Source organism: Thioalkalivibrio sp. ALE19 (assembly GCF_000428605.1).
GTDB lineage: Bacteria > Pseudomonadota > Gammaproteobacteria > Ectothiorhodospirales > Ectothiorhodospiraceae > Thioalkalivibrio.
This window is the reverse complement of record NZ_AUAG01000031.1, coordinates 1-40,631: the sequence shown is the minus strand read 5'-3', so window position 1 is coordinate 40,631 and position 40,631 is coordinate 1. Positions and strand designations below refer to the sequence as shown.

Below are 40,631 nucleotides of genomic sequence, written 5' to 3'. Positions count from 1 at the left end.
CCAGATAGCCAGATAGCCAGATAGCCAGATAGCCAGATAGCCAGATAGCCAGATAGCCAGATAGCCAGATAGCCAGATAGCCAGATAGCCAGATATGCGGGCTATTCGCTGTCGTCGCGGAGCAGCGGGCGCATGGCGTCGAGCTCGTCGCGGATGGCCTCGGCGGCGCGCTCCTCCATGCGGCGGTAGCGGGCGAGGACGTCCTCGCCCAGCGGCGTGACCCGCGCGCCGCCGCCCCGGGTGCCGCCGCGGGCGGTGTCCACCAGGGGTTCGCGGAAGCTGCGGTTCATGGTCTCCACCAGGTTCCAGGCCCGGCGATAGGACATGCCCATGTCACGCGCCGCACCGGAGATCGAACCCGCGCTCCGGATGGCCTCCAGCAGGCGTGCCTTGCCCGGTCCGAGGGCCGTCACCTCGCCCAGCAGGATCCGCAGGCGGGGTGTCGGGTCATGCCGGTTCTGGCTGTTGGGGGCGCTGTCGGGGTTGTCAGTGTCGCTGCTCATGGCTGGCCATGGTCGAAATCTGCAGGGATGGTGCCGTGAAAGGACGCGGATTGCGAGGCATGCGCCCGGCGGGCGGCGCGGTGCGGCGGTATCTGCGAGACTGAGGACATGGTGAGCAAGCTTTCCAGATCGGCCCCGTTCCGCGTCGGCCGCGTCGTCCGTGGCGTCCGCTGGCGGGTGGCCCGTTCGCGATGAGCGCGACGATGGCCCGCGAAGAAGCGGCGGCGCTGGAGGAGCTGCTGGGCCCGCTGGATGCGGCGCTGTCCTCGCACGGGGCGGCGGTGCTGGTGGCCGAGCCCGGGGCGGGCAAGACGACGCGCGTGCCGCTGCATCTGGCCTCCGGGGAGTCGCCCGGGCGCGTCGTGGTGCTGCAGCCGCGGCGCCTGGCCGCGCGCATGGCGGCCACGTTCATGGCCGGGCAGTGCGGCGACGCCGTGGGGCAGACGGTGGGTTATCGGGTGCGCGACGCGCAGCAGGTGTCGGCGCAGACCCGGGTGGAGCTGGTCACCGACGGGATCTTCCTGCGCCACATCCAGGCCGACCCGTTGCTGGAGGGGGTCGATACCCTGGTCTTCGACGAATTCCATCTGCGTCGGCCGGAGGCGGAGCTGGCGCTGGCCTTCGCGCTGCAGGTGCGCCGGCTGCTGCGCCCGGAGCTGCGCATCGTGGTGATGTCGGCCACGCTGGATGATGACGCGGTGGCGCGCCTGCTGGCCGGGGGCGGGTCACAGGGCGGATCAGAGGGCGGGGCCGACCCCGTGCCGGTCCTGCGGGCGCGCGGCCGGCAGTTTCCGGTGGACGTGCGGCATGCGCCGCCGGCGCCGGACGCGTCGCTGGCGGACGCGGTGGCCGGAGCGGTGCGCGAGGCGCTGGCGGCCGAGAGCGGATCCCTGCTGGTCTTCCTGCCCGGGGAGCGCGAGATCCGCGAGGTGGCTGGGCGGCTGCAGGCGGGCGGGGACGCCGGCCTGGATACGCCGTCCGGTCATGCGCGGGTCGTTCCGCTGTTCGGTCGTCTCTCCGCTGAGGAGCAGGCGCGCGCGGTACAGCCGGCCCCGGCGGGCGAACGCAAGGTGGTGCTGGCCACCGACATCGCCGAGACCAGCCTGACCATCGAAGGCGTGCGGGTGGTGGTGGATGCGGGGCTGGCCCGCGAGCCGCGTTTCGATGCGGCCACCGGGCTTTCGCGCCTGGTGACGGTGGCGGCCTCGAAGGCCGCGGCCGAACAGCGTGCCGGGCGTGCCGGACGCACCGAACCCGGCGTCGCGATCCGGCTGTGGGCGCAGGCGGACGAGGTCACCCGGCCGGATTACGCAACCCCGGGACTGCGCCAGGTGGACCTTCTGCCGCTGGCGCTGGAACTGGCGGGCTGGGGCGAGCCGGTGGCCGGGCTGGACTGGCTGGAACCACCCCCGGGGCAGGGGCTGGCCTCGGCGCAGGCGCTGCTCGAAGAACTGGGCGCGGTGGACGCAGCGGGGCGCATCACCGATCACGGGCGTGCGCTGCTGCGCCTGCCGACCCATCCGCGGCTGGCGCACATGCTGCTGCGCGCGCAGGAACGCGGTTGGTCGCGGCTGGCCTGCGAACTGGCGGTGCTGGTGGAAGAACCCGGGTTGGTCGGGCCGCAGGCCCCGCTGGATCTGGAGTTGCGGCTGGAACGGGCGCGGCGCGCGGGCGGACGGACCTGGCAGCGATCCCTGCGGCGTCTGGAACAGGGACTGGAACGGGTCGCGGGCGCGGCCGGAGTCGGCGAAGCGGCGGCGAACGAGGCAATGGACGAGTCCGCCGCCCCGGGCGTGCTGGCCGCGCTGGCCTGGCCGGAGCGCATCGCCCGGCGCCGTGGCGGCGCGGCCGGGCGTTTCGTGATGGGCAACGGCCGCGGCGCGGTGCTGCCGGAGCGCGAACGCCTGGCGCATGGGGAATTCCTGGTGGCGGTGGACTGCAGCGATGCCGAACGCGAGGCCCGCGTCCGCTGCGCGGTGGCGCTGGATCCGGCGGTGCTGGAACGCGAGGCGCCGGAGCTGTTCCACCGCGAGACGCGCTGCGACTGGGTGGAGGACGGAGCGCGCCTGGAGAATGCGCGTATCCGCCGGGTCGGGACGCTGGTGATCGAACGGCAGATGATCGCGCTGGAGGATCCCGCCGACACCATCGCCCCGTGGTGCGCGCGGCTGCGCCGCGAGGGGCTGGAGCGGCTGCCGTGGGACACGGCGGCGAGCCAGCTCCGCGCCCGCATCCGCCTGCTGCACGAGGCGATGCCGGAGGCGGGCTTTCCGGATATGGGGGATGCCGCGCTGCTGGCGGATCTCGAGCATTGGCTGGGGCCGTATCTCGCCGGGATCACGCGGCGGCGCGATCTGGAACGCCTCGATCTGGCGGCGATCCTGCGGGCACGCCTGGACTGGGCCCAGCAGCAGCAACTGGAGCGCGAGGCCCCGGCGCGCATCGAAGTGCCGTCCGGCTCCGCGCACCGGGTCGACTACACCTGCGAGCCGCCGGTGCTGGCGGTCAAGCTGCAGGAGCTGTTCGGCCTGACCGACACCCCGACGCTCGCCGGTGGCCGCGTGGCGGTGATGCTGCATCTGCTGTCACCGGCCGGGCGCCCGGTACAGGTCACTCAGGATCTGAAGAGCTTCTGGGCGAACGGCTACCCGGAGGTGCGCCGCGAGCTGAAGGGGCGTTATCCGAAGCATCCATGGCCCGAGGACCCCTGGGATGCGCCCGCGACCCGGCATGCAAAGCGGCGGTGATCGCGGGGACCGCCCCCCGGAGTCCGGCTCCGGATCGGGTCCACGATGCGGCGCGCGGCGTTCTCGGGTAGTGTCGCGTTCAGCACCACTGCGAGAAGATTCCCCCGATGCTGAAGTTCCTGACCGCGATCCTGATCCTGCTGTTCATCTGGTGGCGGGTGTCGCGCTGGCTGGAGGTCCGCCGCCGCCGGGCACGCGGCGAGGACATCTCCTACGAGGTGCGGATCAAGGGTTATCGGCCGATCACCATCCTCAGCGTGATCTTCCTGATCCTGTACGGGGGGTATGTCGTCTGGTACCTGCTGACGGAACATCTGGGACTGCTGTAGTCCGTTCGTCCCGCGGGTCGAGCCACGGCTCAGCAGTCCCCGATGCGCTCGCCCTCGATCTCCATGATGATCGTCATCGGGCCCATGGGGCTGTCGACGTCGGTGGTCATGGTGCCTTCGGAACGCGTTCCCATGAAGCGCATCTCGCCTTCCATGGTGGCGCGGCCGCCCTGCGGATCGGTGCAGGTCATGGCGAAGTCGGCGCCGTCGGAGCGGACGTCCACGTGATCCAGGGTGCATTCTTCCGGAACCTCGATGACGTCCTCGCCCTTTTCGATGTCTTCCTGCGTCACGCATTCGCGGGTGACTTCGACCTGGTCCTGCATCTGGGGCATGCCTTCGATGGTGGTCGTATGGGTGTACTCCCATTCGCCGGGTTCGATGTTGGGGGTCTCGGCCTGAGCGGCCACGGGCAGGGCCAGCAGGGCCAGCGGGATCAGGAATCGCAGCATGACGGTTCTCCGGATGCGGAAAAGGGCTTTCCCGATCCATCTTGCATGGGGGCCGGAGGTGTGGCAACTCTGCATTTGGAGGGGACGAGGAGTACGCAATGACGGGACGCTGGTGGTTGCCGCTGATCGTTGTGCTGGTCGCGGCCGGAGCCTGGCGCGAGCTGGTGCAGGACGACGCGCGGGAGGCGGACGCCCCGGCCCCGGCCGCGTTCGCGGAGCACCCGGTTGCGCCGGGGTGCCGGCTCCCGGTGACCTTTCATCTTGATCGGGTCGACACGGCGTTCGGTCTGGAGGAACACGAAGTGCGCGAGGCCCTGCGCGACGCCCGCCGGATGTGGGAGGCGGTGACCGATGCCCGGCTGTTTCGCGAGCGGGCGGGCGAGGGCGTGGCCGTGCGGCTGGTGTTCGACGAGCGGCAGGCCGAGGCCCTGCGGCGCGAGCAGGTCCGCGCGGGGCTGGAAGAACGGTATGCGGAGATCGAGCGACGGCGCGAGCGTCTGGATCACGCGCGCTCCGCGCTGGAGGCGGACCTCCGTCGCCACGGGGAAGACCGCGAAGACCTGGCAGAGCGCCAGGCGGCTCACCGGCGCGACGTTTCCGCCTGGAATGCCGGCGAGGGGCGCCGCAGCGAGGCGCGTCGCGCGCGGCTGGAGCGCGAAGCGGAGGCCATCGAGGGCCAGCGGCGCGAGCTGAACCGGCGGGCCGAGCGCCTGGACGAACGCCGCGAAGAACTGGAACAACGCCGGGCGGAGCTGGACGCGGCGATCGCGGACTACAACGCCCGTGCGGACGGCCACAACGAGCGCTCGCGCGGAGCGACCGGATTCAACGTGGGACTGTACGAACAGTCCGCCGACGGACGCGCCATCACGGTCTATCAGGCCGCCGACCGCGAACGGCTGACGCTGGTGCTGGCGCACGAGCTGGGCCATGCGCTGGGCATCGGCCATGTTGCGGATCCGGCGGCGGTGATGCACGCCAGTCTGGGTGCCGAGAATGCGGGGCGCGAGCGACTCGCGGAGGCCGACCGGCGTGCGCTGGAACAGGCCTGCGACGTGACCACCGAGCCCGCCGGGCCCACCGGGCCTGCACGGGGTCAGTAGCGGTAGCGCAGTCCCGCCGACAGGATGTTCACCCGCCCGCGGGTGCTGCCGCTGTATTCCACCGTGCCGGTGTCGAATTCGCGGGTCAGTTCGATGTCCTCGCTCGACACGTGGACGTAGGAGTAACCGAGGTCGACGCTCAGTCGTTCCGACGGATGCCAGGAGGCCCCCAGCGACAGCCAGGTGCGGTCGCCGTCCGGGGTTCGGGTCGAGCGGTGGCTGTCGCGGGTGGGGGTGCGGTCGTACTGGATGCCGCCGCGCAGGGTCCAGGCCGGGTTGAGTTCGTATTCGGCCCCGATCGCCAGGGCGTAGCTGTTGCGATAGTCCTGCTCCAGCTCCTGTTCGGCCAGCGGGTGGTTGGACTCCACCGCGATCTCGTCGAAGTTCGACCACTTGAACCAGGTGTACTGCAGCAGCCCGGTCCAGCGTTCGTTGAAGCGATGGCTGAGCGCAGCGCTGGCGATGTCCGGGAGCTTGAGGTCGGCCTCGCCGGTTGCGATCACCGGTCGGCTGATCGGGCCGTTTTCGGGCATGGACACCCGGGCGGTGCCCTTGAGCGTGTGGGTCACCCCGCTGCGATAGTGCAACCCGAGGCGAGTGGTGTCCGCGAGGTCGATCAGCACGCCGAGGTTGTACCCCACGTCCCAGCTGTCCCCTTCCAGGCGGTATTCGCCGTCGAGTGCCGGGTCCGGACCAATCGGGTCCGGGATGGCCGCACGCAGCGTGGCATCGGCGTACTGCAGGTCGATGCCACCGCCGACGGAGACCCGGTCGCTGACCTGCACGGCGATGCTGGGCTGCAGATTGAGCACCCGCAGGTCGGTCTCCAGCGAGTCGTAGCGGGCGAAGAAATCGTCGTCGTACTCGCCCTTCAGTCCGAAATGGGTGCCCAGGCCGAAGCCCAGCCATACGCGATCCGACTGCGGCTCGGCCCAGTAGAAACTGGGCAGTGGGGTGGGGTCGTAGGGGTTGTCGCCCTCGCTGCCCTCCACGGGCGACGTCTGGCCGTTCGCATTCGTGAAGCGCGAGCCGTCGTTGCGGGTGCTGGAGCGCGGGAACAGCAGATGTGCACCGGCCTGCACCTCGGCGCTTTCCAGGCGGGTCATGCCGGCGGGGTTGAAATAGATGGTGCTGGCGTCGGAGGCGATGGCGGCCTCGCCGGCATAGGCCCGGCCCAGGCCGGTGACCCCCTGTTCCTGCAGGTAGAAGCCGGCGGCCAGTACGGTGGCCGGGGCCAGACCGAGCGGCGCGGCGATGGCCGCGGCCGCGAGATGGCGCGGTCGAACAGGCATGGTTCCCCCCTTCACACCCGTGACACGGATTCTCGTGATCCGACTGGCAGCCGAAGGTAGCGACCCCGCCGGCCGGACACAAGGGCCGGCTTGCAACGGGAGCTTAAATCAGCAGCAGGGCGAGCCCGATGGCGGCGGCCGCCGCGCCGCCACCGGCCAGCCCCAGGGTGCGGGCGGTGAAGCGGCCGATCACCGGGCGTGCCCGTTCACGCCGGGTGAAGGCATCCTGCACGGCGACCAGCGCGGTAATGGCGCCGGCGACCAGCAGGATGATGCCGAAGATGTCCAGCAGTGGGGCGTATTCCATGTCGGTGTCCCTGGCGGCGGTCGAGGCTGCTTGGGTGGATCATCCGGGGCGGCTTCGGGTTCCGCACCCCAACCCTGATCATGTCGGGGTTGGTTGTGAACGGGGTCTCAGTGCTCGAAGGTGGTAATGACCATTCAGGATAGTGGGTTGTCAGGAGACAGCCAATCGGGAGGGATCTCATGTCGTCGATCTTGCTCAATCGTTCGCAGCACGCACGTCACTGGTTTCGGTCGGGCCTGATGGTCGCCGGCGCGGCCATACTGATGGCCTGCGGCCCCGGCGAAGGGCAGTCCGAGGTGCCCGGGGTGGAGGCGTCCGCGCTGGCACATCCGGAGGAAGCGGGCGAACTGGTGGTGGTCACCCGCAACGCACCCACCGCCTGGTTCTACGACCGCCATACCGAGACCGCGGGCCCCGAACACGATCTGGTGGAGGCGTTCGCCGACGCCCGCGGCTGGGACGTCGAGTGGCAGGTGGTGGATTCGGTCGATGCCGTGCTGCGGGCCCTCGCCTCGGGAGAGGTCCACATGGCTGCGGCCGGGCTCACGCACCTCGAGTCGCGCGATGCCGATTTCCTCCGCGGGCCGCAGCACACCGAGGTGACCGAGCAGGTCGTCTGTCATCGCGACCAGCGCCCGCAGCCGCAGACGGCCGCCGACCTGGACGGGCTGGAGCTGGCGGTGAGCGCCAGCAGTGCCTACGTGGAAACGCTGCAGGCGCTGGAGGAGCCCGTGCCCTACCGTGCCGAACCCGAGGGTACCGAGCGGCTGCTGGCGGCCGTGGAAGAGGGCCGGCTGGACTGCACCGTAGCGGATTCGCATATCGCCGAACTCAACCGGCGGATGTTCCCGCATCTGGAGGTGTCTTTCGACCTGAGTGACGTCCGCGCGATCGGCTGGTACCTGCACCCCGATTTCGAGGGCCTGGCCGCACAGGCGCGCGCCTGGATGGACACCGACGAGGGCACGCAGGCCCGCGCCCGGGTGGACGAGCTGTACTACGCCTATGTACCCGAATTCGATTTCGTCGACCTGCGCGCGCTGACCCGGCGCATCGACCAGCGGCTGCCGGATTTCCGGCCGGTGTTCGAGGAGGCCGCGGACGAGTACGAACTGCCCGCCGACTTGCTGGCCGCGCTGGCCTACCAGGAGTCGCACTGGGATCCGGAAGCCCGCAGTCCCACCGGGGTGCGCGGCCTGATGATGCTCACGCAGCGCACCGCGCAGGAGCTGGGCATCGAGGATCGCCTGGATCCGGAGCAGAGCATTCGCGGTGGCGCGCGTTACCTGCGTCAGATGCACGAGCGCCTGGATGAGGACATCCCGGAACCGGACCGCACCTATCTCGCGCTGGCCAGTTACAACATTGGCCGCGGGCATCTGCTGGACGCGCGGCGTCTGGCGCGCGAGCTGGGCCGCGATCCCGACCGCTGGGCGGACATGCGCGAGGTGCTGCCGCTGCTGACCGAGGAGCGTTACTACAGCGACCTGCGTTACGGCTATGCGCGTGGCTACCAGCCGGTGTACTACGTCCAGCGCATCCGCAACTACCGCGACGTGATCCGGCCGGTGTTCGTCGAGGACGAATCGGCGCCGCTCACCGGGCCGCGGGTGGCGCTGGACTGAGCACGCTCCCGGTCAGCTCCTCCAGGGCCCGCGCCCAGGCCGGCAGCAGCGCGGTGGTTTCCAGCGCCGAGACGTCCACCGGTGGCGGCAGGCCGTCGGTGAGCCAGCGTTCCAGTCGCGCGGCCAGGGCCTCGGGGTCGCCGGCCGGATAGCGGTATTCGGGCGGGTACTGCTCCGGGTAGCAAAGGGCGTCCGGGACCAGCGGACGCGCGCCGGCGCCGCTGGCCTCCAGCATCGACAGTCCCTGGAATTCGTGTGCGGTGCTGCTGACCACGATGCCCGCGCGCCGCAGCAGGGCGTCGTATTCCTCCCGTGGCACGCGCCCGTCGGCGACGATGCATGCACCGAAACGCTGCCGGATGCGCTGCAGGGCGTCGGGGGGCGGTTCCGGACGCGGACCCAGCAGGGCCAGGCGGAAGTCCCGCCCGCGCGCGGCCAGTCTTTCCAGCGCCTCGGCGAAGAGTTCCGGGCGCTTGTCGTATTCCCAGCGGTGGTTCCACAGGATCAGCCCCGGGTCACGTTCGGGTGTGCCCCCGTCGGGTCGCCGCGGCGGCGCGACCGGGACCGGGAGTACGCGCGCCCGCTCGGCCAGGCGCTCGGGGACGCCGGGCGGGACTGCGTCGGGCATGCGCCGCAACAGGGCCCGCAGGCCGTCGAGGAAGGAGTCGCGATTGAATGCGGAGTTGAATGCGATGCGCCCGGCGGACAGCGCGCCGTAGACCTGCACTATCTGCGGCTCGATGGAGCGCACCTGATGCTCGCCCACCGGGTAGGCGAACTGGTTTTCGTGGAAGTAGTACAGCGCGGGCAGGGCCGCCAGCGGCGGGTGCAGGCCCCGCAGCGTGGCCAGATCCACCATCGAGGTGGCGACGATCGCATCGGGGCGCACGCCTTCCAGCGCATCCAGCCACGAGATCGGGTTGCCGCGGATGCGCCAGCGGAAATGGCGCCCGGGCAGTTCGAAGCGCTGCCAGTCGATTCCGGGAAAGGCGGTCACCAGTGTGTCCGCCCACGCGGCATGGCTGTCGGCGCGATAGGCCGACAGCAGCAGCACGCGTGGACGCATTTCCCGGTTCATTCGGGCTGCGCTCTGTCTCAGCCGCCGGTCGGGGCGGTCCAGCGTTCGCCCTGCATCGGCTCGTCCACCGGTGTGGCGGCGAGGTGGTTGGTGTAGTTGGACAGTGTCTTGAGGCCGATGGCGAGGATGACCTCCAGCATCTTCTGCGGGGTGTGGCCGGCCTCCAGAAAGGCCTGCTTGTCCTTCTCGTCCACCCAGCCGCGGTGTTCCAGCATGGCCCGGGCAAACCCGCGCAGGGCCTCCAGCGCGGGGTCCTCCAGCGGCCGGTCCTCGCGCAGGGCGTCCACCACCGAATCGGCGACGCCGGCCATGCGGCCGGTCATGCTGTGGGCGGCCATGCAGTAATCACAGGCGTGGAAACGGCTGACGGTGAGCAGGAGCACGGCCTGTTCCTCGCCGCTCAGCGAGGTCTGCTGCAGGAGTTCGTTGAGATCGAGATAGGCCGCGGCCAGGGCCGGGACGGTGGCCATCTTGCGGATCAGGTTGGGGACCATGCCGAAGGTGGCCTCGGCGCGGTCGAAACTGGCGGCGGCCGCGGGGGCCGATGCGCGGTCGTGCAGTGGGAAATCGGATTCGGTCGTCATGGCGCGTCTCCGTCGGGATGGGTGGTGAGCAGCAGATCCTGCAGCGCCGGGGCCAGGCGCAGGATGGTGTCCGCGTCCTGTTCCGCCCGCGCCATCAGCAGGATGCCCTCCATCAGCGCGAGCCAGTGATCGGCGAGGCGGGCGGTGTCGGTGCGTGCGTCCAGTTCGCCGTGTGCGACGGCCGCGTCGAGGGCCGCGCGGAATTGCGCGCGGATCGCGTCCAGATGGCCCTGCATGGCTTCGCGCAGGCGCGGGCTCTGCGTGCCGGTTTCCACCGCCAGGCTGCCGAACGGGCAGCCCGGCAGGCGGCCCTCCGCGGCCTGCATGCGGGCCTGGAAAGCGTGGATCGCGCCGACGAAGGCGGTGACCCGCTCGCGCAGTCCACCGGGGCCGCGCAGGGCGGGCTCCAGGACTTCCGCTGTGAACTCGGTATACAGCGCCTCCAGCGTGGCGATGACCAGATCCTCCTTGCCCGGGAAGAAGTGATACAGGCTGCCCCGCCGCACGCCGGCGCGCTCGCAGATGCCGGCGATGCCCACCGAACCGTAGCTGCGGGTGAGCACGAGATCGCGGGTGGCATCCATCAGGGCCTGTCGGCTTTGGTCTCCGGTCGTCATGATCTACAGTCTAGTTGACCGATCGGTAAACGCAAGGGGAGGGAATCCAATGGGAGATCCAACGAACGAAGCGAAAGGCCTTGAGGGCGGCGTTTCGGATGACGGGGCCCCGGGTACCTCCGGTGGATCGGCCACGTCGCCGGTGCATGTGCCGGTGCGGTATCGCAGGACATGGGAGGATGGCTTCGGCGCGCGCGGCTGGAAGCTGGCCCTTCCCGGACTGGGCGAGGATGTGATTGCCGCGACGCCGTTCACCGGCGAACGCATCCCCACCTCGGTCTTCGTGCATGACATCGTGGATCACCACCTGTGCGGCTTTGCGCTCTCCGGCTACCTCGACGAGGCGGGGGCGCTGATGCAGCTGGCGCTGCGCACGGGCTCGGATCCGGTGGAGGACTATCGTCAGATGATCGACGAGGACCTGCTGCCCGGGCGTCCGGTCGCGGACGACTGGCCGGCCCTGTTGCCGCAAGCCCTGCGGCCCGGCACGGATACGCGCCCCGATCCGGAGCATCTGCGCGGGCTGGCGCAGTGGGCGGGGCAGGGGGCCCTGCGGGCACTGCTGGTTGCGGGTTTCGTGCAGGCCGGGTACGCGCGTCTGGCGAGCGCGCGCGCGAACTGGGAAGGATACGGTCTGGACGTGCGAGCCCGGGAGGGCATTGCGCTGGCGCTGCAGCGCCTGTTCGAACGTCTGGACGAACGCATGCTGGCGGGCGACGTGCGGCACGCCGAGGGGGTATTCGAGATCACCAACCGGCGGGTGGCTTATCGTGATGCCGGCGGAGCGCTGGAGGACGCGGAGATCGTGAGGGAAGACCCCGCCGATGCGTGACCGGCGGGGTCGGGGCGTGCCCGTGAATCAGCTCATCACGTGCGCGTCGCACCAGCCGGCTTCGTTGACCAGGACGTTCTGGAAATCCTGGTGGAAGCAGCCGCCCCAGCCTTCCGGGGCATCCACGTTGGCGTTCCAGAAGGCGCAGTTGTCGCAGCGCGCGCCTTCCTGGAACTGCGGGTGATCCGCGGCATCGGCCGCGTCGTTGACGTAGTCGTGGGCGTGACCGTCTTCGGCCTTCTCGTCCGCGGCGTGGACGGACTGCGTGCCCATCAGGCTCACCACCGGAATGGCGGCTACCGCGGCGGATGCACGGCGCAGGAAGGCACGGCGATCGGCGTTGTGCTTGTCGGGCATGGGGAACCTCCGTACTTGCGTAGGCTTGTGAATGTTCTTCGCTGACAACGTCCGGTGTTTTTTCACGATGTATTCCGGACGCTGCTTTCGAGTGTTACAGATGACGAGGGTTCCCGGCCAGATCCGGGATCCGTGTCGCGGGACTCCGGTCTGCGCATCGGCCTCAGCCTGAGTAGATGACACGGGCTCGCGGGAAATTCCTTCCGCTCCCGCCGGTGCGGTCGATCGGTACCGCCTCCGGCAGGCTTGCGGGGCACCAGCACCTGCCCCGGGCAGTTTTACGGATTGGGTGTCAGCGTTAAACTTCCGTGAAACACAAGCTTTTCCGGGAGTTCGACATGCAGGTACGCAGGATGATGTTCGCAATGGCCGCCGCTCCGCTCCTGGCGGTCGGCACCGCCAGTGCCGACGGGATGGGGCTCAACCCGAGCTTTGCGGTGATGGGGGGTGGCCTCTGGACCACCGACTCCGATCTGCGAGATGACCCGGCCTATGGTCTGGAAATCGGCGCCGACTGCCTGCTGTTCCAGCCGGACAACGGCGTGCTGCGCCATCGTCTGAGCGTGACCGAGTTCGACGACGGCCCGCTGCGGATGACCAGCACCGAACTGAACACCCACTGGGAGTTTGAAGTTGCCGACAGCGTGACCATGGGCTTCGGGCCCGGGCTGGGCTATGTAAACACCAAGCTGGACGGTGACCGCAACGGTCTGTGGGCCGGGCAGTTCGGCGGCTCGGTGCAGTACGACGTGGACGACACCCTGTTCGTCGGCATGGAAGCGCGCTACCAGATCACCGAGAGCGACCGCTTCGCCGGCTCGCGCGAGGACATGGACAACATGCGCGTGATGGCCAAGGTCGGTTTCAATTTCTGAACCGGCAGGGCCTTGACTGAGAAAAAGGGCCGTCCCGGGCGACCGGGGCGGCCTTTTTTGTGCGTTCTGTCACGGAATCGGCGGGCTTGTGGCCGGCGCCGAACTCCGACAGGATTGAACCGTGACGCACCAACCACCCGGATGAAGCCCGCCCATGGATGAATCCCGTCCCGATGCCCCTGACACTCCTGACACGCCCGGCGGCTCGGGGGACGATACCGGTGCCACCACTGCGTGGCATGCACTGGAAGCCGACGAGGCCCTGCGGCGCCACGACGCCGCACGCGAGGGGCTGAGCGGCGACGAGGCCCGTGAACGGCTGGAGCGTTTCGGCCCCAACGCCCTCAAGCCGCCGGAGAAGGCCGGGGTACTGCGGCGCTTCCTGCGCCACTTCCACAACATCCTGATCTACATCCTGGTGCTGGCGGCCATCGGGACCGCCCTGCTGGGCCACTGGGTGGACACCGGGGTGATCCTGGCGGTGGTGCTGATCAACACGCTGATCGGCTTCGTCCAGGAGGGCAAGGCGGAAAAGGCGCTGGATGCGATCCGCAGGATGCTCTCGCCGCAGGCGGTGGTGCGGCGCGACGGCGAACGCCGCGAGGTTCCCGCGGATACCCTGGTGCCGGGGGATATCGTCTATCTCCAGGCCGGGGATCGCGTGCCGGCCGACGTGCGGCTGTTCGAAACCCGCAACCTGCAGGTCGAGGAGGCGGTGCTGACCGGGGAGTCGGTGGCGGTCGAGAAGGATACGGCCGCGGTCGATGAAGGTGCCGACCTGGGCGATCGGCGCGGCATGGCGTTCTCCGGCACGCTGGTGTCCTTCGGCCGGGGTACCGGGGTGGTGGTGGCCACCGGCGGCGATACCGAGATCGGGCGCATCTCCACCATGCTGGGCGAGGTGGAGAGCCTCGAGACGCCGCTGGTGCGCCAGGTGGCGCAGTTCGGCCGCTGGCTGGCCGGCGTCATCATCGTCATCTCGGCGGCGACCTTTGCCTTCGGCTTCTGGGTGCGCGATTACCCGCTGGACGAGATGTTCCTGGCGGCCGCCAGCCTGGCGGTGTCCACCATCCCCGAAGGCCTGCCGGCGATCCTGACCATCGCCCTGGCCATCGGGGTGCAGAAGATGGCGCGGCGCAATGCGATCATCCGCAAGCTGCCGGCGGTGGAGACGCTGGGTTCGGTGTCGGCGATCTGTTCCGACAAGACCGGGACCCTGACCCGCAACGAGATGACCGTGCAGACCCTGCTGACCGGCGCCGGCGAATACGGGGTCAGCGGGGTCGGTTATGCGCCGCACGGCGATTTCACGCGTGACGGGGTGGAGGTGGAGCCGGCTGATGCCCCGTGTCTGGAAGAGGTCCTGCGTGCGGGATTGCTGTGCAACGACGCGGAGGTCTTCGAAAAGGACGGCCAGTGGGTGATGCAGGGCGACCCCACCGAGGGGGCGCTGGTGACGGCGGCGTTCAAGGCCGGCCTGAGCACGCGCCACGAGCACGAGTGCCTGCCGCGCACCGACGTGATCCCGTTCGAATCGGATCACCGTTACATGGCGACCCTGCATCACGACCACGACGGCCACGGGCGCATCTACCTGAAAGGGGCCCCGGAACGGGTGCTGGAGCTGTGCGAGCACCAGGCCACCGCCGACGGTCGCGAGCCGCTGCGGGCGGATGAATGGCATGCGGCAATGGACGCGATCGCGGCACGCGGTCAGCGCCTGCTGGCCATCGCCCGGCGCGCCACCACCGCCGAGCAGCGCGAGCTGACCTATGGTGACGTGGAACAGGGCGGATTCATCCTGCTGGCGCTGGTCGGGATCATCGATCCGCCCCGCGAGGAGGCGATCGCCGCGGTCGCCGAGTGCCAGCGGGCCGGGATCCGGGTCAAGATGATCACCGGCGACCACGCGGCCACTGCGCGGGCGATCGGCGAGCAGCTGGGCCTGCGCGGCGAGGGCGGTACGCTGACCGGCCAGCAGCTGGAAGCCATGGATGACGCCGAACTGGCGCGCGCGGTGGAAGACACCGACGTGTTCGCGCGCACCACGCCGGAGCACAAGCTGCGGCTGGTCAGGGCACTGCAGGGCAACGGCCGTATCGTCTCCATGACCGGGGACGGGGTGAACGACGCGCCGGCCCTCAAACGGGCCGACGTGGGTGTGGCCATGGGCCACAAGGGAACCGAGGCGGCCAAGGAGGCTTCGGAGATGGTGCTGGCGGACGACAACTTCGCTTCCATCGCACATGCGGTGGAGGAAGGCCGCACGGTCTACGACAACATCCGCAAGGCCATTCTGCACATGCTGCCCACCAATGCCGGGCAGTCACTGACCATCATGATGGCGATCCTGATGGGCCTGGCCCTGCCGCTGACCCCGGTGCAGGTGCTGTGGGTCAACATGGTGACCTCGGTGACCCTGGCGATGGCGCTGGCCTTCGAACGGACCGAGCCGGGGGTGATGGGCCGTCCGCCGCGAGCGCCCGATACCCCGCTGCTGTCGGGCTTTTTGCTGTGGCGCATCCCGTTCGTGGCGATCCTGCTGTGGCTGGGGACCTTCGGCCACTTCGTGTACATGGAGGAGGTGCTGGGGGTGGCCGATGACCTCGCCCGCACCGTGGCCATCAACACCCTGGTGGCCGGTCAGGCCTTCTACCTGCTGAACCTGCGCCTGATCCATCAGCCGGTGCTGGCGGGTGGCGAGCTGTTCCGCTCGCGGGCGATGTGGATCGCCATCGGGGTGCTGGTCGTGCTGCAGCTGGCGTTCACCTACGTGCCGGTGATGCACACCCTGTTCGGCACCACCGGGATCGATACCGGGGACTGGGCGCGCATCCTGCTGTTCGGGCTGGCGGTGTTCCTGATCGTGGAGGGCGAGAAGCTGGTGTTCCGGCGCATGGGCTGGGCCGGGACCTGACTGGCCCGGCCCGGCGCCGGCCGGTATCAGTCGGTGTGGGTGACCCACTCGCGGCCGGTGGCCTCTTCCCAGTCTGCGGGTGTGGGCGTGCTGCGGTCGTAGTCCAGCCAGGCCTCGTAGACCTCGTCGGGCCAGTGCGACTGCAGCCAGTAGATGATGGCCTCGGCGTCTTCTTCGTCAATCTGCTCCTCGAACGAGGGCATGGTGCCGCCGCGGGCCTGACCGCCGTACCGGATCATGTCCTTGAGCTGCCACCAGGGGTGGTGCCAGGTGTGGGCCGAGCCGTCGAGCGGCGGCGGGGGCCAGTTGCCGTCTTCGTCCGGCTGGTGCCAGTTCTCCGCCCCCTCGCGGTCCTCGCCATGGCAGGCCGCGCAGTACTGCTGGTAGAGGTGCTCGCCGCGCGCGAGGATCTCCGGGTTGTCGGTGCGTTCGCGGTGTTCCGGCTCGCCGGACCAGAAGCCGCCGTCACAGCCGGCCAGCAGCAGGGGCAGGGCCAGGGCGAGAAGCGGGGAGGCCCGCAGGGTCGCGGTCACTCGGCTTCCCCTTCGTCCGGCGAGTCGTCCCCGCCGAAGGCATCACGGACCCCGTCCCAGGCGTCGCGCGAGCCGTCGCGGATGCGGCCCCAGGCGTCCCGTGACCCGTCGCGTACGCCATCCCAGGCCTCGCGGGAACCTTCGCGGACGCCGCCCCAGGCCTCGCGCGAGCCGTCCCGCACGCCTTCCCAGGCCTTGCGCGAGCCTTCGCGGATCGATCCGCCGGCGCGCCCGCTGCGCAGCTCCATGTCGTCGTACCAGGCGGCCAGGGCATCGCGTTCGTCGTCCAGGGCCTGCAAGGCCCGTTCGCGGTTTTCGCGCGTGGTGTCGGCGAGATCGTCCCAGGTCTCGCTGGCCTCCCGGTGCAGGCGCTGCAGGGTGTCATCCATCGCGTCCAGGGTATCCCGGGTGCGTTCGCGTGCGGTCTCGTCGCCTTCTTCGGCATCGCGCTGCAGCTGCTCGCGGCGCTGCTGCCAGTCGTCGCGCAGGCTTTCCATCGACTCGCTGGTGGTTGCGGCGGCGGTGGTTTCGTCGCCGGATTCCGCCCAGGCGGCCGGCGGCAGCGCCAGCAGGAGCCCGAGCACGGCCAGGAGTAACAGTCGGGTGGCTGGATTGCGGGTCATGAGGAGTCTCCGGATGCCTCGATTTGTCCATCATGGTAGACGAGTGCGGCCCGGTGTAGTTTCCCGGCGGCCGACGAGGAGGTGAATCCGTGAAATTCGACGCTTTTGTCCGCGGTGCTCCGGGCCTGTCCGTGATCATCCCCGCGTGGAACGAGGCGGAATGGCTGCCGCGGACCCTGGCCGCGGTCCAGGGGGCGCTGGCCGGTGTCGAACGGGCCAGCGAGATCATCGTGGTCGACAATGCCTCCACGGATGCCACCCCGGAGATCGCGCAGCGCGCGGGCTGCCGGGTGGTGTACGAGCCCGAGCGTCGCATCAGCCGGGCGCGCAATGCCGGTGCCGGTGCGGCCCGCGGTGACTACCTGGTGTTTGTCGATGCCGATACCTGGCCCGATGCCGAACTGCTGCAGGCCACGCTGGACGCGCTCGACAGCGCAAAGGTGTGCGGCGGTGGCGCCCGGGTCGCCTTCGATCACCTCGACCATCGCATCTATCGCCGGGGCGCGGCCGCATGGAACGCCCTCTCCGCGCGCCTGGGTCTGGCGGCGGGCTGCTACGTGTTCTGCACCCGCGAGGCGTTCACGGCCGCGGGCGGTTTCAGCGAGGCGGTCTACGCGGGCGAGGAGGTGTTCCTGTCACGGGCGCTGAAGCGCCGGGGCAGGGCGCGCGGGCAGCGTTTCGAGATCCTGCAGACGCCGGTGCTGACCTCCGGGCGCAAGGAGGACTGGTTTCACCCCGCGCGCCACGTCCTGGTGGTGCTGCAGGTGCTGCTGTTGCCCTGGAGCCTGCGTTCGCGGCGTCTGAGCTGGTTCTGGTACACGCGTCCCCCGCGCAATCCCTGATTCACAGCGCGTCGAAGCGGTTGCGTCCCGAGGCCTTGGCCGCATACAGGGCGTGGTCGGCGCGTTCGAGGATCTCGTCCACCGGTTCGCCGGGCTGCGCGAGATGGCCCCCGGCGCTGAAGGTCACCGGCGTGTCCTCCGGCGTCTCGACCCGGGCGGCGGCCTCCACGACGGTCTGCCCCGTCGCCGCCAGGCGGCCTTCGTCGCAGGGGTGCAGCAGGATCAGGAATTCGTCGCCGCCCCAGCGCGCGACCCGGTCGTCGGGGCCGAGGATTTCGCGCAGCCGTTCGGCGACCCGGGTCAGGGTCACGTCGCCCTCGGCATGGCCGTGGGTATCGTTCAGCGGCTTGAAGTGGTCCAGATCGAGGTAGATCACGCCGAACGGCTCCCCGGAACGCCGGGCGCTCCGGGCGTGGTCGTCCAGCAGTTCGTCCATGCCCCGCCGGTTCACCAGGCCCGTCAGCGGGTCCTTGCGGGCCATCTCGTGCAGTGCCTCGGTGCGTTCGCGGACCTTGGTTTCGAGGTCGCGGGTGTGGCTGCGGATGGCCTCGGCCATGCCGTGGTAATGGCGGATCAGGCGGCCGATCTCGCCACGCCCCTCGGGCAGTTCGACCGGGCGCAGGTCGCCCGCCTGGATGCGCGCCATGGCCGTTTCCAGTGCGGCCACCGGGCGGAAGATCAGGCGCTGCAGCGCAAGATGGACCAGCAGCAGCGTGAGCACCAGGGTGAAAGCGAAGACCACCAGGACCGGTGCGAAATGGCGCACCGGCATCACCTTGTCGAGGTCCAGCAGGGTGATTTCGTACCAGTCGAGAGCCGGCAACCGGGCAATGCCCGCCAGCTGGCGTTGCCCGTCGACCTGGACGAAGTCGGTGCGCACCTCGCCTTCCGGATCGGACAGATTCCGCAGTTCGTCCATCATGGAGCGGATGCGCTGGTGGTCGCGGGGCCGGTCGACCAGGCGTTCCACCGTGCTTTTCTGGCCCTCCGGCTGCACCAGGCTGGCGAATTCGATGAACTCCGGATCGCGGTAGAGCTGGATGGCGCCGCTGAAGTCGGCGAACACCGTGGTGATCCCCGGCTGCTCGATGTCGACGATGTCGCGCAGGATGCCGTCCAGTTCCAGGCCGGTCCCGGTCATGCCGAGGATCGAGCCGTCGCGGTCGCGGATCAGTACGTCGATCCACAGCTTGGTGACCCCCAGTTCGGTGTCCGGATTGACGTTGAGATGGAAGTCGCGTTCCTCCTCGATCAGGCGGAAGAACCAGGCATCATCGGGGTCGTCGGGGTCCAGGTGATAGCGCAGCGGGTCGTCGGCGAATTCGTCGTCGGCGTTGTTGTGGTAGTAGGCGCCGTTTTCGCGCAGGGCCACGAAGTAGTTTTCGTCGCGGAAATTGCCACGAAAGCTCTCCATCTCCTCGATGGCGGCCGCCTCCCTGTCGGGGTTGTCGGGTTCGCGGGCGAACCGGAGGATGGCGGTGGAGTCGGCCAGCTGGTGCGACAGGGCGATCTCGCGTTCCAGCGGCTGCTGCAGGCGGGCGCTGTCGTAGCGCACCTGAATTTCCGCGACGTGCTGCCCCCATTGCTCGATGATGCCTTCGGCAATGCGCTCGAAGGCGAACCAGACGCCGACCAGTCCGACCAGGAGCAGGGCGCCGGCGAGCACCAGGAAGCGGCTGCGCAGGCTCATGCCGGGGGCGGGAAGGGAGATAAAAGACCGTGCATGGTTCAAGTTTACCAGAGGGTCACGCGGCCCGTTTGCGTGCCAGCGTCAGGCCGTCGCCGATCGGCACCAGCGACAGATCCACCCGGTCGTCCCGGTGCACGAACCGGTTGAATTCGCGGATCGCTACCGTGTCCTCGCGCTGATCGCTGCGGTCGGCCACCGTGCCGTGCCACAGGGTGTTGTCGATCATCACCAGGCCCCCGGGCGCCAGCAGGGCGAGGCAGTGTTCGTAGTATTCGCGGTAGCCGGTCTTGTCGGCGTCGATGAAGGCCAGGTCGAAGGGCTCGACCGCGGGGTCTTCTTCGCGCAGGGCCTGCAGGGTGTCCGCGGCCGGTCCGAGGCGCAGGTCGATGCGGTCCTCGACGCCGGCGCGGCGCCAGTAGCGGCCGGCGATGTCGGTCCATTCGCGGCTGAGATCACAGGTCACGATCCGGCCGTCGGCCGGCAGGGCCTCGGCGATGGCCAGGCTGCTGTAGCCGGTGAAGGTGCCGATCTCCAGGTAGCGCCGGGCACCCGTCAGCCGGGCGAGCAGGGCCATGAACTGCCCCTGTTCCGGGGCGATCTGCATGCGCGCCTCGGGCAGGGCCGCGGTCTCCGCACGCAGTTCTGCCAGCAGCGGCGATTCGCGCAGCGAGGCGTCGAGCAGATACGGGTGGAGTTCGTCATCGAGTCCGATGGAACGTGTCGACATCGCAGCCTCCGGGTCATGCGGACCGCGCCGCGCGCAGGCGCCGCAGTACGCGCAGGGGGTGGGTGGCGGCCAGGACCAGGGCGATCAGCGCCGCCCATTCCAGCCAGTGGGGCAGCCATTCGGTGGCGGCCTCGACCCCGGTCAGCGGATCGAATCCGGTGTACGCCAGGGCCAGATCCAGCAGCAGCCCCAGGGCAATGGTCGACCCCATAATCCCGACGAGGTAGCGAACCAGCGCGGCATTGCCCATCTCCCGTCGATATACGCCCAGGGTCGCCATGCTGGTGATCGGCGCGGCCAGCAGGAACACCAGCACGGTCCCGGGCGAAACGCCGGCCACCAGCAGGCCGGCCGCGATGGGCGTGGCCGCCGTTGCACACAGGTACATGGGGATGCCCACCAGCGCCATCAGCAGCATGACCGCCGGTCCGCTGCCATACGCGGCCAGCGCATCCGGCGGTACCGTGGCCAGCAGCACGCCCGCCACCAGCAGTCCGAGCACCAGCCACAGGCGGATGTCGTCGAGGATGTCGCCAAAGGCGTAGGCCAGGCCGCCGCGCAGTTCGGCCAGCCGCCCGTGGCCGCCGCCGGGCGGCGCGGACTCCGTGCCGCAGGTGCTGCCGCAGGCGTCGCCGCCGACATCGTCCGGGCCGGGGTCGGGGGGCGACTGGCGGGCGCGGCTTCCCGCCCCGACCAGCAGACCGGTGGCCAGCGCGGTGACCACCGCGCCGAGCCCCCGGACCACGGCCATCAGCGGTCCCAGCAGGACGTAGCTGATCGCCAGCGAATCGATCCCGATGCCGGGGCTGCCGATCAGGAAGGCCGTGGCGGGGCCGCGTCCGGCGCCACCCCGGTGCAGGGCCAGGGCGGCCGGGATGGCGCCGCAGGAACACAGGGGCAAGGGCGCCCCGGCCACCGCCCCGCGCGCCGTGGCCCCCACCGATGATCCCCCGAGCCAGGTCTGCAGGCGTTCCTGAGGCAGCAGGGCGCGCACCAGCCCGGCGACCGCCAGCCCAGCCAGCAGCCAGGGCGCGGCGACGAGCGCGAGTTGCAGGGTGGCCTGAAGGATGTCGATTGTCATGACTCCATCCTTCGCCGTGTGCCGCGCGGGTGCAAGAGCGACCAGCGCGGGTGACGGTTCGGCACCGTCCGGCGCGAGCGGCTACACTGCCGACCATTCACGCAATGCAACGAAAGGAGATGATAATGACGGGATACGCACTGGCGAATGTCCTCCACGTCCTGGCCGTGGTGATCTGGGTGGGGGGCATGTTCTTCGCCTGGGCCATCCTGCGCCCGGCGGCCAACGCGGAGCTGGATGACGCCACGCGCCTGCGCCTGTGGCCGGCGGTGCTGGGGCGGTTCTTCCCCTGGGTGTGGGTCTCCATCGCGGTGGTGCTGGTGACGGGCTTCTACCTGATCTTCGGCGTGCTCGGCGGCATGGGCGGGGTGCATCCCAGCGTGCACACCATGCTGCTGCTGGGCATCATCATGATGCTGATCTTCGCGCACATCTTCTTTGCGCCCTATCGCCGGCTGAAGCAGGCGGCCGAGGCCGGAGACATCGCCGAGGGTCTGCGCCGGGTCGGCCAGATCCGCCTGTTCGTGGCGATCAATACCGTGCTGGGCCTGGTCACCGTGGCCGTGGGCTCCGGCGGCCGGCTGCCGCTGTAAAGCCCGCTCAGCGGCCCGGCCCGGGCCGCAGGCGCGGGTGCCAGACGAGTTCCGGCGCCCGCGGCGGTTCGCACTCCACCACTGCGTTCTGCTCGAATTTTTCCAGCCAGTGGTCACGGATCGCCGGCGGGAGGTCGGGGATGCCGAAGCCGGGTTCCTCCGGCCATTCTCCGTCCGGGTCGCCGCTGGTGGCCGGCCAGGCGGGCCGTCCCGCGCTGGTGATCGTGGCCCGCAGCTGTTCCTGGCGCCGGGCGTTCTCCGTCGCACCGGACGGCCGACTGAAGGGGTTGTGTGCGGTGATCAGCGTGATCCGTGCATGGCCCCGTGCGCTCAGCTGGCGCGCCAGTTCCGCGTGGGGCTCGCCAATGCGCAGCTCCAGGGTCGCGCCGCCACCCTGTGCGGCCCCGGCCGGCCCCGGCGGCAGCTGCACGCGGTAGTGCGCCGCGGCGTACACCTGCTCCAGACGCCGGATTTCTGCGCGGCTTCCGGGGGCAGACGATCCCCCGCTGCTTGTCTGTTCGGTCATGTCGCGGCACTCTCGAGGTTGCACCTGCACGGCAGGCGATTCGACAGGGGGAGCGGGATGTCGGTCAAGCCATGGATCCAGCGGGGCGGGACGTGAGCCGCGGGTCGGCCCCCGGTCGGGTCCCCGGGCGGACTTCGCATCTGACCGGGGCCTTTCTGCTGGTCCTGCTGCTGGTGGCGGCGGTGGCGGTGGTCAGCTGGTTGCGCGTGCAGCAGCTGCAGCAGGAGGTCCAGTCCCTCACCGCGGAATACGTGCAGCGGGTGGACAGTGTCCACCGCATGCGCGCGCTGGTGCGCGAGCGGACGCTGCGCGCGACGCTGGTCCTGAGCACCGATGACCCCGCCATGCAGGACCAGTACCGCCAGGAATTCCGCGACCTCGCCCGACGCTTCATCGAGGCGCGCGACGAGGTGGATCGGGCGATCGACGATCCCCGCCATGCGCGTCTGCTGGCGGAACTGCGCGAGATGACCGCGGTGGGGGCGCCGCTGATGAGCGAGATGATCGACCTGGCCCTTGCCGGCGGCCGTCAGGAGGCGTTGCCGACCCTGTATTCCCGCATCATGCCGGCGCAGGAGCGCACCCTGGAGCAGATCGAGCGCCTTCTCGCGGCTCTCGAACAGCAGAACGCGGCGGACATTCGCGCGATGGTGCGCCAGCACGAGGATACCCAGCAGGTCATGGTGATGGCCTCGGGCGTGGCCATGCTGCTGATCGCCGGCATCGGTTTTCAGGTGCGCCGGCGCATCCGCCGGGATTATTCGGCCCTGCAGGAGGAACTGGTGCAGCGCCGCCGGGCCGAAGCGCGCCTGCGCGAGACCCAGGCCGGGCTGGAGGCCGCGGTGGCGCGGCGGACCGCCGAACTGGAGGATGCCTCCGCGCGCCTCGAGGAGGCCCAGCGCATCGCCGGCGTGGGGTACTGGGACTGGGGCATCCGCGGCGAGCAGCTCAACTGGTCGACCAATGTCTATGAGCTGTTCGGTCTGGATCCCGAACGGGACACGGCCGGTTTCGAGGCCTACATGCACGCCATCCACCCGGAAGACCGTGCCCGGGTGCGCCAGGGCATCAACGCCGCGCTGGCCGCGGGCAGCCATTATCACCTGGAGCACCGGGTCGTACTGCCCGACGGCGGGCTGCGGCACGTGCGGGTGGAGGGCGAGATATCGCGCGATGCCGACGGACGCCCGCAGCGGGTGCTGGGCATGGTGCGCGACATCACGCGCGACAAGCGTTCCGAGGAACGCCTGTGGCATCAGGCCCATCACGATTCGCTGACCGGGCTGCCGAACCGCAGCCTGTTGCAGGAACACCTGCGTCAGGCGCTGAGCCGGGCGCGGCGCAACGGCACGCGTCTGGCGCTGCTGGTCTGCGACCTGGACGGCTTCAAGCCGGTCAACGACCGTCTGGGTCACGATGCCGGTGACGTGGTGCTGGTGACCGTGGCCGCGCGCCTGCGCAGTGGCGTGCGCGAGAGTGACGTGGTCGCCCGCGTGGGGGGCGACGAGTTCGTCCTGCTGCTGGAGGCCGTGGGCGGACCCGAGGACGTGCGCGCCGTGGGACACAAGCTGCACCAGCGTTTCGCCGAGCCGGTGGAGATCAATCAGGAGGCGGTGCGCGTGGGCCTGAGTCTGGGGGCGGCGATCTATCCCGACGACGGCGAACGGGCCGAGGAGCTGCTGCAGCAGGCGGACCACGCCATGTACGTCGCCAAGAACGGTTCCGGCCAGGAACTGGTGCTGGCGGATCAGAGGTAGGGTGTGAGCAACCGGGCGGCGCCGTCGCGCAGGCGTATCGGCAGCGGGCGGCGGTAGATCTCGGTGAGCGTGAGCTCGCGCGAACGTTCCAGCAGGCCGTCGGCCCATTGCGTCAGGCGCCCGCCCAGCCCGGGGTCGTAGCATTCCAGGTTGAACTCGAAGTTCAGACGCAGGCTGCGCGGGTCCCAGTTGGCCGAGCCCGCCAGCACCCATTCGCCGTCGACCAGCATGATCTTGGAATGGTTGAACGGCGGCGGGGTCAGCCACAGCCGGCAGCCGCGTTCCAGCAGCTCCGCCTGGCCGGGCTGGCTGGCCCATTGCACCAGCCGCAGGTTATTGCGCTCCGGCAGCAGGATATCCACCCGGATCCCGCGCAGTGCGGCGGCCTTGAGCGCCCCCACCAGGGCATGGTCGGGCAGGAAATAGGGCGTGGCGATCACGATGCGCTCGCGGGCCTCGGCGATCGCCGCCTGCAGGGTGAAGTTGAGGACCTCGAAGTCCTCGTCCGGGCCGTCGGGCAGCCCGCGGCACAGCAGGGCACCGCCGTCGGCGTCCAGTGGCGGGAACCAGGTCTCGCCCTTCAGCTGTTCGCCGGTGGTGAATTCCCAGTCCTCGGCAAACACCCGTTGCAGCTGGCGGCAGACCGGCCCGCGCACGGCGAAATGCAGATCCTGGATCGGGTGACGTCCGGGGTCGCTGGGGCTGTGCCCGCGGCGGATGTTCATGCCGCCGGTGAAGCCACGATACCCGTCGACCACCAGCAGCTTGCGGTGATTGCGCAGGTTGAAGACCGCCAGGCTGCGCGGGATGTGGTGCACGGGCAGGAAGGGGGCGGCGACGAGCCCGGCGCGGCGCAGATGGCGCAGGGTGTTGCGGCGGCTGTAGCGCACCCCGATGCCGTCGACCAGCACGCGCACGGCCACACCGCGTTCGCGCGCCGCCTGCAGGTGCCGGATGAAACGCTGGCCCTGAGTGTCGTAGTCGAAGATGTAGGTGGCCAGGGTGATGGAATGTTCCGCGCGATCGATCGCCTCCAGCATCGCGCCGAAGGCCTGGTCGCCGTCGAACAGTGGCTCCATCGCGTTGCCGCCGGTCAGGCGGAACGGGCTCAGGCGGTCGCCGCTGTGCACCAGGCGCGCCCAGCGCGCCGGTGGCGCCGGACGTGCCCCCTCGCGCGGCTGCAGGTCGGACAGCAGGTGCCCCTCGCGCAGGGCATGCGCACGGCGCCGGATGCGGTTGACGCCGAACAGCCAGTAGAGGATGGACCCGGCCAGCGGCAGCAGGAAGATCAGCCCGACCCACGCGATCAGCATGCCGGTGTCGCGCCGCTGCAGCAGGGCATGCGCGGCGGTGGCGACGGCGATCGCGAGCGAGACGACGGCGAAAACACTGGCGGCCCAGCCGCTGTCGAGCACAGCAGGTCTCCCGGTGACGGTGTGGCGTGGCGGCGTTGTGGATGAACCGCCGCAGGCCCGCTACAGTACGCGGGCCGGGCGGCAGCTTAAAGATTTTCCCCGGTGCCCGCCACGGTGGCCCGCGGGAATCCAGCCCTGTCGCCCTCCGTTTCGCTCCCCGGCCGAGAATCGCGCATGAGCCATTCCCTGACTCCCGAATCGTTCGCCAATGGCGAGCAGCTGCCGCTGAAGGATTTCACCGAGAAGGCGTACCTGGATTACTCCATGTACGTGATCCTGGACCGCGCCCTGCCGCATATCGGCGACGGGCTGAAGCCGGTGCAGCGGCGCATCATCTATGCGATGAGCGAACTGGGGCTGTCCGCCACCGCCAAGTACAAGAAATCGGCGCGTACCGTGGGCGACGTGCTCGGCAAGTTCCATCCGCACGGCGACGCCGCCTGCTACGAGGCGATGGTGCTGATGGCGCAGCCGTTCTCCTACCGCTACCCGTTCGTGGACGGGCAGGGCAACTGGGGCTCGCCGGACGATCCCAAGTCGTTCGCCGCGATGCGCTACACCGAGTCACGCCTGTCGCGCTATGCGCAGCTGCTGCTGTCCGAGCTGGGCCAGGGTACGGTCGACTGGGTGCCGAACTTCGACGGCGCGCTGGAGGAGCCGAAGATGCTGCCGGCGCGGCTGCCGAACGTGCTGCTCAACGGCGGCTCCGGGATCGCCGTGGGCATGGCCACCGACATCCCCCCGCACAACCTGCGCGAGGTGGCCGCGGCCTGCGTGCACCTGCTGGAACACCCGAAGGCCACCGTGGACGAGCTGTGCGAGCACCTGCCGGGGCCGGACTTCCCCACCGAGGCGGAGATCGTCACCCCGCGCGCCGATCTGCAAAAGCTCTACGCCACCGGCCAGGGGTCGGTGCGCGCGCGGGCGCGCTACGAGCGCGAGGGCGACGACATCGTGGTCACCGCGCTGCCGCACCAGGTCTCCGGGGCGAAGCTGCTGGAACAGATCGCCAGCCAGATACGGGCGAAGAAGCTGCCGATGATCGAGGACCTGCGCGACGAATCCGACCATGAGCACCCGACCCGCCTGGTGATCACCCCGCGCTCGAGCCGCGTGGACATCGAGGCGCTGATGGCGCATCTGTTCGCCACCACCGACCTCGAGAAGAACTACCGCGTGAACATGAACGTGATCGGGCTCGACGGCCGCCCGCAGGTGCGCGACCTGCCCGGGCTGCTGCGCGAATGGCTGGAGTTTCGCATCGAGACCGTGCGCCGGCGCCTGCAGTGGCGCCTGGAGAAGGTGCAGGCGCGGCTGCACGTGCTGGAAGGCCTGCTGATCGCCTATCTCAACATCGACGAGGTGATCGCGATCATCCGTGAATACGACGAGCCGAAGCCCGAACTGGTCAGCCGCTTCGGCCTCAGCGAGACCCAGGCCGAGGCGATCCTGGAACTCAAGCTGCGCCATCTGGCAAAGCTCGAGGAGATGAAGATCCGCGGCGAGCAGGACGAGCTCTCGCAGGAACGCGACCAGCTGGAGAAGACCCTGGGGTCCGAGCGCCGCCTGCGGACCTGGGTGCGCCAGGAGATCGAGAAGGACGCCGCCGACTATGGTGACGAACGGCGATCCCCGCTGGTGGAACGCGAAGCCGCGCGGCCGCTGGACGAATCCGCGCTGGTGCCGGCGGAGCCGCTGACCATCGTGCTCTCGGAGAAGGGCTGGGTGCGCGCCGCCAAGGGCCACGACGTGGACGCCCGCGGCCTGAACTACAAGGCGGGTGATGCCTTCCGCGCGGCGGTCGCCGGGCGCAGCAACCAGCCGGTGGCGTTTGTCGACTCCACCGGGCGTGCCTATACCCTGCAGGCGCACAGCCTGCCTTCGGCGCGCGGTCAGGGCGAACCCCTGTCGGGCCGGGTGAATCCGGCCGAGGGGGCGCATTTTGTCGGCATGGCCACCGGGAGCGGCGAGGATCGCTGGCTGCTGGCCACCGATCATGGCTATGGCTTCATCACCCGTCTGGAGGAGCTGCTGGGACGCCAGAAGGCGGGCAAGAACGTGCTGACCGTGCCGGCCGGGGCGGCGGTGCTGCCGCCGGTCGCCGTGCCGGATCCGGAGCGCGACCATCTGGCGGTGGTCACGACCCGGGGCTACCTGCTGGTGTTCCCCGCGGCCTCGCTGCCGGAGCTGGCCCGCGGCAAGGGCAACAAGCTGGCCGGGATCCCGGCGTCGTCGATCAAGGACGGCTCGGAGCGGGTGCAGGAGGTGGTGGCCCTGGCTCCGGGCGATACCCTGGTGGTGCATGCCGGCAAGCGCTTCAAGGCGCTGGCGCCGGCGGAGTGGGGCGAATACGTCAGCGAGCGCACGCGCCGCGGGCGGCAGCTGCCGCGCGGCTACCAGAAGGTCGATTCACTGGAGGTACGCCGCTGACCCGCGCCGCGAGGTCTATGTACCGCGTTGCCCGGCGCCGGTGGCGTCCCGTGCCGGGGCGATCAGCGCGCGGGCATCGGCCTCGGGCAGCGGACGGTGATAGAGAAAGCCCTGGCCGACGGGGCAGCCCAGCTCCCGCAGCAGGTCGGCGTCGTCCCGGGTCTCGATGCCTTCGGCCACCGTCTCCAGGCCAAAGCCGCGACTGACCGCAAGGATCGCCTCGAACAGGCGGCGCATGTCGGGGTGGCCCGCGATGCCGTCCACCAGGGCACGGTCCACCTTGACGGTGGAGACCGGCAGCCGCCGCAGATAGGCCAGCGACGAGTAGCCCGTGCCGAAGTCGTCGATGGCGATGGAGACCCCCAGTTCGCGGAGTGCATGCAGCTCTTCCAGGGCCTGATCGAGGTTGTGCATGATCGCGGTCTCGGTGATCTCGACCTCGAGGCACTGCGGCGGCGTGCCGGTCTGTTCCAGGGCCAGCCGTACGGCTTCGGTCAGCGTGTTGCCGCGCGCGGTCAGGGCCTCGAACTGGCGTGCCGAGATGTTGACCGCCACCGGGTAGCAGTCACCGGTCGATGCCCGCCAGCGGGAGGTCGCGGCCAGCGCCTCGCGCAGGGCCCACTCGCCGAGGTTGACGACCGCGCCGGTGGTCTCCGCCACCGGGATGAACTCCCCCGGCGAGACCCGGCCGAATTCGGGGTGATCCCAGCGCATCAGCGCCTCGAAACCGGTGACCATGCCATCGGGCAGGTGGATCTTGGGCTGGTACAGCAGCGACAGGCCCTGACCGTCATGGGCATGCGCGAGGTCGTGTTCCAGGCGGTGACGCCGGCGGGCGGCCTGCTCCAGTTCCGGGGCGTAGCTGAGCCAGGGGAGCTGCCGGCGGTCGGCCTTGGACAGCGTGAGCATGACCCGGCGGATCAGCTCGCCGGTGTCGTGGCCGGCCTCGGTGGTGCGCGCATGTCCGGCCACGATCTCCGGGCGTACCTCGTACTGGCCGATCTGCAGGCGCTGCAGGGCGGTGTCGAGCATGTCCCGCAGGGCGTCGTCCGTCAGCCCGTGTTCGCTGCGGGCCAGCAGCAGGAAGGTGGCGCCGCCCCAGAGCCCGCAGATCCCGCCATGGTGGCCTACCGCGGCGTCGAGGCGGCCCTGCAGGCGCTGGCCCGTCTCGCGCAGTATCAGATCCGCGGCGGCGTGGCCCTCCATGCGTTCCAGGGTCTCGTGGCCGCTGACGCGCAGCATCACCAGATCGATCACCGGGATCACCGGGTCGTGCAGCCATTGCTCCAGGGTTTCCAGCAGCGCCGCGCGGTTGGGCAGGTCGGTGGCCAGATCGTGGTGGGCCAGGTATTCCAGATCACGATCCTTGCGCTGCAGGGTCAGGGATTGCGCCTCGAGGCTTTGCGACAGGTCCTGCACCTCGTTGTGCGTGGCATTGTGCAGGGCCCGTACCCGCAGCAGGTTGCTGATGCGCTGGACCACCTCGAAGGCATCGAACGGCTTGGTGATGAAATCGAGGGCGCCGCCCGCCAGCGCCTGCTGGCGGGTGTCGGGGTCGATCTGTGCGGTCAGCACGATCACCGGCAGCCAGTCGCCTTCGCCCAGTTCCGCGTTCAGGGTCTCCATCACCTGATGGCCGTCCATGCCCGGCATGCGGATGTCCAGCAGCATCAGGTCGCGCGGGTCCTCGCGCCAGGACTCCACCGCCTGCTGCGGGCGGGTCTCGCCCCGGACATGCTGAAAGCCGGCGTCCTCCAGGATGGTGGTCAGAAGCTCCACGTTCATCGGATTGTCATCCACGATGAGGATGCGGGCTTCGGTCCGGGACTGGTCGGGTGTGAGCATGGCAGCGTGGCGATCGCGGTTCAGTCGTCGGTCGGGTTCAGCAGCCGGTCCAGGCTGCGCATGAAGGCCGGGATATCCAGCGGCTTGGTCAGATAGTCCGCCAGATCGGGGTTCTGGTTCCCTTCGCCGGCCTTTTCGCGGATGGTGTCCGCGCTCAGGGCGATCAGCGGTATGTGCCGGGTCTCGGGCCGCGACTTGAGCATGCGTGCCGCGGCGGTGCCGCTCATCCCGGGCAGATGGATGTCGAGCACGATGAGGTCGGGCAGCCATTCGCGCGCGGTGATCAGGCCCTGTTCGGCACTGCCGGCGACGCGCAGTTCGGTCCGGTCCCGGTTGCGCAGCAGTTCGCGCATCAGTTCCACGTTGGCCGGGTTGTCTTCGATATACAGGATCCGCTGGGCGGCGGCCGGGACGGCATCGGCATCGCCGGCGTGGCCTTCGGCGGGGTCCGGCGGCGCGCGATCGGGCCCGTCGGCCGCCGACGATGGCTGGCCGAGGGGCAGGCGGATGCGGAAGCACGAGCCCTCGCCCTCGATGCTGGAGAAATCGAGCTCGCCACCCATGCGTGTGGCAAGCTCGCGCGAGATGACCAGGCCAATGCCGGTGCCCTCGACGCCGCCGCCTTCGTGTTCCAGGCGCTCGAACGGCTGGAACAGGCGTTCGCGGTATTCCTCCGGGATGCCGGGACCGGTGTCATGGACCTCCACGTTCAGCATGCCGTGTTCCGGATCTCGCTCCGGATCGGCGGCCGTGCCGTTGCGCTCGGCGTGCACGATCACGTCCACCCGGCCGTCGGGCCGGTTGTACTTGATGGCGTTCGACAGGAGGTTGATCAGGACCTGACGGGCGCGGGTCGGGTCGACGTATGCCCTCGGCCAGGCGGTCTCGGGGTCGGGGTGGTGGAGTGCCACCCCGTGTTCCTCCGCCAGCGGACGCACCATGTCCAGTGCCTCGCGCAGCACCGTGCCGACTTCGATCGCCTCCAGCGAAAGGGTCAGGCGGCCGGTCTCGATGCGCGAGAGATCGAGGACATCGCTGATCAGGTTGAGCAGGTGGGTCCCGCTCTCGCGGATGTGGGCGATCTGCCGGGCCTGCCGCTCGGTCAGGGGTTCCCGCGAGCTTTCGGCGAGGATCTGGGCGAAGCCCAGAATGGAGTTCAGCGGCGTACGCAGTTCGTGCGACATGTTGGACAGGAACTGCGACTTGGCCTGGCTCGCGCGTTCGGCCTCGTGCATTGCCCGTTCGAGTTCCTCGCGGTCGCGGTGGCGCGCCTCGCGGTCGCGCAGGGCGCGGATCAGGATCGCGTAGGTCGCGGAGAACGGGGCGAGGAAGTCGGCCAGCTCCTGGTCATAGCCGCCCGGGCGGTCGGCGATCCCGAACATGCCCACCAGTTCGTCGCCATGGTAGAGCGGCATGCCGAGATACGGGCCGAGTTCCGGATGCCCTTCGGGCAGGCCGCCGGCGCGGGGGTCGGTCATCACGTCGTCGGAGATCAGCATGCGGCCCTCGTGCATGACCCGACCGATCAGGCTGTTCGCCCCGCACAGCCGCATGTCGCCGCTGAGCAGCTCCTGATAGAGCCGTTCGGAGGCATCGCTCCAGGCCAGGTTGGTGATCGCGTGGATCTTGAGGCACGGCTGGCCGTCGTGCCATTCGGTCTCGCCCATGAAACCGTAGTGACTGTCGGTCACCTGCAGCAGGGTGTCCAGCAGGAACGGCCAGACGTCCTCGGCGGAGTCGGTCTCCATGTATTGCGTGGTGGCCAGGCGCATGGCCTCCAGCAGATGCTGCTGGCGCTGCTGCTGCGCGGTCGCGTTGCGGTAGGCGTCGATGTCCTGGACGATGCCCAGCAGGTGTCGCGGGCGGCCACGGTCGTCGCGTTCCAGATCGCCCTGGGCGCGCAGCCAGCGCGGTGGCGAGGTGCGGATACGGAATTCCACGTCCAGCGGAGTCCCCGAGGCCAGGCTTTCGTTCAGCGCTCCCTGGACGCGGGGACGGTCCTCCGGCAGCACGATGTCGGTGAGGAAACGCGGATCCTGCAGCGCGGGATGCTCGGCGCCTTCGGTCAGGGCGGCGGCCTCCGGGGTCCAGTCCAGCTCGCCGGTGACCGCGTCCACGCTCCAGTTACCGATGCGCGCAAAGCGCTGTGACAGGCTGCGACGGCGTTCCGCCTCGCGCAGGGCATTCTGCGCACGGGTGATCTCGCTGAGGTCGTGGGCGACGGTGATCACACCTTCGGAACGGCCGTCCTCGCCGACCAGCGGGGTCTTGATCAGTTCCAGTTCCCAGCTCCGGCCGTTGTGCTCGAAATGCAGCGGCTGGGTGCGGGTCTGGCCGGTGGTCATGACTTCGTGGTCGAGGGCGCGGGAATAGTCGGCCACGTCGGCACTGAAAAGATCGTGGGCCGTACTTCCGAGGGCCTTTTCCGGCGCGAAGCCCAGCAGGGGCTCGCAGGCCGGGTTGGCCACCACGTAGCGGCCGTCGGCATCGCTGGCGTAGATCGGATTGGGGGCGCCGCGCAGCACCGCGTTGAACAGGCGGCTTTCGCGCAGTTCGCGTTCCTGCGCCTCGTGCAGTTCGGTCAGATCGTTGACGATGCCGATGTAGTGCTCTCCGCCGTCGATCCGGATGGAGGAGACCGCGAGCTGCATCGGAAAGGTGTGCCCGTCGCGATGCAGGCCGCGGACCTCGCGGCCGATCCCTATGATGCGCGCTTCTCCGGTGGCCTGGTAGTGGCGCAGGTAGTCGTCGTGCTGGCTCGCCCAGGGGTCCGGCATGAGCATGGACACGTTGTGGCCCAGGACCTCGGCCGCGGAGTAACCGAACAGGCGCTCGGCCGCGGGGTTGAAGCTCTCGATGAGGCCACCGGCGTCGATCTGGATGATGCCGGCGGCCGCGGTCTCGAGCACGGCGTGCAGCTTGCGGCTCTGGTGCTCGTGTGCAGAGCGGGTGGCGTCATAATCTCCACGCAGGAACTCGGTACGCAGGATGTGCCCGGCGAGCCCGGCGAAGTCCTCCAGCGCGCGGATCCGGTCCGCATCGAACCGGCGCGGCCGGGTATCCATCACGCTCAGGGTGCCCACCGCGAGGCCGTCTTCCAGGGTCAGGGGGATCCCCGCGTAGAAACGTACGCCGGGCTCGCCGGTGACCAGCGGGTTGTCGGCAAAGCGCGGATCGTCGGTCGCGTCCTCGACGATGGTGGTGTGCTGCGGGGTGGCGATGGCATGGGCGCAAAACGAGACCTCGCGCGGTATGCGGCGGTGACAGGCGCTGTGGGTGCCCAGCAGGCGCTGGTGGTCATGGTCGATCACCGAGACCACCGCGATCGGGACCTCCAGTCGCGCCGCTGCCTGACGCAGCAGCGGCGCGAACAGGCGCTCGCCGTCGGTCTCCTCGAGCAGCAGGCGGAGCACGCCGGCCAGGCGCCGGTCTTCGTCTTCGGGGGTGGGGGGTGCCCGCATGCATGAACCTGGGCGGAAGTTGTTCACGACGGGATGATACATCATGCAGGCGATGGTGTGTGTGGCCGGGACTTGAACCCGCGTGTATCGCCCCTATCTAATACACCGTCCGAAATGCCTGATTCCACCCGCAACGGAGAACGAGTTCATCCGATGAAACGCATACTGCTGTTCCTGGCCACCAACTTCGCCATCCTGATCGTGCTCAGCATCACGCTGCGCATCCTCGGGGTGGAGAGCATCCTCGACGAGCAGGGGGTCAATCTTGACCTGACGGCCCTGCTGATCTTTGCCGCAGTGTTCGGCTTTGGCGGTTCCTTCATCTCCCTGGCCATCTCCAAGTGGATGGCGAAGAAGACCATGAAGGTGAAGGTGATCGAGAAGCCCTCGAACGCGACCGAGCAGTGGCTGCTGGAGACCGTCCAGCGCCAGGCGAAGCAGGCGGGCATCGGCATGCCGGAGGTCGGGATCTACGATTCGCCGGACCCCAACGCGTTCGCCACCGGCATGAGCCGGAACAACGCGCTGGTCGCGGTCAGCACCGGGCTGATGCAGAACATGGGGCAGGGCGAGGTCGAGGCCGTGCTGGGCCACGAGGTCGGCCACGTGGCCAATGGCGACATGGTGACCCTGGCCCTGATCCAGGGCGTGGTGAACACCTTCGTGATCTTCCTGTCGCGCGTGATCGGGCACTTTGTCGATCGCGTGGTGTTCAAGAACGAGTCCGGTCACGGCCCGGCGTTCTGGATCACCGCCATCGTGGCCGAGATCATCCTCGCGATCCTGGCCTCCATCATCGTGTTCTGGTTCTCGCGCCAGCGCGAGTTCCGTGCCGACCAGGCCGGGGCCGAACTGGCCGGGCGCGAGAAGATGATCGGGGCGCTGGAGTCGCTGGCGCGGGCCTCCGGCCGGCCGGTGGACATGCCGGATCAGATGGCCGCCTTCGGCATCCGTGGCGGCATGGCGCAGGGCCTGAAGAAGCTGTTCATGAGCCATCCGCCGATCGAACAGCGCATCGCCGCGCTGCGCGCCGGGGCCTGAGGCAGGCCCCGCGCCGGGGTTCACCCGGCGAGCACGTGATCGGCGACGAACGGATTGCGCCGGCGCTGCTCGCCGAAGGTGGATTCCGGTCCGTGACCGGGGATGAAACGGACGTCATCTCCGAGTGGCCACAGTTTCTGCGTGATCGACTCGATCAGAACGCGCCCGTTACCGCCGGGAAAATCGCTGCGTCCGATCGCGCCGTTGAACAGCACGTCCCCCACCAGCGCCATCCGCGCGGACGGGCTGAAGAACACCACGTGGCCCGGGGTGTGCCCGGGGCAGTGCAGTACCTGCAGCCGTTCATTCCCCAGCTCCAGGGTCTCTCCGTCGTCCAGCCAGCGATCCGGGGTCAGCGGCGCGATCTCCGGAAATCCGAACATCGCGGCCTGCTGCGGCAGCTGCTCGAGCCAGAACGCGTCTTCGCGCTGCGGGCCGACGACGGGCACGCCGGACAGCCGTGCCAGCTCGGCCGCGCCGCCGGCATGATCCAGGTGGCCGTGGGTCAGCAGGATGGAATCCAGTTCCAGGCCCTGATCGCGCACGCGGGCGAACAGGGTCGGGGCCTCGCCGCCGGGGTCGACCCAGGCCGCGCGGCCGGTTTCGTTGCACCAGATCAGGGTGGCGTTCTGCTCCAGCGGGGTTACCGGAAGGGTGCAGTGTTCAAGCATCGGGGTATCGCTCCGCGGCGAACGCGTCGGGAGGGAATAGTTGTGTGGCGTATGCGTCTTACGGTTGTGCAGATCGCAAGCTTAGGAGAAAAACCGGTCCGGCGCGACCGCTTTCTGTTCGTCGCTCGCGGGAAGTGCTTGACAGGAATATCCTAATATTAGAAGATCTGCATACGCTGAATGTTGCCCCCCCTGACAGCATCGGCGGACTCCTCCATCCTCCTTTGGTGGTTTTCTTGGCGCGGGCTCTGTCCCGCGCTTTTTTTTGCCCGTTCGCATCGTCCGGCCGCCGCGCCTACCATGGCGGCATGCCCGCCCCCGGTTCCCATCGATCATGACGCGACGCCTGAACAGCCTGCGCAATGTGGTGGTGATGTTCATCCTGCTGCCGCTGCTCCTGTTGGTGGGTGCGGTGGTCGCGCTGGGCCTGCAGGAATTCCAGACGCAGATGGAAGACCGCATGCAGGACGACATCGAGCTGGTTGCGCGGGCGATCCGTCTGCCGGTGTCCACGGCGATTGTTGAACAGGACGTGGCCGCCGTTCAGGAGTCGCTGGACTCGCTGTTCCAGATCGACGAAGTCTTCGGGGTGTACGTCTACGACGCGCGCGGCGAGCTGGTGGCGACCTCCGGGCCGCCCAGCCCGTCGCTGCGGCATCGGGGAGAGGCGCAGGCGATCAGCGAGACCGGAACCCTGGGTGCGTTCGACGAACATCGCGGGCGGGAGGTTTTTTCGTTCTTTCTGCCGCTGGCGGACCATGCCGGACGAATCGTGGGCCTGCTCCAGGTGACCCGTGACGTGTCTCCGTTTCGTGCCTACGTCTCCCAGCTGCGCTGGCAGGGCGCGGTGCTGACCGGGGCGGTTACGGTGCTGTTTCTGGCCCTGGTGCTGGTGGGGTACCACCGGGCCGTGGGGCGCCACGTCGAGCGCCTGACCGGGGTGATGCACGACATCGGCGAAGGGGTACGCGGCGTACGGGCGCCCGAGGCCGGGCCGGCGGAGCTGCGCCATGTTGCGGCCACCATGAACGGGATGCTGGAACGGCGCGAGGCGTCCGAAGCCGCACTGGAGGCGCAGCGGGCCGAGCAGCGAGCGCTGGAGGAAAAACTGCGGCATTCGGAAAAGCTGGCGGCGATCGGCCAGCTGGCGGCCGGGGTGGCGCACGAGCTGGGAACCCCGCTGGGGATCATCGCCGGACGCGCCCAGCGGGCCGCCCGCCGCCTGGCCGAGGACGATCCGGCGCGCAAGGAAATGCAGGAGCTGCGGGCAGAAACCGAACGGGTGGAGACCATCGTGCGGCAGCTGCTGGATTTCGCCCGGCGCAATCCGCTGCAGCGCCGCAGCGTGAATCTGGATGAACTGGTCCGGGAACTGGTGGATCGCGTGCGCGGTCGGGGACATTGTCCGGACGTGCAGTTCAGGCTGGAAGGCGCACCCCTGCAGGTGGAAGCGGACCGGCTGCGACTGGGTCAGGCGCTGGAAAACCTGATCGAGAATGGCGGGCAGGCAGCCCGGTCGCGCGTGCGGATCACGTGGGGCGTGGAGCACGGGCAGGTGGAAGTCACGGTGGCCGACGACGGTCCGGCCGCCGGAGGCGGTATCGATCCGGAGACGGCGGAGCGCCTGTTCGAGCCTTTTTTCACCACCAAGCCGGCCGGAAAGGGGACCGGTCTTGGACTGGCGGTGGCCCAGGTCGCGATGGAGGATCATGGCGGTTCGATCGCGCTGGATCGTTCGGACCCGGGCGAGACCCGTTTCGTGATCCGGTTTCCGCGGGCTGCGGATGCCGCGGCAAGTGCCGCACGGGATGGAGAGGATGGAACGTTGCCGGAGGAGGGTGCATGACGAATCCGGAGTCGGTGCTGGTGGTGGAGGACGATCGCGGTCACCGGGACCTGCTGGTGGAGGAGCTGCGCGAGGCGGGTCATGGCGTGGTGGCCGTGGGCAGCGCCGAAGAGGCGATGCAGGCCCTGGGCCAGCAACCCTTCGGCCTGGTGGTCAGCGATCTGAGACTGCCGGGCGAGGATGGCTTTCGCGTGCTGGAAGCCACGCGCGAGGCGGTGCCGGAGCCCGGTTTCATCATGCTCACCGGCTTCGGAACCATCGACCAGGCCGTGGCCGCGCTCAAGGCGGGGGCGGATGATTTTCTGACCAAGCCGGTGGATCTCGATCATCTGCGGCTGGCGGCCGACCGGGTGATCGAGGCCCGGCGGCTGAAGGCCGAGGTGCGCCAGTATCGCGAGCTGCTGGCGGCCGGTGAGGGTTTTCACGGCATGCAGGGGAACAGCCCGGCGATGCTGCGGCTGTTCGACCTGATCCGGCGGATTGCGGCTTCCGACGGATCGGTGCTCATCACCGGCGAGTCCGGCACCGGCAAGGAGCTGGTGGCGCGTGCGCTGCACGCCGAGAGCGCTCGCCGCGACGGTCCCTTCGTCGCCCTGAACTGCGCCGGTATCCCCGAAAGCCTGCTGGAATCGGAACTGCTGGGGCATGTCGCCGGGGCTTTCTCCGGCGCCCGGGGCGCGCGCCGCGGCCTGTTCCGCGAGGCCGACGGGGGCACCCTGTTCCTCGACGAGATCGCCGAGATGCCGGTGGCGATGCAGAGCAAGCTCCTGCGGTTGCTGCAGGACGGGCGCGTGCGCCCGGTGGGCGGCAACGAGGAGGTGGACACCGACGTTCGCATCGTGGCGGCGACCCACCAGGACATCCCGGGGCGCATCGCGCAGGGCGAGTTCCGCGAGGACCTCTACTATCGGCTGGAGACCTTTCGTATCGAGATCCCGCCGTTGCGCGACCGGGGCGAGGATATCGAACGCCTGGCCCTGCAGTTCCTGCGCCAGCACGCCCTGGCTCACGGGCTGCCGGAGCGCCGTCCGAGTCCCGAGGCGATGCGGGCCCTCCTCCACTATGCCTTCCCCGGCAACGTGCGCGAACTCTCCAGTCTGATGGAGCGCGCCGCGACCCTGTCTTCCGGTGACCAGATCGAATTGCGCGACCTGCCGGAGCGGGTGCACGCATCGGCATCCGGCGGGACACCAGCCGGCACGTCCCCAAGTGACGGCGCTCCCGGAGCCCGGGACGCCCACTGGCCTTCGCTGGCCGAACTCGAGACCGATTACATCCAGCGCGTGCTGGAACACTGCGAGGGCAACAAGCAACGGGCAGCGCGCATGCTGGGGATCGGCCGCAAGACGCTTTATCGGCGGCTCGGCGAGTCCGATACGAACTGAGCTCTTTCCCTTGCACGATGTGTCATGCGGACGCGGTGACACGTTTCATTGCGACCCATGTGTCGAAAAGAAACAGTTCTGATCTTCTTTGTGTTCTCCTCCCGGCCGCACGGACGGCCTTCATGTCTCTGATTGCAAAGATATTTTTTTGTGTTCTGAATGTTGGCCCGTGGTTTGCTTCGTATGGGTTGTCCGTAGCGAAATCCGCAAACCACAGGAGGTCGCATGACGACTTTCCGCAAAACCGCAACGGCCATGGCGCTCGGTTCGGTGCTGACCCTCGGCTTTTCCGGGGTGGCCGCGGCCCAGGCGGGCCAGGGCGGTGCCCCCGCCGGCGACATGCCGCCCGAGGCCGGAACCCCGGGGCAGGGCCAGCCACCCGAGCCGCGGCAGGACGCACCGGCACCGCGGGATGCCCCGCCACCCGGCGGGAGCGGTCAGGGCGGAGGGCTTCCGCCCGGCGGCACCGGACAGGAACGCGGGCTCCCGCCTGGCGGGCAGCCCCCCGAACCGCAAACCGGGCCGCAAACCGGGCCGGGGCAGCCGGATCGGCCGCAGGGCGCGCCCCCCGAGCCGCGTGACGCGCCGCCGGGGAGCATGGAACCCGAGCGCACGGATCCGCGTGGCGGTGCCAGCGGCCAGCAGATGCCGGCCCCGGGCGAGCGGCCCGAGGGCGAGGCGATGCCCGAGCCCGGCGAAGAACCGCGGCAGGACACGGAGCGGGACTGGTAGTCCGGCCCGCCCGCGACTGCGGGCGGATGTTCCGCACAGAGCGCAGATGAACCGCAGATCATGATTTTCGTGAATACAGACCGTCGTAAAGACCAAGGAGCAAACGCAATGATGAACTTTCGCAAGACCGCAATGGCTTTCGCCCTGACTTCCATGTTCGCCTTCGGTGGCGTGGCCTCCGCACAGATGGGTGGCGGCGCCGAGGGCGGTGCTCCGCCGGAAGGTGGCGCCCAGGGCGGCGCCCCGCCGCAGGGCGGCGCCCAGGGCGGCGCGGGCGCCCAGGGTGGTGCTCCGCCGGAAGGTGGCGGCGCCCCGATGCAGCAGGAGGCCCCCGAGGTCGACCTGTCCGATGAAGACATCGACACCTTCGTCGAAGCCTTTGTCGGTGTGCAGGAGGTCCGCGAGGACTTCTCCCAGCGCCTGCAGGAAGCCGAGGACGAGACCCAGGCGCAGCAGATGCAGCAGGAGGCCCAGGATGAGATGGTCGCGGCCGTGGAGGATGCCGGCATGACCGTTGAAGAGTACAATGAGGTCGCCATGGCCCTGCAGAACGACCCCGAGCTGATGCAGGAGGTCCAGCAGCAGGCCGAAAGCGCCATGTAAGCCCGCAAGGGACAGGCATGCGCCGGCGGGGCCGTCCTTCGGGGCGGCCTCGTCTTTTTGCGCGATCGCTCGTGGGACCCTTGAATGACGGGGTACAACACGGTATTCTTTCGCGCTTTCTGAATCGCCCCGACATCGGAGCATCGATACATGAGCACCATCAGCGCCAAGCCGGCAGAAGTCGAACGCGACTGGTTCCTTGTGGATGCCAGTGACAAGACCCTCGGTCGACTCGCCACGGAAATCGCGCGTCGGCTGCGCGGAAAGCACAAGCCCGTCTACACGCCGCACGTGGATACCGGCGACTACATCGTCGTGATCAACGCGGACAAGATCCGGGTCTCGGGCAACAAGGCTTCCGACAAGATGTATTATCGCCATACCGGTTATCCGGGGGGCATCAAGGAGGCGAACTTCTCCCAGATGATCGAACGTCATCCGGAGAAGGTGCTCGAGCTGGCCGTCAAGGGCATGCTGCCGCGCAATCCGCTCGGCCGGTCGATGCTCAAGAAACTCAAGGTGTATGCCGGAACCGAGCACCGGCATGCGGCCCAGCAGCCGCAGCCGCTGGACATCTGATCCGCGGCGCCGCCAACCAGAAACAGGGAAATCGATTCCAATGGCTATGAATCAGTACTACGGTACGGGTCGCCGCAAGACGGCTTCCGCGCGTGTCTTCCTGCGTCCCGGCTCGGGCAACGTGACCGTCAACGGCCGTCCGCTGGACGAGTTCTTCGGTCGTCCGACCTCGCGCATGGTTGTCCGGCAGCCGCTGGAAGCGGCCGAAGCCCTCGACGGCTTCGACGTGGTGGCCACGGTCTCCGGCGGCGGCGGTAACGGTCAGGCGGGTGCCATTCGTCTGGGTATCGCCCGCGCCCTGGTTGAGTATAATGAGGACCTGCGCAGCACGCTGCGTCGTGGCGGTCACCTGACGCGGGATGCCCGCGAGGTGGAGCGCAAGAAGATCGGCCTGCGCAAGGCCCGTCGCGCGACGCAGTACTCCAAGCGCTGATCCGGTTTTCGCCGGTGCACCCGGAGGTTTCGGGCACCGGCCAGAATTGGGGGATCGTCTAGCGGTAGGACTACGGACTCTGACTCCGTCAACCCAGGTTCGAATCCTGGTCCCCCAGCCATCCATGGAAAAGGGCCCCCTCGCGGGGCCCTTTTTCATGGATATGACCGGCCAGGATGAGAACCTGGAAGGTTCGGCGG

General features: G+C 69.2%; 36 protein-coding genes and 1 tRNA gene. 19 read left to right on the top strand and 18 right to left on the bottom strand.

Annotated elements, in window-relative coordinates; genetic code table 11:
- Window positions 1-101: 101 nt before the first annotated feature.
- Window positions 102-503, bottom strand: a complete 402-nt coding sequence (locus F787_RS0112255; RefSeq protein WP_028492359.1) for a winged helix-turn-helix domain-containing protein — start codon at window positions 501-503, stop codon at window positions 102-104.
- A 203-nt stretch (window positions 504-706) separates the two neighbouring features.
- Here F787_RS0112255 and hrpB point away from each other — a divergent pair, with 203 nt between their 5' ends.
- Window positions 707-3,250, top strand: a complete 2,544-nt coding sequence (gene hrpB, locus F787_RS0112250; protein WP_028492358.1) for an ATP-dependent helicase HrpB — start codon at window positions 707-709, stop codon at window positions 3,248-3,250.
- A gap of 107 nt (window positions 3,251-3,357) precedes the next feature.
- Window positions 3,358-3,579 carry a hypothetical protein gene (locus tag F787_RS0112245; protein ID WP_018870091.1) on the top strand — a complete coding sequence of 74 codons (222 nt, stop codon included), beginning with the start codon at window positions 3,358-3,360 and terminating at the stop codon, window positions 3,577-3,579.
- Window positions 3,580-3,608: 29 nt separating this feature from the next.
- On the opposite strand, the gene F787_RS0112240 is transcribed toward F787_RS0112245, so the two are convergent.
- Window positions 3,609-4,031, bottom strand: coding sequence for a DUF3617 family protein (locus F787_RS0112240; protein WP_018946474.1), 423 nt, complete (start codon window positions 4,029-4,031; stop codon window positions 3,609-3,611).
- 98 nt (window positions 4,032-4,129) lie between these two features.
- Between F787_RS0112240 and F787_RS0112235 the strand changes: the two genes are divergently transcribed.
- The gene (locus F787_RS0112235) at window positions 4,130-5,134 is read left to right on the top strand and encodes a matrixin family metalloprotease (protein ID WP_028492357.1); all 1,005 of its coding nucleotides are present in this window, start codon (window positions 4,130-4,132) and stop codon (window positions 5,132-5,134) included.
- On the opposite strand, the gene F787_RS0112230 is transcribed toward F787_RS0112235, so the two are convergent.
- The gene (locus F787_RS0112230; protein ID WP_028492356.1) at window positions 5,128-6,426 is read right to left on the bottom strand and encodes an OmpP1/FadL family transporter; all 1,299 of its coding nucleotides are present in this window, start codon (window positions 6,424-6,426) and stop codon (window positions 5,128-5,130) included. The two genes, F787_RS0112235 and F787_RS0112230, sit on opposite strands and share 7 nt — an antisense overlap.
- A 103-nt stretch (window positions 6,427-6,529) precedes the next feature.
- Window positions 6,530-6,733 carry a DUF3185 family protein gene (locus tag F787_RS0112225; RefSeq protein ID WP_018870087.1) on the bottom strand — a complete coding sequence of 68 codons (204 nt, stop codon included), beginning with the start codon at window positions 6,731-6,733 and terminating at the stop codon, window positions 6,530-6,532.
- Window positions 6,734-6,912: 179 nt separating this feature from the next.
- Here F787_RS0112225 and mltF point away from each other — a divergent pair, with 179 nt between their 5' ends.
- Window positions 6,913-8,358 carry a membrane-bound lytic murein transglycosylase MltF gene (mltF, locus tag F787_RS0112220; RefSeq protein WP_028492355.1) on the top strand — a complete coding sequence of 482 codons (1,446 nt, stop codon included), beginning with the start codon at window positions 6,913-6,915 and terminating at the stop codon, window positions 8,356-8,358.
- Here the strand turns inward: mltF and F787_RS0112215 are convergent.
- From F787_RS0112215 to F787_RS0112205, 3 genes are read right to left on the bottom strand one after another with little or no spacing between them, the layout of a single operon-like run.
- Complete coding sequence (locus tag F787_RS0112215) at window positions 8,330-9,436, bottom strand: DUF3524 domain-containing protein (RefSeq protein ID WP_042805934.1); 1,107 nt, start codon at window positions 9,434-9,436, stop codon at window positions 8,330-8,332. The genes mltF and F787_RS0112215 overlap by 29 nt on opposite strands.
- Before the next feature lie 17 nt (window positions 9,437-9,453).
- Window positions 9,454-10,020 (bottom strand): carboxymuconolactone decarboxylase family protein, encoded by a 567-nt coding sequence (locus F787_RS0112210; RefSeq protein WP_019569167.1) that lies wholly within the window; start codon window positions 10,018-10,020, stop codon window positions 9,454-9,456.
- A complete protein-coding gene (locus F787_RS0112205) occupies window positions 10,017-10,604 on the bottom strand; it encodes a TetR/AcrR family transcriptional regulator (protein WP_051246143.1) in 588 nt (195 codons plus the stop codon). Before F787_RS0112205 ends, F787_RS0112210 begins: the two co-directional genes overlap by 4 nt.
- Window positions 10,605-10,686: 82 nt before the next feature.
- Between F787_RS0112205 and F787_RS0112200 the strand changes: the two genes are divergently transcribed.
- Window positions 10,687-11,469 (top strand): hypothetical protein, encoded by a 783-nt coding sequence (locus F787_RS0112200; protein WP_028492352.1) that lies wholly within the window; start codon window positions 10,687-10,689, stop codon window positions 11,467-11,469.
- Window positions 11,470-11,496: 27 nt separating this feature from the next.
- Here the strand turns inward: F787_RS0112200 and F787_RS0112195 are convergent, their stop codons facing one another.
- Window positions 11,497-11,826 carry a high-potential iron-sulfur protein gene (locus F787_RS0112195; protein WP_028492351.1) on the bottom strand — a complete coding sequence of 110 codons (330 nt, stop codon included), beginning with the start codon at window positions 11,824-11,826 and terminating at the stop codon, window positions 11,497-11,499.
- A 338-nt stretch (window positions 11,827-12,164) separates the two neighbouring features.
- Here F787_RS0112195 and F787_RS0112190 point away from each other — a divergent pair, with 338 nt between their 5' ends.
- Window positions 12,165-12,701, top strand: coding sequence for an outer membrane beta-barrel protein (locus tag F787_RS0112190; RefSeq protein WP_019589264.1), 537 nt, complete (start codon window positions 12,165-12,167; stop codon window positions 12,699-12,701).
- A 154-nt stretch (window positions 12,702-12,855) separates the two neighbouring features.
- On the top strand, window positions 12,856-15,618 hold the full coding sequence (locus F787_RS0112185; RefSeq protein ID WP_028492350.1) for a cation-transporting P-type ATPase: 2,763 nt from the start codon (window positions 12,856-12,858) through the stop codon (window positions 15,616-15,618).
- A 26-nt stretch (window positions 15,619-15,644) separates the two neighbouring features.
- Here the strand turns inward: F787_RS0112185 and F787_RS0112180 are convergent, their stop codons facing one another.
- Together F787_RS0112180 and F787_RS0112175 are read right to left on the bottom strand one after the other, a co-directional pair.
- Complete coding sequence (locus F787_RS0112180; RefSeq protein ID WP_019021283.1) at window positions 15,645-16,151, bottom strand: cytochrome c; 507 nt, start codon at window positions 16,149-16,151, stop codon at window positions 15,645-15,647.
- The gene (locus F787_RS0112175) at window positions 16,148-16,774 is read right to left on the bottom strand and encodes a hypothetical protein (protein WP_019590733.1); all 627 of its coding nucleotides are present in this window, start codon (window positions 16,772-16,774) and stop codon (window positions 16,148-16,150) included. The genes F787_RS0112180 and F787_RS0112175 overlap by 4 nt, the downstream gene beginning before the upstream one ends.
- A gap of 89 nt (window positions 16,775-16,863) precedes the next feature.
- Between F787_RS0112175 and F787_RS0112170 the strand changes: the two genes are divergently transcribed.
- On the top strand, window positions 16,864-17,616 hold the full coding sequence (locus tag F787_RS0112170; RefSeq protein ID WP_028492349.1) for a glycosyltransferase: 753 nt from the start codon (window positions 16,864-16,866) through the stop codon (window positions 17,614-17,616).
- 1 nt (window position 17,617) lies between these two features.
- On the opposite strand, the gene F787_RS0112165 is transcribed toward F787_RS0112170, so the two are convergent.
- Genes F787_RS0112165 through F787_RS0112155 form a run of 3 tightly spaced genes read right to left on the bottom strand, consistent with a single transcriptional unit; the run spans window position 17,618 to window position 21,114 of the window.
- On the bottom strand, window positions 17,618-19,306 hold the full coding sequence (locus F787_RS0112165; RefSeq protein WP_028492348.1) for a GGDEF domain-containing protein: 1,689 nt from the start codon (window positions 19,304-19,306) through the stop codon (window positions 17,618-17,620).
- 55 nt (window positions 19,307-19,361) lie between these two features.
- Complete coding sequence (locus F787_RS0112160; RefSeq protein ID WP_026332841.1) at window positions 19,362-20,033, bottom strand: O-methyltransferase; 672 nt, start codon at window positions 20,031-20,033, stop codon at window positions 19,362-19,364.
- Window positions 20,034-20,046: 13 nt separating this feature from the next.
- Complete coding sequence (locus F787_RS0112155) at window positions 20,047-21,114, bottom strand: SO_0444 family Cu/Zn efflux transporter (protein WP_028492347.1); 1,068 nt, start codon at window positions 21,112-21,114, stop codon at window positions 20,047-20,049.
- 125 nt (window positions 21,115-21,239) lie between these two features.
- Here F787_RS0112155 and F787_RS0112150 point away from each other — a divergent pair, with 125 nt between their 5' ends.
- On the top strand, window positions 21,240-21,707 hold the full coding sequence (locus F787_RS0112150) for a CopD family protein (protein WP_026344317.1): 468 nt from the start codon (window positions 21,240-21,242) through the stop codon (window positions 21,705-21,707).
- 7 nt (window positions 21,708-21,714) lie between these two features.
- Here the strand turns inward: F787_RS0112150 and F787_RS0112145 are convergent, their stop codons facing one another.
- The gene (locus F787_RS0112145; RefSeq protein WP_028492346.1) at window positions 21,715-22,161 is read right to left on the bottom strand and encodes a DUF3293 domain-containing protein; all 447 of its coding nucleotides are present in this window, start codon (window positions 22,159-22,161) and stop codon (window positions 21,715-21,717) included.
- A gap of 143 nt (window positions 22,162-22,304) precedes the next feature.
- On the opposite strand from F787_RS0112145, the gene F787_RS0112140 reads away from it, so the two are divergent.
- Window positions 22,305-23,990: a diguanylate cyclase domain-containing protein gene (locus F787_RS0112140; RefSeq protein WP_028492345.1), complete on the top strand. Its 1,686-nt coding sequence runs from the start codon at window positions 22,305-22,307 to the stop codon at window positions 23,988-23,990.
- Here F787_RS0112140 and cls read toward each other — a convergent pair.
- The gene (gene cls / locus F787_RS0112135; RefSeq protein WP_028492344.1) at window positions 23,981-25,405 is read right to left on the bottom strand and encodes a cardiolipin synthase; all 1,425 of its coding nucleotides are present in this window, start codon (window positions 25,403-25,405) and stop codon (window positions 23,981-23,983) included. The two genes, F787_RS0112140 and cls, sit on opposite strands and share 10 nt — an antisense overlap.
- 174 nt (window positions 25,406-25,579) lie before the next feature.
- On the opposite strand from cls, the gene parC reads away from it, so the two are divergent.
- The gene (gene parC, locus F787_RS0112130) at window positions 25,580-27,835 is read left to right on the top strand and encodes a DNA topoisomerase IV subunit A (RefSeq protein WP_028492343.1); all 2,256 of its coding nucleotides are present in this window, start codon (window positions 25,580-25,582) and stop codon (window positions 27,833-27,835) included.
- 15 nt (window positions 27,836-27,850) lie between these two features.
- On the opposite strand, the gene F787_RS0112125 is transcribed toward parC, so the two are convergent.
- Window positions 27,851-29,680, bottom strand: coding sequence for a bifunctional diguanylate cyclase/phosphodiesterase (locus tag F787_RS0112125; protein ID WP_028492342.1), 1,830 nt, complete (start codon window positions 29,678-29,680; stop codon window positions 27,851-27,853).
- Window positions 29,681-29,700: 20 nt separating this feature from the next.
- Window positions 29,701-33,141, bottom strand: coding sequence for a PAS domain S-box protein (locus F787_RS0112120; protein WP_028492341.1), 3,441 nt, complete (start codon window positions 33,139-33,141; stop codon window positions 29,701-29,703).
- A 153-nt stretch (window positions 33,142-33,294) separates the two neighbouring features.
- On the opposite strand from F787_RS0112120, the gene htpX reads away from it, so the two are divergent.
- Window positions 33,295-34,182: a protease HtpX gene (gene htpX, locus F787_RS0112115; protein WP_018870066.1), complete on the top strand. Its 888-nt coding sequence runs from the start codon at window positions 33,295-33,297 to the stop codon at window positions 34,180-34,182.
- A gap of 20 nt (window positions 34,183-34,202) precedes the next feature.
- Here htpX and F787_RS0112110 read toward each other — a convergent pair whose 3' ends face one another.
- On the bottom strand, window positions 34,203-34,853 hold the full coding sequence (locus F787_RS0112110) for an MBL fold metallo-hydrolase (protein ID WP_018870065.1): 651 nt from the start codon (window positions 34,851-34,853) through the stop codon (window positions 34,203-34,205).
- A 334-nt stretch (window positions 34,854-35,187) separates the two neighbouring features.
- Here F787_RS0112110 and F787_RS0112105 point away from each other — a divergent pair, with 334 nt between their 5' ends.
- The 7 genes from F787_RS0112105 (at window position 35,188) to F787_RS0112075 (ending at window position 40,552) form a co-directional block, all read left to right on the top strand.
- The gene (locus F787_RS0112105; protein ID WP_028492340.1) at window positions 35,188-36,699 is read left to right on the top strand and encodes an ATP-binding protein; all 1,512 of its coding nucleotides are present in this window, start codon (window positions 35,188-35,190) and stop codon (window positions 36,697-36,699) included.
- Window positions 36,696-38,084, top strand: a complete 1,389-nt coding sequence (locus tag F787_RS0112100) for a sigma-54 dependent transcriptional regulator (protein WP_028492339.1) — start codon at window positions 36,696-36,698, stop codon at window positions 38,082-38,084. The genes F787_RS0112105 and F787_RS0112100 overlap by 4 nt, the downstream gene beginning before the upstream one ends.
- Window positions 38,085-38,309: 225 nt before the next feature.
- Complete coding sequence (locus F787_RS0112095; protein WP_028492338.1) at window positions 38,310-38,816, top strand: hypothetical protein; 507 nt, start codon at window positions 38,310-38,312, stop codon at window positions 38,814-38,816.
- A 111-nt stretch (window positions 38,817-38,927) separates the two neighbouring features.
- Window positions 38,928-39,419, top strand: coding sequence for a DUF4168 domain-containing protein (locus tag F787_RS0112090; protein WP_028492337.1), 492 nt, complete (start codon window positions 38,928-38,930; stop codon window positions 39,417-39,419).
- A 150-nt stretch (window positions 39,420-39,569) separates the two neighbouring features.
- Window positions 39,570-39,998, top strand: coding sequence for a 50S ribosomal protein L13 (rplM, locus tag F787_RS0112085; protein WP_018946445.1), 429 nt, complete (start codon window positions 39,570-39,572; stop codon window positions 39,996-39,998).
- Window positions 39,999-40,038: 40 nt separating this feature from the next.
- A complete protein-coding gene (gene rpsI / locus F787_RS0112080) occupies window positions 40,039-40,431 on the top strand; it encodes a 30S ribosomal protein S9 (RefSeq protein ID WP_024328551.1) in 393 nt (130 codons plus the stop codon).
- Between the two features lie 47 nt (window positions 40,432-40,478).
- Window positions 40,479-40,552, top strand: a tRNA-Gln gene (locus tag F787_RS0112075).
- Window positions 40,553-40,631 lie beyond the last annotated feature (79 nt).

Bases quoted from the DNA above. Each gene is read 5' to 3' on its own strand.
- F787_RS0112255 (WP_028492359.1), bottom strand. From the start codon at position 503: ATGAGCAGCGACACTGACAACCCCGACAGCGCCCCCAACAGCCAGAAC.
- hrpB (WP_028492358.1), top strand. From the start codon at position 707: ATGGCCCGCGAAGAAGCGGCGGCGCTGGAGGAGCTGCTGGGCCCGCTG.
- F787_RS0112245 (WP_018870091.1), top strand. From the start codon at position 3,358: ATGCTGAAGTTCCTGACCGCGATCCTGATCCTGCTGTTCATCTGGTGG.
- F787_RS0112240 (WP_018946474.1), bottom strand. From the start codon at position 4,031: ATGCTGCGATTCCTGATCCCGCTGGCCCTGCTGGCCCTGCCCGTGGCC.
- F787_RS0112235 (WP_028492357.1), top strand. From the start codon at position 4,130: ATGACGGGACGCTGGTGGTTGCCGCTGATCGTTGTGCTGGTCGCGGCC.
- F787_RS0112230 (WP_028492356.1), bottom strand. From the start codon at position 6,426: ATGCCTGTTCGACCGCGCCATCTCGCGGCCGCGGCCATCGCCGCGCCG.
- F787_RS0112225 (WP_018870087.1), bottom strand. From the start codon at position 6,733: ATGGAATACGCCCCACTGCTGGACATCTTCGGCATCATCCTGCTGGTC.
- mltF (WP_028492355.1), top strand. From the start codon at position 6,913: ATGTCGTCGATCTTGCTCAATCGTTCGCAGCACGCACGTCACTGGTTT.
- F787_RS0112215 (WP_042805934.1), bottom strand. From the start codon at position 9,436: ATGAACCGGGAAATGCGTCCACGCGTGCTGCTGCTGTCGGCCTATCGC.
- F787_RS0112210 (WP_019569167.1), bottom strand. From the start codon at position 10,020: ATGACGACCGAATCCGATTTCCCACTGCACGACCGCGCATCGGCCCCC.
- F787_RS0112205 (WP_051246143.1), bottom strand. From the start codon at position 10,604: ATGGATGCCACCCGCGATCTCGTGCTCACCCGCAGCTACGGTTCGGTG.
- F787_RS0112200 (WP_028492352.1), top strand. From the start codon at position 10,687: ATGGGAGATCCAACGAACGAAGCGAAAGGCCTTGAGGGCGGCGTTTCG.
- F787_RS0112195 (WP_028492351.1), bottom strand. From the start codon at position 11,826: ATGCCCGACAAGCACAACGCCGATCGCCGTGCCTTCCTGCGCCGTGCA.
- F787_RS0112190 (WP_019589264.1), top strand. From the start codon at position 12,165: ATGCAGGTACGCAGGATGATGTTCGCAATGGCCGCCGCTCCGCTCCTG.
- F787_RS0112185 (WP_028492350.1), top strand. From the start codon at position 12,856: ATGGATGAATCCCGTCCCGATGCCCCTGACACTCCTGACACGCCCGGC.
- F787_RS0112175 (WP_019590733.1), bottom strand. From the start codon at position 16,774: ATGACCCGCAATCCAGCCACCCGACTGTTACTCCTGGCCGTGCTCGGG.
- F787_RS0112165 (WP_028492348.1), bottom strand. From the start codon at position 19,306: ATGAGCCTGCGCAGCCGCTTCCTGGTGCTCGCCGGCGCCCTGCTCCTG.
- F787_RS0112160 (WP_026332841.1), bottom strand. From the start codon at position 20,033: ATGTCGACACGTTCCATCGGACTCGATGACGAACTCCACCCGTATCTG.
- F787_RS0112155 (WP_028492347.1), bottom strand. From the start codon at position 21,114: ATGACAATCGACATCCTTCAGGCCACCCTGCAACTCGCGCTCGTCGCC.
- F787_RS0112150 (WP_026344317.1), top strand. From the start codon at position 21,240: ATGACGGGATACGCACTGGCGAATGTCCTCCACGTCCTGGCCGTGGTG.
- F787_RS0112140 (WP_028492345.1), top strand. From the start codon at position 22,305: ATGGATCCAGCGGGGCGGGACGTGAGCCGCGGGTCGGCCCCCGGTCGG.
- parC (WP_028492343.1), top strand. From the start codon at position 25,580: ATGAGCCATTCCCTGACTCCCGAATCGTTCGCCAATGGCGAGCAGCTG.
- F787_RS0112125 (WP_028492342.1), bottom strand. From the start codon at position 29,680: ATGCTCACACCCGACCAGTCCCGGACCGAAGCCCGCATCCTCATCGTG.
- F787_RS0112120 (WP_028492341.1), bottom strand. From the start codon at position 33,141: ATGCGGGCACCCCCCACCCCCGAAGACGAAGACCGGCGCCTGGCCGGC.
- htpX (WP_018870066.1), top strand. From the start codon at position 33,295: ATGAAACGCATACTGCTGTTCCTGGCCACCAACTTCGCCATCCTGATC.
- F787_RS0112110 (WP_018870065.1), bottom strand. From the start codon at position 34,853: ATGCTTGAACACTGCACCCTTCCGGTAACCCCGCTGGAGCAGAACGCC.
- F787_RS0112105 (WP_028492340.1), top strand. From the start codon at position 35,188: ATGACGCGACGCCTGAACAGCCTGCGCAATGTGGTGGTGATGTTCATC.
- F787_RS0112100 (WP_028492339.1), top strand. From the start codon at position 36,696: ATGACGAATCCGGAGTCGGTGCTGGTGGTGGAGGACGATCGCGGTCAC.
- F787_RS0112095 (WP_028492338.1), top strand. From the start codon at position 38,310: ATGACGACTTTCCGCAAAACCGCAACGGCCATGGCGCTCGGTTCGGTG.
- F787_RS0112090 (WP_028492337.1), top strand. From the start codon at position 38,928: ATGAACTTTCGCAAGACCGCAATGGCTTTCGCCCTGACTTCCATGTTC.
- rplM (WP_018946445.1), top strand. From the start codon at position 39,570: ATGAGCACCATCAGCGCCAAGCCGGCAGAAGTCGAACGCGACTGGTTC.
- rpsI (WP_024328551.1), top strand. From the start codon at position 40,039: ATGGCTATGAATCAGTACTACGGTACGGGTCGCCGCAAGACGGCTTCC.